44 protein-coding genes (1 of these 44 running past the window's edge) are annotated in these 57,671 nt (G+C 64.5%); 24 read left to right on the forward strand and 20 right to left on the reverse strand.

Annotation, left to right across the window (positions count from 1 at the left end):
* Positions 1 to 169: 169 nt before the first annotated feature.
* Positions 170 to 679, forward strand: coding sequence for a hypothetical protein (locus ACESNG_RS23730; RefSeq protein ID WP_373071190.1), 510 nt, complete (start codon positions 170 to 172; stop codon positions 677 to 679).
* 155 nt (positions 680 to 834) lie between these two features.
* Positions 835 to 1,203 carry a hypothetical protein gene (locus ACESNG_RS23735; protein ID WP_373062449.1) on the forward strand — a complete coding sequence of 123 codons (369 nt, stop codon included), beginning with the start codon at positions 835 to 837 and terminating at the stop codon, positions 1,201 to 1,203.
* 101 nt (positions 1,204 to 1,304) lie between these two features.
* Here the strand turns inward: ACESNG_RS23735 and ACESNG_RS23740 are convergent, their stop codons facing one another.
* Genes ACESNG_RS23740 through ACESNG_RS23750 form a run of 3 tightly spaced genes read right to left on the reverse strand, consistent with a single transcriptional unit; the run spans position 1,305 to position 1,923 of the window.
* A complete protein-coding gene (locus tag ACESNG_RS23740; RefSeq protein ID WP_373071192.1) occupies positions 1,305 to 1,565 on the reverse strand; it encodes a BrnA antitoxin family protein in 261 nt (86 codons plus the stop codon).
* 43 nt (positions 1,566 to 1,608) lie between these two features.
* Positions 1,609 to 1,782: a hypothetical protein gene (locus ACESNG_RS23745; RefSeq protein ID WP_373061980.1), complete on the reverse strand. Its 174-nt coding sequence runs from the start codon at positions 1,780 to 1,782 to the stop codon at positions 1,609 to 1,611.
* Between the two features lie 15 nt (positions 1,783 to 1,797).
* A complete protein-coding gene (locus ACESNG_RS23750; RefSeq protein ID WP_373061982.1) occupies positions 1,798 to 1,923 on the reverse strand; it encodes a hypothetical protein in 126 nt (41 codons plus the stop codon).
* 597 nt (positions 1,924 to 2,520) lie between these two features.
* Here ACESNG_RS23750 and ACESNG_RS23755 point away from each other — a divergent pair.
* The 3 genes from ACESNG_RS23755 (at position 2,521) to ACESNG_RS23765 (ending at position 5,826) form a co-directional block, all read left to right on the forward strand.
* Complete coding sequence (locus ACESNG_RS23755; protein WP_373061983.1) at positions 2,521 to 3,201, forward strand: energy transducer TonB; 681 nt, start codon at positions 2,521 to 2,523, stop codon at positions 3,199 to 3,201.
* Between the two features lie 131 nt (positions 3,202 to 3,332).
* Complete coding sequence (locus tag ACESNG_RS23760) at positions 3,333 to 5,156, forward strand: amidase (RefSeq protein ID WP_373061985.1); 1,824 nt, start codon at positions 3,333 to 3,335, stop codon at positions 5,154 to 5,156.
* Positions 5,157 to 5,163: 7 nt separating this feature from the next.
* Complete coding sequence (locus ACESNG_RS23765) at positions 5,164 to 5,826, forward strand: DUF1707 domain-containing protein (RefSeq protein ID WP_373061987.1); 663 nt, start codon at positions 5,164 to 5,166, stop codon at positions 5,824 to 5,826.
* Between the two features lie 5 nt (positions 5,827 to 5,831).
* Here ACESNG_RS23765 and ACESNG_RS23770 read toward each other — a convergent pair whose 3' ends face one another.
* Positions 5,832 to 9,128 carry a VPS10 domain-containing protein gene (locus ACESNG_RS23770; RefSeq protein ID WP_373071194.1) on the reverse strand — a complete coding sequence of 1,099 codons (3,297 nt, stop codon included), beginning with the start codon at positions 9,126 to 9,128 and terminating at the stop codon, positions 5,832 to 5,834.
* Between the two features lie 79 nt (positions 9,129 to 9,207).
* Here ACESNG_RS23770 and ACESNG_RS23775 point away from each other — a divergent pair, with 79 nt between their 5' ends.
* The gene (locus tag ACESNG_RS23775; RefSeq protein ID WP_373071196.1) at positions 9,208 to 11,514 is read left to right on the forward strand and encodes a prolyl oligopeptidase family serine peptidase; all 2,307 of its coding nucleotides are present in this window, start codon (positions 9,208 to 9,210) and stop codon (positions 11,512 to 11,514) included.
* A 161-nt stretch (positions 11,515 to 11,675) separates the two neighbouring features.
* Here the strand turns inward: ACESNG_RS23775 and ACESNG_RS23780 are convergent, their stop codons facing one another.
* Positions 11,676 to 12,521: a hypothetical protein gene (locus tag ACESNG_RS23780; protein ID WP_373061993.1), complete on the reverse strand. Its 846-nt coding sequence runs from the start codon at positions 12,519 to 12,521 to the stop codon at positions 11,676 to 11,678.
* A complete protein-coding gene (locus tag ACESNG_RS23785) occupies positions 12,518 to 12,736 on the reverse strand; it encodes a hypothetical protein (protein WP_373061995.1) in 219 nt (72 codons plus the stop codon). Before ACESNG_RS23785 ends, ACESNG_RS23780 begins: the two co-directional genes overlap by 4 nt.
* Before the next feature lie 527 nt (positions 12,737 to 13,263).
* On the opposite strand from ACESNG_RS23785, the gene ACESNG_RS23790 reads away from it, so the two are divergent.
* From ACESNG_RS23790 to ACESNG_RS23820, 7 genes are all read left to right on the forward strand, one after another.
* Positions 13,264 to 14,205: a hypothetical protein gene (locus ACESNG_RS23790; protein WP_373061997.1), complete on the forward strand. Its 942-nt coding sequence runs from the start codon at positions 13,264 to 13,266 to the stop codon at positions 14,203 to 14,205.
* Between the two features lie 825 nt (positions 14,206 to 15,030).
* Entirely contained in the window at positions 15,031 to 15,948 is a 918-nt protein-coding gene (locus ACESNG_RS23795; protein ID WP_373071228.1) for a RimK family alpha-L-glutamate ligase, read from the forward strand.
* Positions 15,949 to 16,024: 76 nt separating this feature from the next.
* Positions 16,025 to 17,377: a hypothetical protein gene (locus ACESNG_RS23800; RefSeq protein WP_373062003.1), complete on the forward strand. Its 1,353-nt coding sequence runs from the start codon at positions 16,025 to 16,027 to the stop codon at positions 17,375 to 17,377.
* Complete coding sequence (locus tag ACESNG_RS23805; protein ID WP_373071198.1) at positions 17,377 to 18,174, forward strand: gamma-glutamyl-gamma-aminobutyrate hydrolase family protein; 798 nt, start codon at positions 17,377 to 17,379, stop codon at positions 18,172 to 18,174. The genes ACESNG_RS23800 and ACESNG_RS23805 overlap by 1 nt, the downstream gene beginning before the upstream one ends.
* Positions 18,175 to 19,395 carry a carboxylate-amine ligase gene (locus tag ACESNG_RS23810; protein WP_373062007.1) on the forward strand — a complete coding sequence of 407 codons (1,221 nt, stop codon included), beginning with the start codon at positions 18,175 to 18,177 and terminating at the stop codon, positions 19,393 to 19,395.
* 141 nt (positions 19,396 to 19,536) lie between these two features.
* A complete protein-coding gene (locus ACESNG_RS23815) occupies positions 19,537 to 20,604 on the forward strand; it encodes an HmuY family protein (RefSeq protein ID WP_373071200.1) in 1,068 nt (355 codons plus the stop codon).
* Between the two features lie 35 nt (positions 20,605 to 20,639).
* Positions 20,640 to 22,790 carry a TonB-dependent receptor domain-containing protein gene (locus ACESNG_RS23820; RefSeq protein WP_373071202.1) on the forward strand — a complete coding sequence of 717 codons (2,151 nt, stop codon included), beginning with the start codon at positions 20,640 to 20,642 and terminating at the stop codon, positions 22,788 to 22,790.
* Positions 22,791 to 22,823: 33 nt separating this feature from the next.
* Here ACESNG_RS23820 and ACESNG_RS23825 read toward each other — a convergent pair whose 3' ends face one another.
* The 3 genes from ACESNG_RS23825 to glgP are packed head-to-tail and all read right to left on the reverse strand — an operon-like array spanning position 22,824 to position 28,349.
* Positions 22,824 to 24,650, reverse strand: a complete 1,827-nt coding sequence (locus ACESNG_RS23825) for a DUF3536 domain-containing protein (RefSeq protein ID WP_373071204.1) — start codon at positions 24,648 to 24,650, stop codon at positions 22,824 to 22,826.
* Positions 24,650 to 26,149 carry a glycogen synthase gene (locus ACESNG_RS23830; RefSeq protein WP_373071206.1) on the reverse strand — a complete coding sequence of 500 codons (1,500 nt, stop codon included), beginning with the start codon at positions 26,147 to 26,149 and terminating at the stop codon, positions 24,650 to 24,652. The genes ACESNG_RS23825 and ACESNG_RS23830 overlap by 1 nt, the downstream gene beginning before the upstream one ends.
* Before the next feature lie 25 nt (positions 26,150 to 26,174).
* Entirely contained in the window at positions 26,175 to 28,349 is a 2,175-nt protein-coding gene (glgP, locus tag ACESNG_RS23835; RefSeq protein ID WP_373062017.1) for an alpha-glucan family phosphorylase, read from the reverse strand.
* A 185-nt stretch (positions 28,350 to 28,534) separates the two neighbouring features.
* Here glgP and thrA point away from each other — a divergent pair, with 185 nt between their 5' ends.
* The 3 genes from thrA to ACESNG_RS23850 are packed head-to-tail and all read left to right on the forward strand — an operon-like array spanning position 28,535 to position 33,200.
* Positions 28,535 to 31,069, forward strand: a complete 2,535-nt coding sequence (gene thrA, locus ACESNG_RS23840) for a bifunctional aspartate kinase/homoserine dehydrogenase I (RefSeq protein WP_373071208.1) — start codon at positions 28,535 to 28,537, stop codon at positions 31,067 to 31,069.
* Positions 31,066 to 32,448 (forward strand): threonine synthase, encoded by a 1,383-nt coding sequence (thrC, locus tag ACESNG_RS23845; RefSeq protein WP_373071210.1) that lies wholly within the window; start codon positions 31,066 to 31,068, stop codon positions 32,446 to 32,448. The genes thrA and thrC overlap by 4 nt, the downstream gene beginning before the upstream one ends.
* On the forward strand, positions 32,445 to 33,200 hold the full coding sequence (locus ACESNG_RS23850; RefSeq protein ID WP_373062023.1) for an SDR family NAD(P)-dependent oxidoreductase: 756 nt from the start codon (positions 32,445 to 32,447) through the stop codon (positions 33,198 to 33,200). Before thrC ends, ACESNG_RS23850 begins: the two co-directional genes overlap by 4 nt.
* A 16-nt stretch (positions 33,201 to 33,216) precedes the next feature.
* On the opposite strand, the gene ACESNG_RS23855 is transcribed toward ACESNG_RS23850, so the two are convergent.
* Both ACESNG_RS23855 and ACESNG_RS23860 read right to left on the reverse strand, forming a co-directional pair.
* Positions 33,217 to 34,152: a phenylalanine 4-monooxygenase gene (locus tag ACESNG_RS23855; protein WP_373062025.1), complete on the reverse strand. Its 936-nt coding sequence runs from the start codon at positions 34,150 to 34,152 to the stop codon at positions 33,217 to 33,219.
* 82 nt (positions 34,153 to 34,234) lie between these two features.
* Complete coding sequence (locus ACESNG_RS23860; RefSeq protein ID WP_373062027.1) at positions 34,235 to 34,705, reverse strand: Lrp/AsnC family transcriptional regulator; 471 nt, start codon at positions 34,703 to 34,705, stop codon at positions 34,235 to 34,237.
* A gap of 95 nt (positions 34,706 to 34,800) precedes the next feature.
* Here ACESNG_RS23860 and ACESNG_RS23865 point away from each other — a divergent pair, with 95 nt between their 5' ends.
* The 3 genes from ACESNG_RS23865 (at position 34,801) to ACESNG_RS23875 (ending at position 37,506) form a co-directional block, all read left to right on the forward strand.
* The gene (locus ACESNG_RS23865) at positions 34,801 to 35,994 is read left to right on the forward strand and encodes a PLP-dependent aspartate aminotransferase family protein (protein WP_373062029.1); all 1,194 of its coding nucleotides are present in this window, start codon (positions 34,801 to 34,803) and stop codon (positions 35,992 to 35,994) included.
* A 527-nt stretch (positions 35,995 to 36,521) separates the two neighbouring features.
* Positions 36,522 to 36,746, forward strand: a complete 225-nt coding sequence (locus ACESNG_RS23870) for a hypothetical protein (RefSeq protein ID WP_373071212.1) — start codon at positions 36,522 to 36,524, stop codon at positions 36,744 to 36,746.
* A 1-nt stretch (position 36,747) separates the two neighbouring features.
* Complete coding sequence (locus ACESNG_RS23875) at positions 36,748 to 37,506, forward strand: HDOD domain-containing protein (RefSeq protein WP_373071214.1); 759 nt, start codon at positions 36,748 to 36,750, stop codon at positions 37,504 to 37,506.
* 49 nt (positions 37,507 to 37,555) lie between these two features.
* On the opposite strand, the gene ACESNG_RS23880 is transcribed toward ACESNG_RS23875, so the two are convergent.
* Genes ACESNG_RS23880 through ACESNG_RS23900 form a run of 5 tightly spaced genes read right to left on the reverse strand, consistent with a single transcriptional unit; the run spans position 37,556 to position 42,722 of the window.
* Positions 37,556 to 38,125 (reverse strand): molybdenum cofactor guanylyltransferase, encoded by a 570-nt coding sequence (locus tag ACESNG_RS23880; RefSeq protein WP_373062031.1) that lies wholly within the window; start codon positions 38,123 to 38,125, stop codon positions 37,556 to 37,558.
* Positions 38,118 to 40,442, reverse strand: coding sequence for an FdhF/YdeP family oxidoreductase (locus ACESNG_RS23885; RefSeq protein WP_373071216.1), 2,325 nt, complete (start codon positions 40,440 to 40,442; stop codon positions 38,118 to 38,120). Before ACESNG_RS23885 ends, ACESNG_RS23880 begins: the two co-directional genes overlap by 8 nt.
* The gene (gene fdhD, locus ACESNG_RS23890; protein ID WP_373062035.1) at positions 40,439 to 41,266 is read right to left on the reverse strand and encodes a formate dehydrogenase accessory sulfurtransferase FdhD; all 828 of its coding nucleotides are present in this window, start codon (positions 41,264 to 41,266) and stop codon (positions 40,439 to 40,441) included. Before fdhD ends, ACESNG_RS23885 begins: the two co-directional genes overlap by 4 nt.
* A 10-nt stretch (positions 41,267 to 41,276) precedes the next feature.
* On the reverse strand, positions 41,277 to 42,020 hold the full coding sequence (locus ACESNG_RS23895) for a DUF1080 domain-containing protein (protein ID WP_373062037.1): 744 nt from the start codon (positions 42,018 to 42,020) through the stop codon (positions 41,277 to 41,279).
* 27 nt (positions 42,021 to 42,047) lie between these two features.
* Positions 42,048 to 42,722 carry a hypothetical protein gene (locus tag ACESNG_RS23900; protein ID WP_373062038.1) on the reverse strand — a complete coding sequence of 225 codons (675 nt, stop codon included), beginning with the start codon at positions 42,720 to 42,722 and terminating at the stop codon, positions 42,048 to 42,050.
* Positions 42,723 to 43,022: 300 nt separating this feature from the next.
* Here ACESNG_RS23900 and ACESNG_RS23905 point away from each other — a divergent pair, with 300 nt between their 5' ends.
* From ACESNG_RS23905 to ACESNG_RS23915, 3 genes are all read left to right on the forward strand, one after another.
* Positions 43,023 to 44,300, forward strand: a complete 1,278-nt coding sequence (locus ACESNG_RS23905; protein WP_373071218.1) for a DUF4403 family protein — start codon at positions 43,023 to 43,025, stop codon at positions 44,298 to 44,300.
* Between the two features lie 65 nt (positions 44,301 to 44,365).
* Positions 44,366 to 45,271, forward strand: a complete 906-nt coding sequence (locus ACESNG_RS23910) for a M20/M25/M40 family metallo-hydrolase (protein ID WP_373071220.1) — start codon at positions 44,366 to 44,368, stop codon at positions 45,269 to 45,271.
* Between the two features lie 463 nt (positions 45,272 to 45,734).
* Positions 45,735 to 47,909, forward strand: coding sequence for a prolyl oligopeptidase family serine peptidase (locus tag ACESNG_RS23915; RefSeq protein WP_373071222.1), 2,175 nt, complete (start codon positions 45,735 to 45,737; stop codon positions 47,907 to 47,909).
* Between the two features lie 190 nt (positions 47,910 to 48,099).
* Here ACESNG_RS23915 and ACESNG_RS23920 read toward each other — a convergent pair whose 3' ends face one another.
* The 4 genes from ACESNG_RS23920 to ACESNG_RS23935 form a co-directional block, all read right to left on the reverse strand.
* Entirely contained in the window at positions 48,100 to 49,506 is a 1,407-nt protein-coding gene (locus ACESNG_RS23920; protein ID WP_373071224.1) for a YecA family protein, read from the reverse strand.
* Between the two features lie 710 nt (positions 49,507 to 50,216).
* Positions 50,217 to 50,867: a hypothetical protein gene (locus ACESNG_RS23925; protein ID WP_373062047.1), complete on the reverse strand. Its 651-nt coding sequence runs from the start codon at positions 50,865 to 50,867 to the stop codon at positions 50,217 to 50,219.
* Between the two features lie 158 nt (positions 50,868 to 51,025).
* Positions 51,026 to 54,430, reverse strand: a complete 3,405-nt coding sequence (locus ACESNG_RS23930; protein WP_373062049.1) for a penicillin acylase family protein — start codon at positions 54,428 to 54,430, stop codon at positions 51,026 to 51,028.
* A complete protein-coding gene (locus tag ACESNG_RS23935; protein ID WP_373062051.1) occupies positions 54,427 to 54,933 on the reverse strand; it encodes a hotdog fold domain-containing protein in 507 nt (168 codons plus the stop codon). Before ACESNG_RS23935 ends, ACESNG_RS23930 begins: the two co-directional genes overlap by 4 nt.
* A gap of 113 nt (positions 54,934 to 55,046) precedes the next feature.
* On the opposite strand from ACESNG_RS23935, the gene ACESNG_RS23940 reads away from it, so the two are divergent.
* On the forward strand, positions 55,047 to 56,510 hold the full coding sequence (locus ACESNG_RS23940; RefSeq protein ID WP_373071226.1) for an SDR family oxidoreductase: 1,464 nt from the start codon (positions 55,047 to 55,049) through the stop codon (positions 56,508 to 56,510).
* A protein-coding gene (locus tag ACESNG_RS23945) for a glycosyltransferase family 2 protein (RefSeq protein WP_373062055.1) crosses the window boundary here: on the forward strand, positions 56,507 to 57,671 show its 5' portion. It continues 56 nt past the right edge of the window; 1,165 of the gene's 1,221 nt are visible here — the first part of the coding sequence; it begins with the start codon at positions 56,507 to 56,509; its stop codon lies beyond the right edge, outside the window. The genes ACESNG_RS23940 and ACESNG_RS23945 overlap by 4 nt, the downstream gene beginning before the upstream one ends.

Raw genomic sequence — 57,671 nt, forward strand, 5'->3', positions numbered from 1 at the left:
CGAATCACCGTTTGAACTCATTCAACGCGAAAATATCGAGCATTTCGCTCGCAGATCAGCGTTTTTCATCACCCTGCTAGGTGTCCGCTACCACTGCTTTTTCCAAGCGATGACGATTGGGAAAGGGGCTCCCGATTCTGGGACCAAACGGATTACGCGTCGCTGACGCATGGTTACGATTCAAGCCTACGCGAACGATTGGCGCTCGTGCACAACTTCTTTCTTGGGTAAATCGATTATTCGGTTCAAAAGTCGTGCCGTCGGCTGCATTCTCGCGATAGGTGCATTGGCGCTGTCTGCCTGTGAACCGACGCGCGTCTTGGAAAACGAATCGGGAGCAGTTGCTCCGGTCGTGCAGTCTGTCAGACTCGCCAGCGGCACGCTCGAATTCACCGCTAACGAGTTTGTGATGCAGGGCAGCGGCAAGGCGAAAAAGATCACGCCGTCGCTGCGGAAGATGCTTGCAGACGTTGCGGCGAGCTCTGCTTTCGTCGACAACCTCGAAGAGCGTGTCAAGGCTTCTCCTACGGGGAAACTGCGCGGTCAGCGCCCCAGTGGTCTGATTCATGCAGCGGGCCAACGCGAATCAGCTCTGGGCTTGTATCGGGGACGCGATGCCGGTTCCGTCGGTCCGATGGCGCCGTCCGCAGCGGCGATGTACGCTCGCACTGATCTTTAAATTGCGATCTATGAGCACACGAATCTGTATTACGCCGCTCAGGACAGTTTCTACGAAGAGCTCGCGAACATTACAATCGACGCGATCGTCGATTGGGACATTCCAGGCAGGTCGGCCGTAAGCAACTTGGGTTCGGCGGCGTACGACGTTTGGATGTGGCATTCTTCACTTACGATTCTCGCGACCGTTTACGGCGCGAACGACTGCTGGTAACCATGCTCAGACTGCTGTGCTTCTCAATCGCGCTCGTGCAGACGCCGGTTCGTCCGGTTGCCGATACGCTAGTTACGAAGAATGGCATTGTGTACATCCTCACTGCGGATACGCTGTACATGTCTCGGCCGACTTCGGCGGGCCACCGCGCTGGTAAGGCTCGGTTTCTGCTGCAGAAGGATGTAGTTATCCGCCTTGAGCCGTTGCCACTCGATACTGTGCCGTCAGTGCTGGCAAACCAGCTGAGATTTGCTGCGAAGGCTCTGATCGACGGTCGGGCCTTTCGCAGGCGTAAATCGGGGAATGGTTGATTGAGTGACTCCTAACGCGCTGCGTTCTGCAGCAGCGGCTTTCATGAAATTGCGGCCGCAGGCCACATTCCACCATCGCCGCTGTCTGCAGCATCGCGACGTTAGACTGCGCGCTGCGATCTCGCGGGGCGACCCGTCGGCGCCACCTGTTCCACATAGCTGCGGAGCACGGCATTGATGCGGGACTGGTAGCGGGGGCCGCTGGCGCGAAAGAACGCGATGACATCCTGATCGAGCCGAATGGAGATCGCCTCCTTGGCGACTGGCGTGACCACGCGGGCGCCGTGCCAGAAGTCCTCCGGAATGTCGCGTAATTCCGAGGGAGCGGTGCGGGCGATCTCCGCCTCGGTCGTACGACGCAATCGCGCGAGATCGACACGCCCTTCGGTCGGGGACGCGCCGCGCTTATGCCCGGTCGTCGTCCGGGGCACTGACTTCGAGGCTTTCGGCATAGCGGCGACGGTCCTTGCGGTTGCTGAGACGAGCACTGATCACCCGGCGTAGGACGGCACCAGTCGGCGCAAAGCGGTCCGTGAACACCACCGTGAGCGGGATCTCGCCCGCGCGGCCGAGCGCCACGATCCGCCGTTCGCCCTAGTCGTAGCGCCCATCGTCGAACTCGACATACGGCGCCGCAAAGACCAAGGTCGCGAACGGGAAGTCGAACCCGCGCTTCTCCAGATTCTGGTCGCTTTTGGCGTGATCCGAGTCGAAGATCACCCATGAAAAATACAGACGTATATACGCGTGCGGAAGAGTGTCGTTCCGGCACTGGTGGCGAGCGCCGCGCGTTTGGACCTGGTGAAGCCCCACGATCGCACGGTGCGCAAGGCTGGTTCTAGCGGTCTTACGCCTGTTAGATCGCCGACCTATCGCCGGAGAACCAACCTATTCACAGCGCTCCCGCCAACTGCCTTCTCGGTCTGCCACTCCGCAAGTCGTTCGAAAGGCGCAATACTCACGCTTCGTCTCAGCCGCCGCCACATGCTGCGGTGTCAACTCGAACGATCTAACGCGCAGCGCCGAGGTGCCGCCGCGACGCATAACGACGCGGCTAAACTCGGCCCGCCCCGTAGGTCTGGTGCGCACGAGCTGCTTCGCGGACGCTTTGCAGGGCAGGGCAGGGTAGGGCGCGGAGCTGCCTAAGGCTCGCGATGACCGCAGCACGCGCTCCCCATCGCCGGGCTCGTTCCCGCATAGTCCTGTCACCCGTCCCAGCCTGCCGTCGCTCCCCCCTTGCCAACCCGCGCCACCCCCCGCATTGATCAAGCAGGTCCCGATCTTCCTTCCGTCGTCTCGCGCCCTCAGGGTAGCGACATGCCAAAAGCCAAGGTTCGTCTCACGCTGATCGAGTCCACTCGTCGGCCCTCGCTACATGCGGTGGGCGCCGAGCTGTTCGGCATCGGCACGTACGCCGCAATTGTCGCCGTGTCTATCATCGGCGCCCGTGTGTTGAATCGCATCGCCCCCACGCCGTTGGTCGACACGGCGGTCAGTTTTCTCGCACCGCTGCGCCGATCGGCGCCGCCTCCGGTGCAAGAGTCGATTCAGTTCATCGGGCTCGGTGGTGTGAACGCTCCGTCGATCCCGGTGATCGAAACGTCGGAGTACGGCCGAACGCCGGTGCCGCGCGGCAACCTCGGTGAGGTGGGCGGTGAGGTGCTCGATCTGCCCGAGGCGTCGAGTGATTCGGAGAAGGCGTACAGTGAAATCGAGGTCGACTCCACGGTCACGCTCGACCCCTCGGCCGAAGGACCGCAGTATCCGCTGGCGCTGCTCAAGGCGGGCATTCAGGGTGTGGTCTACGCGCGCTTCGTCGTCGACACAATTGGCCATGTGGACACCGCGTCGATGTTCGTCCTCGATAAGCCGCATCCGGAGTTCGTAGCGGCCGTGCGCACGGCGCTCGTGAGGATGACCTATCGACCGGCTATCCTTCACGGGCGCGCGGTGTCGCAGCTGGTGGAACAGCCGTTCGTGTTCCGTATTCAGCACTGACAGGGAACGCGCAGGGCGATGCGTGGCTTCGGGTGAGCTCAACGAAGCTCGCCCCCGTGCGTACCGGGTGAGATATTCGGGATGAGCTGTGTTGGTCCCGTTCCGTTGTCTCTCTCTGTTGGAGCCCCTGCGTGAATACCCCTCTGGATTTTCTGGAACAGGCCGAGGCCGAACTGGCGGCCGTTGACCACGATGCATCGGCTACCGGTGTTGACCGTCGTCAGTTCATGTTCTACTCGCTGGTCGCGGCGGCGGCGAGCACGTTCGGTGCGCAGGCGGCGGGTGCACAGGGAGCCGTGGCGCGAGCCGGCGGAGCAGGTGGCCAGCCGAGTGGCGCCGCGCAGCCGCCGCCGGTGCCCGCCGTGCCACTTGGCAACGGCGAAGCGCCCGCGCTGCAGTTCATGCCATATCCGGGAGGCACGGGCGCGCTGATGGAAAAGGTGTTGCGCGAGAAGGGCGCGGCCGCCTTTGCACGCACGCCGCACGCCGTCGAAAAGTGGAGTGGTGTCGTGCCGACCAATCCCGACGATCTCGCGTTCTTGCCGGCGCATCGTATCTCGGCGCTGATCAAGGCGCGCAAGATCACGTCGCGGCAGATCACCGATATTTATCTCGCGCGTATCGAGCAGCTCAACCCGACACTCAACTTCGTGGTCACGCTGCTGGCCTCACAGGCGCGCGCGGAAGCCGACGCGGCCGACGCGGAGATTGCGGCGGGGAAGTATCGCGGACCCCTGCATGGTGTGCCGTACGGCATCAAAGATCTGTTTGCTGTGAAGGGCGTGCCCAGCACGTGGGGTTCGGCCGACTTCAAAGATCAGATTCCCGACTACGATGCCGAGGTCGTGGTGCGCTTGCGAGACGCGGGCGCGGTGTTGCTGGCGAAGCTGGCCACGGGGTTGTTCGCGCAGAACGATTGGTGGTATGGCGGACGGACGAACAATCCGTGGAACACGAACATCGGATCGAGTGGCAGCTCCACGGGGCCGGGATCGGCTACCGCTGCCGGCTGCGTGGCGTTCTCGATCGGCACGGAAACGCAGGGCTCGATCGTATCGCCGGCCATTCGCAATGGTATCAGTGCACTGCGTCCCACGTTCGGTCGCGTGAGCCGCCACGGCGGTATGGTGTTGTCGTGGTCGATGGATCGCGTGGGACCGATGTGTCGCACCGCAGAAGATTGCGCCCTGGTGTTCAGCGTGCTGCATGGCGTGGACGAGAAGGATGCCAGCACGGTGACCATGCCGTTCCAGTTCGACCGCAAGCTCGAGCTGGCGTCACTGCGCATTGGTGTCGACGCGGCCGCACCGAAGGAGCTCGTCGACACGTTGCGCGAGCTCGGCATGAATCCGAAAACCATCGGCGCACGACCCACGGTGGCGGGCATGCAGGGCGGTGGACTGAACGTGGAGTCGGCGGCGGCGTTCGACTTCTACGTACAACGCAAAGCCAAGGAGATCGGCCTCGACCTCACGAAGCTCTTCGACGCGCCGCGCACCGGCAACGCGCCGTTCGGTAACAACGTGGCGGCGTTGCCGAAGGGTGTGGAACCGGGCGCCACCAACCCGATGGCTGCGGCCGACTGGAATCCGCGCATGTTGAGCGGCCGCGCCGCGCGTGGCTTCGAGGTCGTGCAGAATCAGCGGCGTCGTATGTTACTGGTGGCGAAGTGGGGCGAGTTCATGAAGGATCTCGACCTGTTCATCGCCGGCCCCAATGCCGATGTGGGACCTAATGCACAGACCGGACACCCGTGCGCTGTGTTGCCGTACAAGTTCGATGTGCCGCAGTTCGGTGGCGGCGGTGCGAACGCGGCAGCGCCCGCTCCGGTGTACCGGGCGCAGCCGATTTGTGGTGTGATCACGGGCAACCTGTACCACGACGATCTGATTCTGTCGGTCGCCCATCAGTTCCAGAAGGCGACGGATATTCACACCAAACGTCCCGCACTGTGATGATGCTATGACCGGACATCCGTACGCACCCGTTGCACTGTCCGATGTGCAGCGGGACTATGTCGTGCAGGTGCTGTCGGGCGCGTTCGCGACCGACCGCCTGTCGACGGAGCAGCTCGACGAGCGACTGACGTTGGTGTATCGCGCGCGGTCGCTTGGCGAGCTGGAAGTACTTCTGGCAGATCCAGCCGAACCGAATCGCTCGTTGGCCGACGCGGCGTCGGTCAATCGCGTGGCCGCCGAGCCCGTGGTGCCAGCGCGGGGCGCGGCGTTAGCGCTCATGGGAGGCTTCGACCGCAGTGGCAGCTGGATCGTTCCACGGCATTTGCGCGTGGTCGCCGTTATGGGCGGTGGTCAGCTCGACTTGCGCGAGGCGAAGCTCGGAGCCGGGGTCACGGAAATCGAGATCTTCACGTTCTGGGGTGGTGTCGAGATCTTCGTGCCGACCGGTGTGCGCGTCGAGGTGACGGGCATGGCCGTCATGGGCGGCTTCTCCGTGCGCGGCGCCGAAGCCACCGAAGATCCCAACGCGCCGGTGCTGCGCATCAGCGGGCTCGCGATCATGGCCGGCGTCGACGTGAAACACAAAGGCCGCGACAAGCACAGCGAGAAGCGATACCTCCAGGCGCTCGAGCGGGCGCAGAAACTGCGGCTCCGCTCGGGCGGCTGAAGCGATCATCCAATCGGTTTCTTAGGAGCCACGAACACGTTGGGAACTCCCAGTCGCGTGAGCAGCGCGTTGAACTGCTGCAGGTCATTCTCTTCCAGCTTCTGCAGGGTGTTCAGCTGTACGTTCAGCTTCGTGGAGAGATCGGTGAGAATTTCGCCGTGCTGGCGGGTGGGCGGATTGGTGCCTTCGTTCACCTGACTGTTCAGCGTCACGAACATCTGGTACAACTTGATCGGATAGTTGAGCGTGGCCTGATCGGCCTTGGTGTACACCTCGTACACTTCGGCACGTACCTCTTCCAGCTTCTTGCGCAGCGCGGTGGCCATCGTCTTCACCGAGTCGGCATACGCCTGCGAACTGGACTGACGCGAACGCTGATCGAGCTGCTGCTGCAGGTCCTGCATACGCGCGACCGCTTCGGTAATGCTGGTGATGCGCGCACCCACCGCCGTGGCCGCGTCGAACTGCGCTGTGTATTCGGCCGCCGCGAGTTGCACACGCGGATCGGCGCGCACGGTGAAGCCACGGGACAGGGTATCCTTGCCTACGATCAGTCGCACCGTATAGTCACCCGGCACCGTCATCGGGCCTTCGTACGAGCCGTCATCGTTGATCGAGCCCGGGATGCGCTTCGGGCCCGTGTACATGAGATTCCATACGAAGCGGTTCGCGCCGGCGCGCGCGTGTACCACGGAGTCGGCTGGTGCGTACGCGAGCTGCATCACGTTCTGCAATGCACGCGCGGCGTTCGCGGCCGAATCGGCCTGCACGTTGCCGGTGCTGTCCTTCTTGCCCGGGGCATCGCTGGCGAAGGTGCGGATTACGGCGCCGTTCGACTCGAGAAATTGCACGGTGATCGGTGACGCTGGCTTGGTCTCGAGCCAGTAGTCCACCGTGAGGCCGAACGACGGATTGGCGCCGGCGCCGGCGCCACGTCCGCCACCGCTTGCCCAGCGGATCGCCGGAGCCGGCGTGAACAGATGCGTGGCCTTCGTGGTGATCGAGTCGCCCAGTGCGCGCAGGGGAGAAATGTCATCGATCGACCAGAAGGCGCGACCGTGCGTGGCGACAATGAGATCGTTGTCATGCACACGCACGTCGCGAATACTCACGCGCGGCAGATTGAGCTGCAGCGGCTCCCAGTTCACGCCGTCGTTGAACGACGTGTAGATACCGGTTTCTGTGCCGGCGAAGAGCAGCCCTTTACGCTTCACGTCGCTGCGGATGGCACGCGTATACGCACCCACGGGAATGCCGGCGTCGATCCGCGCCCACGTCGCGCCGTAGTCGGTGGTCTTGAAGAGGTACGGCGTGAAGTCGTCCTGCTGATAGCGGTTGGCTGCGAGATATGCGGTACCGGCATCGAACGGCGAGGCCTCGATGATGGATACGCGCGTGAACTTTCCGAAGGCCTTGGGCGACACGTTCTTCCAGGTCGTACCATTGTCGGTGGAGATGTGCACAAGGCCGTCGTCGCTGCCGGTCCAGAGCACGCCGGCCTTCACCGGCGATTCCGCAAGAGCGAAGATCGTGGCATACCACTCGGTACCGGTCATGTCACCACTCACCGGACCTCCGCTGCGTCCCATGGTATTGGTGTCGGCGAGCGTGAGGTCACCGGAGATCTTGTCCCACGACGCCCCCTGATTCTTCGAGCGCCATACGTACTGTGACGCGGTGTAGAGCGTGGTCGGATCGTGCGGGGAGAAATGGATCGGGAAGGTCCATTGGAATCGCTGCGGCACATCTTTCACGGCGATGCCATCGTAGTTGCCAAGCCACACCGACACGTCGCGACGGGTATTGGTCTTCTTGTCGTGGCGCGTAAGCTGGCCCATGTAGCAGCCGCCGAACGTGACGTCGGTATTCTTCGGATCGATCGCGATGTATGCATTCTCGCAACCGGCCACGGGGAACCAGTCACGCTCACCGATGAATCCGTTGTCGGAGCGGCTGGCGATCGACACCGTACTGTTGTCCTGCTGCGCCCCATAAATGCGATACGGCTGCTGATTGTCGGTGGTCACATGATAGAACTGCGACGTGGGCTGATTGCCCTGTGTGCTCCACGTGCGGCCGCCGTCCAACGAGATCGTGGCGCCGCCATCGTTGCCGTTGATGAGACGATTCGGATCCTTCGGATCGACCCACATGATGTGTGTGTCGCCATGCGGCACGCGGATCGGCGTGAACGTGCGTCCGCCGTCGATGGAGCGATGTACCGTGAGATTCATGACATACACGGTGTTTTCGTTCACCGGATCAGCCGTGACGCTCATGTAGTAGAATGGCCGCACCACGAATTTCTGATCGCCGCTGGTGCGCGACCAGGTGGCGCCGGCGTCGTCGGAGCGAAACACACCGCCCAGTGAGTCCTGCGCTTCGACGTTGGCGTACACGCGCTGCGAATTCGCGGGAGAGACGGCCACACCGATCTTTCCGATCAACCCCTTCGGCATACCCGGATTGAAGGTGAGTTCGGTCCACGTGTCACCGCCGTCGGTGCTCTTCCAGAGGCCGCTGCGACCGGCGCCGGCGTCCATGCCCCACGGCGAGCGCTGGAACTTCCACATGGAGGCATACACGATGCGCGGGTTGTTCACGTCGATCGACAGATCGGCGGCGCCGGTGCTGTCGTTCAGGAACAGCACTTTCTTCCACGTGGCGCCACCGTCGGTGGTGCGGAACACCCCGCGATCCGGCGACGGGCCGAACGCGTGACCGAGCGACGTCACGAACGCGACATCGGGATTGGTGGGGTGGACACGCAGCGACGTGATCTGCTGGGCATTGGCGAGACCGCGCGACGTCCAGGTCTGCCCACCGTCGGTGGAGCGATACACGCCCGTTCCGTAGGTGAGGTCTTCACGCGGCTTGCCTTCGCCGGTGCCGACCCAGATCACGTTGGCGTCGCTCGGGGCCACGGTGATCGCCCCCACCGACGAGATGTCGGATTTGCCATCGGTAATGTTGTCCCACGACTGGCCGGCGTTGGTCGTTTTCCAGACACCGCCGTTGGCGGCGCCGAAATAGAAGACCAGTGGCTTGGTGGGATCGGCCGTCACGGCCGTCGCGCGGCCGCCGCGCGAAGGGCCCACGTTACGCCAGCGCAGCGACTTGAAGGCGCGATTCGTTTTCGACCCGTCGCTGAACAGGGTGGGGTCGTAAGCGGGGCGCTGCGCGAGAGCGCTTTGCCCGACAGCGCGCTGCGCCGAAGCGCTTGGTGCGGCGGCCGGCATCGCGTTGAGCAGCAGGAGTGCAGCGGTGGTACCGCTGCGACGTATTAGGGATGATGAACTCATCCGAGGACGTTGCTAGTCTGCGGCCCCGGGTGCAAGATCCGCCGACTCCCGGTGTTTCCCTTCCGTTCCGAGGCTGCCCATGCGTCCCGTGCCCTACCGATCGCTCGTCCCCTCTGCCGCGCGGCTGGCGGCAGGCGGCATCCTGCTGGTTTTGTCTGCCTCCCCGCTTTGGGCACAGGCGAAACGGCCGATGGCCTGGGTGGACGCGCAGCGCCTTCGCTCAGTGGCCGGTTCGGCCATCTCGCCCGATGGCAACCAGATGCTGTACGCGCTCACGACGCCCGACTGGAAAGAGGCGACGACCCAGAGCGACATCTACCTGGTGCGCACCGACCGCGGTCTCGAAAGCACCCGGCAGCTCACCTTCACCAAGGACAAGAACGAATCCTCGCCGCGCTGGGCGCCCGCCGGCGGCTGGTTCGTGTTCTCGTCGAACCGCGAAGGCGCGGCGGGCGAAGCAAAGCAACAGCTCTTCCTCATGCGCGCCGATGGTGGCGAAGCGCGTCGCATCACGAATGCGAAGGAAGGCGTGAGCACCTTCGCCTTCAGCAAGGACGGTCAGTGGCTGGTGTATCGAAGCGGCAAGGCCAGCGAGGAGCAGCTCCATGCCCTCGCCATGGCATCGCTCGACCGCGGAACGTCGCTCGATTCACTCACGGCCACGCAGCTCACGAAACACCCCACCGGTGTGGGCAGCTGGGAGCTGGCTCCCGATTCCCGTCGCCTGTATTTCATCACGGCCGACACCGTCGACGCCGACGAGAAGGCGCGGGTGGAGAAGAAGTTCACAGTGGCGGTCCGCAACGCGGCGACGTCGGTCAACTCGCTCTGGATGGTCGACCTCGCGTCGGCATCGCGCGCGACCACGCGCGTTACGCGCGACACGTCGCTGGCCGTCACCGCCTTCGTGATCGCGCCCAATAGCAAGTGGGTAGGCTTCACCGCCGTGCCCAACGACCGTTACAAGCGCAATATCACCGAGCAGGGGATCTACGCCGATCAGTTCCTCCTCGATACGCGCGATGGCAGCATCGAGCGCCTCACGAAGAACGAAGAGTCGTCGGAGTCGGGCCTGTCCTTCTCACCCGACTCGCGCACGATCGCGTTCTCGGCGTCCAACGACATGACGGCGTACAACATGAAGAACCGTCGCGTGTACGTGCGCGCGACCGACGCCAAGGGCGCGGCCCTCCGGAAGATCGGTGATCTCGACGGCGACGTGAGTGCCGACTGGTGGTCGGCCGACGGCCGGACGATCTATTTCAACGAGGGCTTCAAGGCCACGCAGCAGCTGTTCGCGCTCGACGTGGCGTCGGGCACGGTGAAAGCGGTCACCGACGTGAAGGGCGTGATCTCGGTGACGCAGGATGAGGCCACCAAGCGGCTGATGGTGTCGTATCAGGATCCGACCACGCCGCCGACCATGTTCACGGTCGCGTCGCTGTCGGCGTTGGCGTCACGCAGCTCGTGGACGCAGCTCACCGATCCTAACCCCTGGGTGCGCGACCAGCTCGCGCTCGGCGAGGAGACCGAAGTCACTTGGACGTCCAAGGACGGCAAGAAGGTGGGAGGCGTGCTGCTCAAGCCGGTCGGCTACCAGCCCGGCAAGAAGTATCCGCTCATCGTCGCCATTCACGGCGGCCCGGCGGCGGCCGATCAGCTGTCGTTCAACGGCGGCTACGGTGCGCAGGTGTATGCGGGGCAGGGCTGGGCGGTGCTGATGCCCAACTACCGCGGCTCCACGAACTACGGCGAGGCGCACAAGAACGGCATCGTCGGCAACTACTTCGAGCCGGGCTACAACGACATCATGACCGGCGTCGATGCCCTCATCGCGCAGGGCCTCGTGGACGAGACCAAAATGGGTGTGCTGGGCTGGAGCGCCGGTGGCCACTGGAGCAACTGGATCCTGACGCATACCGATCGTTTCAAGGGCATCTCGAGCGGCGCCGGCACGTCGAACTGGATCTCGATGTACGCGCAGAGCGACGTGCAGCGGAACCGTCAGTACTACCTCGGCAACAAGTTGCCCTATGACGACTTCGACGCATACTGGAAGCAGTCGCCGATCAAGTACATCCGCAACGCCAAGACTCCCACCATGATTCACGTGGTAGAGGGCGATCCGCGCGTGCCGAGCCCGCAGAGCGTGGAGCTGCACATGGGCCTCAAGCGCGTGGGCGTGCCGACGGAGCTGTTCATGTACCCCGGCGCCTCACATGGCATTCCCGATGCGCGCAACCGGCTCGTGAAGAGCACGGCCGAGATGGCGTGGATGAACTACTGGGTCCTCGGCAACGGCAAGAAGTTCTCGTGGCGTGAAGTGCTGGAAACGCTCGAGGATCCGAAGGCCGAGAAGAAAGTCGAGGTGAAGGGGATCAACTGATCGGCGGCGACACATCGGCCGCAGAACAGATGACACAGAGAGAAAGAGAGAAAGAGAGAAAGAGAAAGAGAAAAGGAGAAAAGGAGAAAAGGAGAAAGTCCTTCACTCTTTTTTCTTTTTCTCTTTCTCTCTGTGCGATCTGTTCCTACGATGCCAGCCGACTACGGGCACCCCTTGGCCACGATTGGAACAGGACACGCACTGCCATCGGCGGCGCACAACGCGGCTCGCATTACCAGTCGATCGGCGAAGCGGGTGATCGGGAAGCCGTCGTCGGGGAGCACGTCGAGCGTGGGCCAGGCTTTCACGAGGCTGCCCATGATGCGGGCGTGCTCCCGCGGCGAGTGAATCGACGGACTTTTGGCGGTCCGTCGCAGCTGCGCGAGGTCGAACATCAGCCAGGCGTTTTCGTCGGTGATCTCGCCGACGGCATGTTTGCTTCGATCCTTCACGTCGCCTTCATGCAGGCGGACCGCGATGGCGAGGGCAGAGGTCAGCGTAGCCAGCGTGGCAGCTTCTTGGCCGCCGGCCAGTTCCACACTGGCCATACCTTGCAGGAACGTGACACTCTCTCGGGTGATGCTGCTGCCGACCGCCGGGACGTCTCTGTAGGCCTTCACCAACACGCTGCGGGCCTCCGCGACCGCCTTCCGGGACGCCAGCAGACGCACCAGGGCGTCGGCGCTGGACCGATCGCCCGGAGGTGCGTCGCTGACGGCCTCGCGGAGAATCCGGGTGGCGCTGTCGGCGCAGCCGCGCAGCATCCAGAGATTGGCGCGGCCGCGCCTGGTGGCTTGCTCGGTGGCGAGGTCCCCGGAGGAACGTGCGGAGGAGCTCGCTTGCTCGAGCGAGCGAAGAGCGGAATCGACTTTTCCGTGCAGGGCGAGGGCGCGACCGGCGCGAAAGAGCACAACGGCTCCTCCAGACTGCGCTTGGAGGTCGTGCGTGTTGGCGACCGTGACCAATACCGCCGCGGCGACGAGCGCGCGCAGCGGGAACGTCGTCACCCGATCACCAGCCCCGGCAGGGGCGAGGGAGCCAAAAGCGCGTCTTGAGCGGCCATGAGGACGGAGGCGGGAAGTGGTGAACTGCCGGCCCGCTTGGCGGCTTCGACGACCATCGAAAGCGCGCGGGCCTGCGCCGCATAAGCCGCAAGAAGGGCACCACCGGCCCCCGGGATGGCCACGATGTCGTGCGCGAGGTCATCGAGATGACGAACCAAGGCGCCACCGTGGGCGGGGGTCGAGCTCAGCGGTACTTGCCGATCCTGGCTCGATTCCTGGTGACACGAGCTACCCCAGAACCCCGGAAAAGCTGACGCTGAGAGCGCTTCTTGCACGCGCCCGTTGCTCGACGCCAGAGCGGCCAAACGGCGCCGCGCCACCTGCGATGACTCAAAACCCACGTAAAATCTCCGGAAAGTGCCTTCTGTCAGTAGTTTGCGCGGGTTTCACCCGAGTTTGCTCTTGACAGAGACAGAGCTGTTACATAAATGCGACAGTGATGACGATGCGGTGCAGGCGGGGTCAACCGCATGCTATGGCGTTGCTTACTGCAGATGCTTCGTGGTTCGGCCTTATCCCGATGCCGAACAGGCGCCTAAAGCGTCGTCGGCGCGGAGCACAACGGTCTTGATCGGTGACCCGGTCGTCGCCGACGGGTGCTTCGATCAGATGTCTGAGGCCTGTTCCAACACCACGTCGGGTGTCGGACAGGGTACGGTTCGAGCTCTCCCCTGCAGGAGGATGGATGCACGTCCTCACCCCGGTAGCTGAACGAGACGTTACGGCGAGGGATCTGGCGGAGCTCGCCAGAATCACCCTCGACGATCACTGGGCCGTCGCCGCGATTCCGAGCGAGCGGCGTGCGCTGCTGCTGGAGCGGGCTGACGCGGCCGCCCTGCGCCCGGGTGATGGACTGGGCGAACCGATTGCCGACGGACTCGCGCTTCTCGGCACGGCGTACGAGCTGGCGGCCCTCAGCCAGCTGGACGCGGCGCTGCAGCCGGCCCCTGGTGCCGGTCGCGATCTCGCCCAAGCCGTGTTGGCCCTTGGCGCGGCTCGGGCCTTCCGCTGCTCCGCGGCGCTCCGGCCGCCCACCGACGATGGCGAATCGGCGGTCAAGTGGGCGCTCAAGATTGGCGCCCTGGCTCTCGTGTCGCGACAGACCGAGGCGTATATGCGCTGGTGGGAGGTCCGCAATCACGTCACCGAGACCGTGCACCAGGCGGCGCTCCGCCTCGAACACGAGCCATGGGAGGCATACGCCCGCGGCACGCTCTGGATCGCCTGGTTGGGTCTGATGGGTGCCCCCGTGGCCGCGCACGCCGATCACGCCGCCGAGGAGTTGCCAAGGCTGTCCGCCACGCGGAGTCGCCTGGCGGCCTTCCGTGAGCGTCGGGCCGATCATGAAGTACCGGGCGAAGGCCCGCTCCTCAACACGGCGGCGCTGCGCGCCCGTATGACGGAGTTCGCGATCCGTCATCTCGCCGACGCGACCGAGCTCCTCACCGTGGCCGTGCTGCGGCGCACTCTGCCCGATGTCTCGGGCGAGTTCAAGCTGCACCTGAGCGCGGCGCGCTCCGCCATGGCTGGCGATCATGGACAGGACGTATTGCTGGCGTGGCTTCAAGCTGCCGGCGCTACGCTGGCAGGCGGCGTGACCGCCCAGCTAGAACTCCCAGGATTCTAGTCCGTCCGCCCTTCGCTGCGCCCTCGGAGGCGCTTTTGGAGGCGCGCCACACGCGATACACACGACGTCCGCTGCTGCCCACTGGGAAGGCGATCCGCCCCGCCCCAAGTGGGAGGATGTCGGACATCATGGCCCCAATGGCGAGACGCGTCGCCTCGTCCGACGCTGGCTCGGCAACTTCCGTCTCGATGCGGTACCAGGTGGTACCGGCAGCGCTCTCGACGCAGACCAGGTACTGGTCGTCGCTGCTCCAAAACGCGGTGATCCGGTCACTTTCCATCCCATTGTGGATAGGCAGGGATGTGACGGGAGCCGGATAGATGGTGCCGAGTGGGGCGCTGCAGGAGACAACGTGCATGAGCGTTTTCCAAGAAAGGCAGAAACGTGAGCACCGCATTTTGGACATGCGTCGGATCAGCGGTGAGCGGTGATGTTATGACGATCCGCGTGCCCGCGCAATACGACTGGAAGTTGCTAAGTTGTTGATCTAGTTGTGGATACACGTTGAAAGGTGTGTGGATAACCCGGTAAGTCCTCATTGGACCGAAAGATCGCCCCGCCGATCTTGTGGAAAAGTAGTCCTGTGATCCCATGCCGCTTTGCGGCTGCATGAGGGTGTTTATCCACACATCGCCTTGTCACAAAGCTGCTTTTTTGTTGTTTGCTAACACATATGCTTGGTTGGTTTTCGTGCTCAATCGGCGAGCCCGGCCGTGCAGAGTACGAAACACACGGGGCCATGGCGTATCCGCTCGCGTTGGCGCATTCTCCCGTGATTACGCGCACCGTGATCACGCGCACCTTATCAGGAGTACAGACGTGTCGATGGAACCACGGATCGGATTGCTGGTCGGTCGGGAATGGTCGTTTCCTCCCGCCTTTCTCGACGCAGTGGCGCGCCGGCAGTCCGGTGTCAGTGCGGACTACATCAAGCTCGATGCGACCCGGATGGGGCAGGACGTCCCGTATACGCTGATCATCGACCGTATCTCGCATGAGGTCGGGTTTTACCGCACCTTCCTCAAGCACGCGACCCGCATGGGGACGACGGTCGTCAACAACCCGTTCATGTGGTCGGCCGACGACAAGTTCTACGACGCCACCGTGGCCATCCAGAACGGCGTTGTGCACCCGAAAACGATGGTCCTGGCAAATCGGGACTACATCCCCGGCATCTCCCACACCGAGTCGTTGCGCAATCTGGCCCATCCCCTCGACTGGAAGGGGGTTGCCGAGTACATCGGGTTTCCGTGTGTGCTCAAGGACGCGCACGGTGGCGGCTGGCGCGATGTGTATATCTGCGAGTCCATGGAGGAGCTGATCCACCACTACAACAACAGTGGATTGCTCACGATGGTGGTGCAGGAGTTCATCAAATGGGACGCCTACGTGCGCTGCATGGCACTGGGCCGCGAGGAAGTCCTGCCGATGCCCTACGACCCCGGCGAACGCCGCTATATCCCCGACCCGGGCTATCTGGGTAAGGAGCTCGAGGCGCGCTGCATCAAGGACTCGCTCACGCTCTGCAACGCACTCGGCTACGACATGAACACGGTCGAGTTTGCCGTGAAGGATGGAATTCCATACGCCATCGACTTCATGAACCCGGCTCCGGACATGGATATCCATTCGCTCACGCCGACCTACTTCGAGTGGGTGGTGGAGCATATGGCGGACTTGGCGATCAAGCTGGCGACGGAGCCAAGGGTGAGGCCGACGGGTGTCGCGATTGGAGAGAAGTAGGGGGTAGGGAGTCGGGAGTAGGGAGAGGGGTGTACACGCGGGCTCCGTCTTTAGTCACAAATTTTACTCATGCTTTATGTCCACATCGGCGATTGCGCGGTACCACGACGTGTTGCAGGAACCCGGTATCGCGCAGGCGAGCGCGGAGGTGCTGGACCGGCAGCTGCGGCACGACGGGCTCTTCTTTGGGGAGCGCCCGCTGTGTAGCGTGTTGCGTCCGCGGTTCCTTAGTGTCGGGCAGTACAAGCAGCTCGCCCGCGCCTGCGCCTTGGTGGGCTCCGCCCTCGAAAAGGTCCGCGTGGCCGCGATGGCGAACTCGGCCTTACGCGCACAGTTCGGCCTGACGGCGTGGGAAGAGCAGTTGATCCACGCCGACCCGGGCTTCGGTGTCGCCAGTCCGACCTCCCGTCTCGATGCATTCTTTGCGGAAGGGGAGGGCGGGCTCAAGTTCACCGAGTACAACGCGGAGACTCCGGCGGGTGCGGCCTACAATGACGCCTTGTCGCGTGCTTTCCTGGCGTTGCCGGTCATGCACGAGTTCAGCCGTACGCATATCGCGGTGCCGCTGCCGGCCGCGCCGTCGGTCGTGCACTCGCTGCTCAACGCCTTTTACCGTTGGCGCGGCGTGCGCGAGGCGCCCACGATCGTCATTCTCGATTGGAAGGAAGTGCCCACGCGCAGCGAGTTCGTGCTCTTCGCGCGCGAGTTCAAGGCCATGGGGATCGACGCGTTCATCGGCGATCCGCGCGATGCCGAGTACACGAACGGCAGGCTGACGATCGGCGGAAAGCACGTCACGCTGATTTACAAGCGCGTCCTGATCGACGAGCTGGTTACCCGGGAAGGGCTCAATTCACCGGTGATTCAAGCTGTACGAGAGGGTGCGGTGTGCATGGTGAACCCGTTCCGCTGTAAGGTTTTACATAAGAAGGCCTCACTTGCCGTGTTAAGTGACGAACGGCAGGCGGTGCTGCTGACCAGCGACGAACGGGCGGCCGTCGCGGCGCATATTCCGTGGACACGTGTGGTGGAGGCGCGACACACGCAGTATGGCGCCAGTCAGGTCGATCTCCTCGAATTCACCGCCGCCAACCGCTCCACACTCGTGCTCAAGCCGAACGACGAGTACGGCGGTAAAGGGATTGTGCTGGGGTGGACGGTGAACGATGCCGAGTGGGAAGTGGCCATTCGGACAGCCCTTGCCGAGCCGTATATCGTGCAGGAGCGGGTGGAGGTACCCAGCGAATTGTGGCCGGATTGGACCGACGGCTCGCTCCATCTTGGCGACCGTATGCTCGACACTGCTCCTTTTCTGGCTGACGGCGTTACAATGTCCGGTTGTCTCACCCGCATTGCGACCGATCCTCTGCTCAATGTCACCGCCGGCGGTGGCTCGAACGTTCCTACTTTTCTCGTCGAACAACGCTGATGTCGTCATTCAAGCGCCCGGTTATCGGGCTCACCACGCAAACGCTGCACTCGATCGATGGCATCCCACCGGGGCTGCCCTCGTCGTGGGTGATGAATCAGCGCTACTTCTTGGCCGCCACTCTGGTCGGTGCCGTGCCCTGGATGATCCCGCTGCTCGACGACGATCTGCTCACCGTGCGCGAGATCTATGAACGACTCGACGGCCTGCTGATTCCCGGCGGCGTCGATATCAGTCCCGCCGAATACGGCGAATCGATCCGCAAGGAATGCGGCAATCTCGACCCGGCGCGTGACCGCGTGGAGCTGCAGCTGGTCCGCTGGGCGATCGAAGACGGCAAGCCGGTGCTCGGCCTGTGCCGTGGCCTGCAGGTCATCAACGTGGCGTCGGGCGGTACACTCTGGCAGGACCTCGCATCACAAAATCCTGCTTTCCACAAGCATGACTTTTTTCCGACCGCCGGCTTCGAACGGGATCACCTCGCGCACGAGGTCGTCGTCGTCGCGGACACAAAGTTGTCACGCTTGCTTGAATCCACACGGTCGCCGGTGAACAGCATGCATCATCAGGGGATCAAGCAGCTGGGGCAGAACCTGATGGTGTCGGCCACCGCCGACGATGGTTTGATCGAGGCCATCGAAGGCGACAACGAGGCGTTCCTGGTCGGGGTGCAATGGCATCCGGAAGTTCTCGAGATGGCGGATCCGCATTCCCGACATCTGTTCGGCGGCTTCATACTGGCCGCTATGGATTGGTCCACCGCGAACAGTACGTCCCGTGTGGGCGTGGGGGGTTGAATGCGAGCACCGAGCCTGACCGTCGGAATCGAGGAAGAGTATCAGATCATCGACCCTGTCACGCGTGACCTCACGCCGGGGTTCGATGCGCTGGTGTCGAGTAATGACGCGCAGCTGGCAGACGTCAAAGCGGAACTCCACCAGTGTCAGGTGGAGATCGGCACAAAGGTGTGTTCCTCGATCGCGGAACTGCGCTCGGAGCTGGTGAACCTGCGTCGACTGGTGATCAACGCGGCCGGCCAGCATGGTCTGACCATCGCCTCGGCCGGCACGCACCCCTTCTCCAACTGGATGAACCAGGAGATGACGCCCAAGGAGCGATACCTCGGCGTGAAGGCGGAGCTGCAGGACTTGGCGCACCGCCTGCTCATCTTCGGAACGCATGTGCATGTGGGCATTGAAGATCCGGAATTCCGCATCGACTGCCTCAATGCCGCGCGTTATATCCTGCCTCACATTTTGTGCTTGTCCACATCGTCGCCCTTCTGGTTTGGGCGCAACACGGGTCTGCATTCCTACCGCAGCATCGTGTTCAAGAATTTCCCGCGTACCGGTGTCCCGCGCATCCTGAATGGATGGGGGGACTACGCCGATCTCGTGGACACGCTCGTAAAGACCCGCAGTATCCCCGACGGATCGAAGATCTGGTGGGATGTGCGTCCGCACCACATCTACCCGACGCTCGAGTTCCGCGCCTGCGATGTGAACACGAAGGTGGACGAGGCCGTGTGTATCGCCGCCATCCTGCAGGCCGTCGTGGCCAAGATGTGGAAGCTGCGTCGCGACAACATGACGTTCCGCGTGTATGCCCAGGATCTCATCGAAGAAAACAAGTGGCGTGCGGTACGCTGGGGTCTCGGCGGCAAGCTGATCGACTTCGGCAAGAAAGAAGAGCTGCCGGCGCCGGTGCTCATTCGCGAGCTGGTGGAGTGGTTCCTCGACGACGTGCTCGACGAGCTCGGCACCCGGAAGGAAGTCGAGTACGCGTTCCGCATCCTCGACGAAGGGTCGAGTGCGCAGCGGCAGCTGGCGACGTACGCCAAAACGGGTGATCTCCGCGCCGTGGTCGATCAGCTCATCCGCGAGACCGCCGAAGGGGTGTGCGAGCCGTTCCTCGGTCCGCCGCTCGACTCGGCGCACTCGCGTGAAGCCGCGGTGCCCGGGTCGATGCTTACCCCGACCGCGCCGCTGTCCGCCGTGCGCGGGCAGTCGGTCCCATAGCAGAGGGATTCCCCTACGCTCGCCTTGATAGAAATACGAATGCAGCGGTGAAGTGCAGGTGGGTACTCTCCACGTTCGCGCACGGGCGAGCGGTATCCGCCGGTGCTGCCTACTCCATAAAATCTCTGCTGCGCTCACTATATGAAGTCGATCATGATGCGGTCGCTGTTGTCCGTCGCTTCCCTCGCCGTGCTTGGCGCCTGCGAAGGCGAGTCGGCTGCCACGGGTCCCGGTACCGGCACGCCGGAGCCGGCCATCAACCAAGTGGTCTCGTTCGGCCCGCTCAATGCGAGCAGCACGGACACGCTCGTGTACTTCAGCTTTGCGTCGGGGGCGCTGGTGCCGCGCACTGGCGATTGGGATCTGGCCTTCCGCCGCTTCGAAGTGCGCCTGAACTCGCCGGCCGTTGGTGGCGCCACCAGCAAGAACGTTCTCGGCTTCGCGGTCGACAACAACAAGACGGCCAGCGACGCGCAGGTGCTGGCGTTTACGCCGGCCGCCACGCTCGCCGCTTTCGACGCCGTTCGGGCGGCGCAGATTCCCGTCGACGATCAGTTCCAGACCGATCGGCTGACCGAGAACAAGCAGGGCTATCTGAACCTGAGCGGTATTCCCACGGCCAACCCGGCAAACTATTGGAAGCTCCGTCTGTCGAACGGGAGCTTCGCCGTGTTCCGCGCCACGCGCATCAAGTTTACGCCCATGTTTGCCGTCGACACGCTGTATCTCGAGTCGCGCTTGCAGACCGGCAGCACGCTCGGCGCGGTGCGGACGCTGGCAATCGCTCCGGCAAATGGCGTGCGTCAAATCAGCCTCGCCACGAACGCGGTCGTGACCGGCGCTGGCTGCAACTGGGACTTCGAGTTCAGTCCGGCGGCGGATCAGCTGTCGCTCGTGCCAAACGTGGCATGTAATGCGGGCACGTATCCGGGCCCCGCGTCACCGGCATTCGCCAACGCCACGATCGCCAGCGACGCGCCACAGTTCGCGACGTTCCTGTCCACGCTGGTGGGTGTGATCCCGAACTCGGTGCTCGACAAGAGCGCGCCGTTCCGCTACAACCTGCAGGGCAATGAACGACTGCATGCCGCGTTCAATACGTACCTCGTGAGGTCCGGAACGCGCGTGTACAAGCTTCAGATCACCGATTACTACAGCAACACCGGTGTGGCGGGCTTCCCGACGATTCGATACGCGCGTATTCGATGACGGAAGGCTGGCGCTCTACGATGTCTGGTCGATCGATGCCCCTGTTGTTCGCGCTGATGCTGGCCGTCGTGTCTGGCGGACCGGCTCGCGCGCAGACCGCGATCGCCGTGCAGGGCACCGTGTCGGGTACCGTCATCGGCAAGGCGGATGGCGCGCCGGTGTTGTCGGCCGAGGTGCGCGTGTTGCGTACGGGTATCCGTGTTCGCACGGATGAACGCGGCGGCTTTCGCATAGCCGCCGTTGTGGGCGATTCGATGGTGGTGCGTGCGTTGGGCTTCGCCGCGTTGCGCACCGTGGTGGCCGGCACCACGCCCGTCGTGCGACTGGTGGCGCTCGCCACCGTGCTGCCGGTGTTCACCACCACCATGGGGCAGCGCGTGATCCGCGCCAGCGAATCACCACGCAGTGTCACGGTGATCGGCCGAGAGGAAATCGACGCCGTCGCGGCGGTATCGGCGAATCAGCTGCTGCGTCAGCTGCCGGGATTGCAGGAGCTTCCCGCGCCTCCATCGAAAACGTCCATCTCCATTCGCGGCTTCGACGACTCGCGCGTGCTGGTGCTGGTGGATGGTGAACCGGTGGCGGGCGCCCTCATCCAAAGCCGGGATATCGGACGTCTGAGCACGATCGCCACCGAGCGCATCGAGGTCACGAAGGGGCCGGCGAGCGTGGAGTTCGGCAGCGATGCGTTGGGTGGCGTGATCAACATCGTGCAAGCGGCACCCACCGAGCTGCTCACGATCGATGCGCTCGCCCGTGAAGGCGGACTCGGACGTCAGGAGTCGTCACTTGGCGTGAGTCAGACGGTGGGAAAGCTTGGCTACCGGGTGAATGGCGGATGGCGTCAGTCCGACCGCGTGACCGGATACAACGCGATCGGGTCGACGTTCAATCGCATCTATGATGTGCGCTCCGACTTTCGGTATGCGCTGACCGACAAATGGGCGCTGCGACTCGACATGCAGGGCTCGCAGGAGCGTCAGCGTTTTCCGGTGGATGCCGCGTTCAACGGCTTCATCGACAATCGGGGCGGGCAGGGGTTTGCCGAAGTGCGCGGTCCGCTGCTGGGTGGCAACATCCGCGCGCGCGCCTTCGAGCAGCGCTTCGTGTATCAGTACCGGCAATCGCGTGGACTGCTGCCCATCAAAGGCTCGGCCGATTCACTTGAACAGCGTGAGCGTCAAGGACGCTACCTGTTGTCGTACACGCGCGTGGTCGGCGCGCACGCGATCGACGTGGGCGCGCAGCGCTCGAATCGCTCGCTGGTGGCGCCCAGGAAAGTGACCGGCGACAGCGCCGACGAGCAGGTCACCGAAGTGTTTGCTCGTGATTCGTGGACACTCGGCAACGTACTGATGACGGCCGGGGCGCGACACACCAGTAGCACGCTCTGGGGCAGCAGCACCAATCCGTCGTTCGGCTTGGCTTGGCAGACATCGTCGCGCGTACGACTGCGCAGCAACGTGGCACGTGGATTCCGCGCGCCGGGCTTCAAGGAAATTCGGTACACGTTCACGAATCCGGCCGGTGGATACACGCTCGCGGGAAACCCCGATCTGCTTCCGGAGTCGTCGTGGAGCACCAGCGTGGGTGGCACGTGGGCGCCGCGTACGTCGCTCTCGTTCGACGTGGAGGGCTACCGCAACGATGTGTCCGGCCTCGTGGACTGGCGCTACGAGGGCGACAACGCCGCGGGATTTCAGGCGTACCGTTACGTGAACGTGTCGCGCGCCCGCACGCAGGGCGTGGAAGCCAATGCGCGCGTGAACGCCGGTGGCACCGAGGTCACGGTGGGATACGACTTCCTCCGTGCCCGCGATCTCAACTCGGGACTCCCTCTCAGTCGGCGTGCGTCGCACACAGCGCGACTTCGCGTGGCGCGCGAGTGGGCGGTTCGCGAGGGATTCTCGACCGACGCCTCGGTGCGCTATACCGGCAACGCGCCGCTGGTCGGTATTCCGAGTGGTGCACCGATCACGGGGCCGTTCTCCACCGAGAGCGGTGTAATCGGACGCCAGGGCGCGCTGCTGTCGGTGGATGCGCAACTTCGGCTGGCGGTCACACGCGAACTCGAAGTGTCGGGGGGAGTGAATAATCTGCTCGATCAGCAGCCGAACCTGTGGACGCCTGCGTTTGCGCGGCAGTTCTACGCAGGTCTACGGTGGCGTTGGAGCGTGGCGCCGTAAACGACCGCGCCAAGATCAAGATCGAGATCTCGATCAGGCAGAACGCGTCGGGGTGGCCTCGTCGCACAGCGCTTCGTCGGAGAGCGCCATCGGGCGAAGCAGCAGCCGCGCGACCGATTCCGGAAACTCGTGCACGTGCACGTCGTGTGTGCCCCCGATTTCGGCCTCGGCTGCGGAGAGGGTGACCGTGAGGCCGGGGCCGGTGCCGTGCACATGCCCCACAAACGAGCGCGCGGCGCCCGTGCGTCGATGCGCGAGGGTGACGTTCCACGGAGCACCCGGTGCCTCGGCAAGCGGCCTCACGGTGACATCAAACGTGGCGACGCGCGGCGTGGCGATACCGTGAGCGGCACAGGCGATGACGCCTGCCGCCGCGCAGATGGTCGCATCGCGGTGCGGCATGGCTTCGCGCACGAACAGCTCGCTGGCGCTGCCGGCATTCGGCGCGCCGCTGGTGGCGGGTGCCAACCACTGCACGAACTCCGGCATCAGCCGTGACGCGTGACCGGACAGTTCGATCGACCGCGCCGCATAGCGCAAGACTTGCCGCACTTCGATGCGATCGACTTCGTCGAAGAACCACGCGCATGAGGTGAACGTCCGCATCGCAGCCCGCGCGAGCTCGAGCAATTCGCGCGCCCGTTGCACGTGGTGCGCAGACGCATCGGCACGCAGTTCGCGCTTCACAAACTGCTCGAGCACGTCCCCGTCCTGAGCCACGACATCGCCGTAGCGATCGCGCACCTCCCACGGATCGTCCCGGAAAAGCGTAAGCCCTTCGCGCTCGAACACCTCGTGCGAGTGGTTCGAGAGCCGCTCGATCGCGGTGCGCAACGGTCCGCGCCATTGCTGCGCCGGCGGCTTGCTGTCATCGAGACGGCAACCGCAGTTGCTGCGCCACCGCTCCACGCCGTGCGCGCAACTCCACGCGCTCGGCGACACCAGTTGCACGTCGGTGGTGGGCGGATTCATCGCGACCAACGACGCGCTGTTCGTCACGCGGGAGCTCGTCTGCTGCACCACCATCGACAACGCTTCGGTGAGCGTCGAGTCGCCGCTCTTGTGGTGATGTCCGAACGTCTCGCCATCGGTGGCCAGTGTGGTGCACCGATCGGTGTGCTGGTCGCTCGCGTGGCGATAGGGCGTGAGCCGCTGCGCCAGCGCCGGGGCGTCTCGCAACAATCCGCCAAAGGCCACGTCACCGGCGAGCGAGCCGTCGTAGGGCACGATGGTGAGCGTGCGACCCGACGCGCCGCGCCAACGCACCGGCATGCCGCTGCCATCGTGCCCGCGCACTTGATACGGCGCCAGAATTGTATAGGCGATTCCTTCCTTGGCGACGGCATCGAGCGTGTCTTCATCGGCGGCGCATTCCGGCAACCAGATCCCTTCCGGCTCCCGATGGAACCGACGGCGGAAATCGCGAATGCCCCAGCGGATCTCCGTCGTGCGCTCGCGCGGTGACGCCAACGGGAGGATCACGTGATGATACGGGGCGGCAATGGCGTTGCCGTGTCCCCACCGACGCACGCTGGCCGCGTCGCCTTCCTGCATCGCCCGCATCGTGTCGGGCGCCTCGGCGTCGAGCCACTCGCAGAGCGTTGCGCCGACATCGAATGAACACCACGCGTAGAGATTCACCACGCGCGCAATACCGGCGCGCGCATCGGGATCACGAGCAGCGGCGCGCCGGTCGCACAAATGTGCTTCGGCCATCGCGAGTCGCGCGTAGCACTCGCGATTGATGCGCGCGTTCCAATCGTGGTCGGGTGCCGCCGACGGTTCGGTCGGTACCACTTCGAGCCAAGGATCTTCGCGCGGCGGCTGGTACAGATGATGGTGAATGATGACCGAGTGCATCAGCGTCGACTGTCGGCGATCTCGATCGCCCGCTGATACACTTGCGCGTAGCGCTCGGCCGAGCGCTCCCATCCGAAATCCTGTTTCATCGCGGCGCTCATGCGGGGCGCCCATGCGCTCCGGTCGGCGAAGCGGGCCAGCGCACGCGAAATCGCCCGATCGAGCGCTGCCGGCTGAAATTCGTCGAAGAGGAAGCCGGTGATATCGTCCTGCACCGTGTCGGCGATGCCACCCACGCGACGCCCGATCGGCAGCGAGCCGTAGCGCTGCGCGCGCATCTGTGTGAGTCCGCACGGTTCGTACTGCGACGGCATGAGGAACATGTCGGCACCCGCCATCAGGCGGTGCTCCAGACGGTCCGTGAAGTCGAGCTGCACGCCCACGTGCTCCGGACGCGCCCGCGCGAGCGCCAGGAGGGCGCGCTCATACTTTGCTTCGCCGGCGCCCAGAAAGACGAATTGCGCGTCGAGATTCCAGATCAGCTGGGAATTCAGAATGAGGTCGAGCCCTTTTTGTATCACCATGCGACCGGTGAGCCCGAACAGCGGTGTGCGCTTGCGTTGCGGCAGGCCGAACGAACGCTGTAGCGCCGATTTACACTTGATCTTGTTCGACGTATCGGCACGCGTGTAGTTCGACGTGATCTGAGCGTCGGTAGCCGGATTCCACAACACTTGATCGATGCCGTTCGTGACGCCGGTGAAGCGGCTGCCAAGCCACTGAAATACTTCCTGCAGTCCGAAGCCACCGCCGGGCGTACGCAGCTCCTGCGCGTGTGTGGGGCTCACGGTGACGACCATGTCGGCGAAGGTGAGTCCGCCCTTCAGGAAGTTGATGCGGTCGTACCACTCGAGATGCCGGAAGTTGTACACCTCGGGCGGGATACCGCAGTCGTTCAGCATCGACGCCGGGAAGTGCCCTTGATAGCCGGCATTGTGCACCGACAGCACGGTTGGCGTGGTGGCGTAGCGCTCCCTGAGCCCGCCGTACGTGCGCATGTACATCAGCGCCAGCGACGTGTGCCAATCGTGTCCATGTACGAGCACGGGACCGGCAATCAGACGCGGAATGCCATCGAGCACGGCACGCGAGAACATCGCGAAGCGCCGCGCATTGTCGGCATAGTCGCGGCCGCCCTCGCCATACAACCCGGCGCGGCTAAACGCCGACGGGATGTCCACGAACACTACCTTCGGGCCAGTTGGCGGCTGCACTTCACGAAAGAAGCGGACTTCCTCACTGCGGAACCCCAGTTCGACCTGGATGGGACGGCCGAGCGGCGCGAGATCCGGGGCGTGGTCGCGCACCGAGCGATAGAGTGGCACGAACACGACCACGTTCGCACCACCCTTCACCTGATAGTTGGCCAACCCCATCACGGCCTCGGCCAGCCCACCCGTGCGAGCGAACGGACTGTACTCCGACGTGAGATGCACAATTGTCGGCGCCCCGCCCTCGGGTGCCCGGATCAGGGGCGACCCGAAGCTGGGTGTGGGCATGGCGGCGGCGGTCATTGTCCAGGCGTCACGCGATTGGTGGATCGTCGGGCAGTGCGTCGCCCAGGATTGCCGGTGCATAATAGGCACGTGCGTATTGCTCTACCATGCGACGCGCCGTGAACTGCTGGCCCGCGACACGAATGGAGTGCTTCATCGTGGCCAGCCACCGACGTGGCAAGTCGTTCTGGTCCACGTCGTAGTAGCGCGGCACGACTTCCTGTTCGAGCAGCTCGTACAGTCGGTTCGACGTGCTCACGCCCGCCTCGTCGTCTTCTTCCGGCGTGATCGCCCAGCCGTTGTTGCCTTCGTAGCCCTCTTCCCACCAGCCATCGATCGTGGAGATCTGCGGCACGCCGTTGAGCGCCGCCTTCATGCCACTGGTGCCCGACGCTTCCAGCGGCACGCGCGGAAGATTCATCCACAGGTCGACGCCTTGTACGAGCAGGTGCGCGAGGTGCATACCGTAGTCTTCCACGAACGCCACGCGCCCTTCGAACCGCGGATCGCGTGTGAAGTGATACACGTTCTGGAGAATCTGCTTGCCCGGATTGTCGGCCGGGTGCGCCTTGCCGGCGAACACGATCTGCACCGGACGTTGCACATTGGTGACGAGCTTCCGCAGGCGTTCGACATCGCGGAAGATGAGGTCGGCGCGCTTGTAGGTGGCGAAGCGACGCGCGAAGCCGATGGTGAGCGTCTTCGGGTCGAGCAGCGTGCCGGCGCCGACGAGCTGCGTGGCCTCGAGCTGCCGCCGCGCAAACGCGTTGCGCGCGTCCTCGCGCACGAGGCGCATGAGCGTGTGCTTGAGGCGCATATGCGTGAACCACAGCGCTTCGTCATCGAGCGTGAGCACCTGTTCCCAGAGCGCCGGGTCACCGCTGTGCCCCCACGCCGGTCCGAAGTGGTCATCCAGCAGCTTCATGACGGGATTGGCCATCCACGTCGCGAGATGCACGCCGTTGGTGACGTGACCGACAGGGATGTTCTCGGCCTCGCGCCCGTTCCAAAGCGAGCGGCTCATATTGCGCGTCACGATGCCATGGCGTCGCGACACGGCATTCACGCGCCGCGAGAGACGCACCGAGGCGGCCGTCATGTGATAGACGTCGCCACCCGATTCCGGCATGTACCCGATGCGCAGGAAAGTCTCGGCGTCGATGCCCATATCGTTCCAGTATCCATTGGCACACTGACGCACTTCGTTCACGCCGAAGTGATCGTGACCCGCCGGCACCGGCGTATGCGTGGTGAATACGCTCCGGTCGCGCACCTGTTTCACCGCTTCCGCATACGTCACGCCCTGCTGGCACAGCTCGCGTACGCGCTCCACCATCATGAACGCGGCATGCCCTTCATTGGCATGCCAGGCGGCCGGCGCGATGCCGAGCGCCCGCAGCGCCCGGACACCGCCAACGCCCAGCAACCATTCCTGACGGAGGCGCATGGCCGGGCCACCCGAGTACAGCTTCGAGAGCAACGGCCGGTCGTCGGGATGGTTTTCGGGGAGATCGGAATCGAGCAGATACACGGGCACGCGACCTACCTGCATCTTCCACACGCGGATGTTGATGTCGCGACCGAACGTGTTCACGGTGACGAGATGCCGCTCGCCATCCTTGCCCGGCAGCGGCACGATCGGTACCACATTGAAGTCGATGGCATCGTTCGAGTCTTCCTGCCAGCCGTCCACGCGGATGTGCTGATCGAAGTACCCCTGCCGATACAGGATGCCGACCGCTACGAGCGGGATACCGAGATCGGACGCCGTCTTCAGATGGTCTCCGGCCAGCACGCCGAGGCCGCCGGAATAGATCGGCACCGAATTGTGCACACCGAACTCGGCGCAGAAGTACGCGACCGGCTGGCCGCGAAGCTCGGGGAAGGCGCGGGCGTACCACGTGTGCTCATCCGACCGCTCGGAGGCCAGCCACTGCATCGCGCGGTCGTAACGCGTGCAGAAGACTGCGTCTTCGGAGAGCTGCACGAGACGCGCCGGTTCGACGAGCTGGAGCAGCCGGATCGGATTGTGGCGCAGCCGATGCCAGAGGCTCTCGTCGATCTCCTTGAAGATCATCCGCGCGTCGCGATTCCAGCTCCACGCCAGATTGTTCGCGAGCTGAGCGAGACCGGCGAGCCGTTGCGGCAGTGGGGCAGGCTCGGGGGCAAGCGGGGCGGGTAGCGCTTCGACAGGTGCGGTCATATCCACGGGAACACGGGACGTAAGCGCGACCCGGAATGGTCGCGCAGGACGAGCCTGGGAAAGGTATGCAAGCGCGCGCCGGTGTGGACAGGTGAACCGGCCCGGAGTAGTGTGCGGATGTGCCCCGAATGGCCGTGAAAACGTAGGACCGGGGCGTCCGATCGGTCTCATTTTCCAGCTGCGACATGCCGCCACTGCGTCCCCGCTCTGCCTCGCGATCTCCTGCGATTGATGTCTTCAAGTTCGGCGGGGCCTCGCTGGCCGATGCAGCGGCGGTTCGCCACGCCATCGAGCTGATCCTCGAACCGCGCCCTGGCCGCGTGGTTACCGTGGTCTCGGCGCTGGCCGGCGTGACCGACGCGCTGTTGGCTGTCGCCGAGGCGGCCCGCACGGGTGATGTCGCCGCGGTCGACGAACAGGTCACGAAGCTGCACAAGCGACACGCGGCGGTGGCCGCTGGCATCGTCGGCAACGCCCGGGTGCGGGCGCGCCTGCTCCGCGAACTGGAAAAGGCGTTCGGGGAGCTGCGCACGCTCGGCCACGGCGTGGCCAGCCTGCGCGAACTTACGCCGCGCACGAAAGATTTCCTGTTGGTGCGTGGCGAGCAGCTCTCGGCGCGTCTGGTCGTGGCCGGCCTCCTCGCGCGCGGCGCGAAGGCCGAGTACGTCGAAGCCGCGACGCTCATTCGAACCGACGGTGTGTTCGGCGGGGCCTTCCCGGACCTCGTGGCCACCGATCGTGAAGTGCGCGCGCAGTTGCGCCCGCTGTTGAAGAAGCGTGTACTGCCCGTGGTTCCCGGTTTTGTCGGAGGTACGGCAAGCGGCGCCTTGGTTACGCTGGGGCGCGGCGGGAGCGATCTCACCGCCACGGTGTTGGGCCGTTCGCTGCGCGCCCAGCGCATTACGCTCTGGAAAGACGTGCCGGGGCTGATGACGACGGATCCGCGTCTGGTGCCCACCGCGCGCATCGTACCGCAGCTGAACGTGCGCGAAGCGGCGGAGCTCGCGTATTACGGCGCGAAGGTGCTGCATCCGCGTGCGCTCATTCCGCTGGCGCGGGTGCGCGTACCGGTGTTCGTGCGACCGTTCGCCGATCCCACCGCCGCGGGCACCGAGATCTCGGTGCGCCACACGCTCACGCGATATCCCGTCAAGGCCCTCTCCGTCGTGCGCAGTCAGGCACTGGTCACGGTCACGGGCAACGGCATGCTTGGCGTGCCCGGCATCGCTGCCCGCACGTTCGCCGCGCTGCAGCAGGCCGGCATTTCGGTCACGCTGATCTCGCAGGCCTCGTCGGAACACTCCATCTGTCTGTGCGTGCCGGCGGAACGTGGCGCCGACGCACGGGCGGCGCTGGAGAAGGCCTTCGCACTCGAACTCTCGCGTCGCGAATTGGAAGGGATGGATGTGCAGCGCGGCATGGCCACGCTGGCCGTGGTCGGACTCGGCATGGCTGGTTCGCCCGGGATTGCGTCACGGATGTTCACGTCGCTGTCGAAGGCGGGCGTGAACATCGTGGCGATCGCGCAAGGCTCGAGTGAGCTGAATATCTCCGTGGTGATTGCCGAGCCCGATGCAGAAGTGGCGGCGCAAGCCGTTCATGACGAATTCCAGCTCGACAAGATCGGCGGCGGTGGATTGCGCGAGGAAGATCGGCTCGACGTGGTGCTGTTGGGCGTGGGTCTGATCGGTCGCGAATTGCTGCGCATGCTGCCGCGCGTGCGGCGTCGCGTAAAGCCTACGATCGTGGGGCTGGTGGATCGCAGCGGATTCGTGTTCGAACCTGAAGGATTCACGGCGCGTCAGCTGGCCACGTATGCGAAGGCCAAGGAGTCGGGCAGCGCGTTGGCCGCGATGAGCGGCGGGCACAAGGGGACGGCGGCCGAAGCGGTGGCGTACATCGGTTCGCACGCGTTGGCGCGTCCGGTGCTGGTGGACGTCACGGCACACGAAACGCTACCGGCCATCCGTGCCGCGATCGTGGCCAACATGGACATCGTGATGGCCAACAAACGACCGTTGTCGGCACCGCGCGCCGAGGTGGCGTCGTTGCGCGCACTCGCGGCTAGGCATGGATCGCGGCTGCTGCACGAGACCACCGTGGGCGCGGGACTCCCGGTGATGGACAGCTACGCGAAGCTCGTGGAAACCGGTGACAAGGTGCTCCGCATCGAGGGATGCACGTCGGGCACGCTGGGCTTTTTGCTGACCGAGATCGGGAAGGGACGGCCGTTCAGCAACGCGTTGCGTGACGCGATGTCGCGAGGCTTTACCGAGCCCGATCCGCGCGATGACTTGTCGGGTATGGACGTGGCGCGTAAAGCGCTGATCCTGGCGCGCATGATGGGCTTTGTCGGTGATCTGAAAGACGTGACCGTGGAGTCGCTGGTGCCGACGGCCTATCGCGGCATGCCACTGCCGAAATTCCTGGCGTCGTTGTCACAGCAAGACGTGGTATGGGCAGCGCGTTTCGCCGCGGCCACGAAGCAAGGGCGCGTGCTGCGCTACGTGCTGAACGCATCGCCCAAAAAAGTGGAAGTGAGGCTGCGCGCCGTGCCGCTCACGCATCCGCTGGCGGGACTGCGCGGGACGGACAATCAGATCGTGTTCACCACCATGCGCTATCGTGAGCATCCGCTGGTGATCACCGGCCCCGGCGCTGGTCCGGCCGTCACGGCTGCCGGTGTGCTCAACGACATCCTTCAGCTCACGCCGTCATGACCACGCCGATGTCTCACCCGTTGCCTGCCAATGCGGTGTTTCTGCCTGCGGGTGTAACAGGACTGCCGGATGGCGCCGTGCAGAGTGTGCAGCGATGCGCCGCCTGCGGCCAGTTGCTATCGCCGCTGGATGCGGCGCCCGATTGTCCGACGTGCGGTGGACTGCTCGAGATCATTCACCGGGCGCCGGTCGATGAGTTCGATGCGCCTCTCTCCGCCAACGCCATCAAGCACCGCTTTTCGCAGCATTGCTGCGCGCTGCCGATGGGGCACGCCTCGGGCGTCTGGCGCTTCGAGTCGATCGTGATGCCCGGTGCCGGTGATGCCATCGTGAGTCACCCCGAGGGGAACACGCCGCTGTTGTCGCGCCCGGCGATCTCGCGGTACACCGGCTGCGACGGCTTGCTGATCAAGCATGAGGGGCACAATCCTACCGGTTCGTTCAAAGATCGCGGCATGACCGTAGGGACCACGCAAGCCGTACGTATCGGGGCCAGTGCGGTGGCGTGTGCGAGTACAGGCAACACGTCGGCGGCGTTGGCGTCGTATGCGGCACAGGCGGGCATTCCCGGACTCGTGTTCGTGCCGGCGGGAAAAATCGCGCTTGGCAAGCTGGCGCAGACGTTGTCGTACGGCGCGCGTACGCTGTTGGTAAAGGGTGACTTCGACGAGTGCCTGCGACTGGTGCAGCAGGCCGCGCGTGAGTTGGGGATTTATCTGCTCAACTCGATCAACCCGTGGCGTGTCGAAGGGCAGAAGACGATCGTGTTCGAGCTACTGCAGCAGCTGGGATGGAACGCGCCCGACTTCATCGTGCTGCCTGCCGGCAATTTGGGGAACACGGCAGCCTTCGGGAAGGCGCTGCGTGAAGCGAAGGAGCTGGGGCTGATCACGAAGGTGCCTCGCCTCGTGAGCGTGCAGGCGGCCGGAGCGGCGCCGTTCGCGCGCGCGTTCCGCGAGGATTTCGCGACGCGCTACACGGTGCAAGCGGAAACGATTGCGACGGCCATTCGTATCGGCGATCCGGCCTCCTGGGATCGCGCCGTGCGGGCGATTCGTGAAACGGATGGCGTGGTGATATCGGCCACCGACGACGAGATCATCGACGCCAAGGTGACGATCGATGGGGCCGGTGTCGGCTGCGAGCCGGCCAGCGCGGCCAGTGTTGCCGGCGTTCGACAGCTTGTGCGTGAGGGTATTATCAGAGCGAGCGACACCGTCGTTGCCGTGCTCACCGGACATGTACTCAAGGATCCTGGAATGCTTGTAGAATTACATCAGCGTGCAGACTACGCGCGCGCCAATCGACCCATCGAGATCGAAGCGACCGTGAGCGCGGTGGAAGGCGTGCTGCGTGCGACGCGCGGGAGCGCGTCGTGACCGGTGCCGGGATGCACGCGATGGCGTCGCCGCGTCGCACGCTGATCACCAGCGCGGCGCGTCCACTCGGTGTGGAGCTGGTGCGGCAGTGTCTCATTCGCGGCGACAAAGTGTACGCTGCGGCGCGAAATCCGGCGCGGGTACCGGTGTTGGCGGATTTGCGCGCCGAATACGGGGGATTGGAGCTGATCGCACTCGATCCCGCCGATCCGTCGTTGGTGGCCGATGCGGTTCCGGTGCTGGAGCGTCTCACCGACACGCTCGATCAATTGATCATCGCGCCGGCCGAGCCGGGGCAGCATGAGAAGCTGGTGGACAGCGAACGCGATCAACTACTGTCGACGCTGTCGGGTACGGGGCTCACCGAGCATTACCGGCGACATGCCGTGGCGCCGCTGTTGCTGGTGCGCACGCTGCTGCCATTCCTGGCCAATCGCGATGGCGCGCGGGTGTTGGTGGTGAGCAGCTGGCTTGGCTCACTCTCCGGCAAGTCACAGGGCGGCGACTACGCCACGTGCGCCAGCGGTGCGGCGTTGCACATGCACATGCGCGCGCTGGCACATGATCTGAGTGCCGAGCGCATTGTGCTGATGCTGGGCAATCCCGGGCACTTCGCCACCACACCGGACGGTCCGGCGTTCCGGGTGCCGATCGATGAAGCGGCGCTCGGATTGCTGAGTCAGATGGAGCGGTTACCGCGCGAGAAGACGGGGAGCTTTCTGGATTGGACGGGGGCAGAGCGGGCGTGGTGAGCGAGTGCGACGCTGGCTACCGCGCCAAGCTCGCTTCGAGAAAGCTCTGCGCGTCGGCCTCGCTCATCTGACGATACCCCGGCGTCACGTTGTCTAGTTTGCCGGCCCTCATCCACGCTTCGAGCTGTCCGACCAATTCATACAGATGGTCGAAGTCGTTCACGATGAACAACAACGGCTGATAGTGATCGATTTCGAAGTGCTGGTTGATCACCCATTCCAATTGGAGCGGGTGCCGTTGCGTCGTCGCGCTGTCCACGCAATGCACAATCTCGCCGTATGACGACAACAATCCTGAGCCGTACACCTTGAGTTCCTCGGCGCGTTGTCCGCGCATCAGGCCAAACTCCACAGTGAACCAGAAGAAGCGCTGTAGCGCATTCTGAATACTGGTGAGCCGGCGCAGCTTCTCCGAACGGTCGGGCACGGTGCTCACCAACTCGGCGGCGAGGTGTGCGCAGGCCCCGAATCGTACGAGCGTTTCGGCGAATGCCGGGTCGGTGTGCATCGGCACGTGCCCGGCAATGTCGTGAAAGATGTCGGGCTCAGGCAGGTAGTCGAGCGATGCCCCGTCACGGATGGTGATGGTGGTCGGAAATTCGCGCCGACTCAGGCAGTCGAAAAAATTGAAGGCCGGCACGAACCCGCTCACCGCTTTGGCGCGGAACCCGGTGCGCGGCGCCATGAACTTGTTCACGTCTTCCAGTCGCGGCACCTGCGTGGCATCGAAGCAGAGGGTGTCCAAGCCGTCGAGGAAGCGCACATTGGCGTAGCGCGCCCATCGTTCCTGCATGCGCGCATACAGTCGCCGCCACGCGTCATGGTTGTCCGCCGAGTACAGCTCGTATGGTTGCGTGATATACATCTCGCCATTGGCGACGGCGTTTTCAATGTACGGCGCTTTGGTCGTCGTGAGCCCCTGTCCTGCCACCAACACGTACGGCGAAACCATGCGCTATGCCTCGAGAGATATTCAGCGTCCGGGAACCGCTGGTCGCGGCCACAGGGTGCAAGCTAACGTGGCAGGCGACCAACTATGCGCGCGTGCCCTGCGTCCCGAACCCGGGATTGCTTCGATGCGAGAAGATCAGCGATGTCTCCAGATGGCCCACCTCGGCGCGCGCGGCGAACGCACCGAGCACGAACTCGCGCAGATGTTCAGCGTCACGCACCGCCACGTGCACGAGATAGTCGTTCGCGCCCGTGAGATGAAACACGCCGCGCACTTCGGGTAGCGTGACGACATGCTGCTCGAAGCGACCGATTGCGGTGCGCGTATGCTGGGCGAGTCGCACCGCCACCAGGGCTTCCAACGTCACCCCATGCACGCGCGGGTCGACATCGGCATGATAGCCGAGAATTGCGCCTGTCTCCTCCAAGCGTCGCACCCGAGCGAGGCAACTCGACGGCGCAAGCCCGACGCGCGCCGCGAGGACCTTATTCGAGATCCGTGCATCGTGCTGGAGATGCGCCAGAATCTCGCGGTCGATTCGGTCAGCGGACATGACTGGTGAAGATTTCCGAATAGAATTCGGTATAGGTGTCTCCTGAACGTGGAAATGGATAATTTACAGGATCCCTCCCGCACCTGGAGTATCCGATGGAACATCCGATGGAGCCGCACTTCGCCACCCGCGCTGTCCATGTCGGCCGCGAAGACTTCGCGTCGTTGGGCGTGCACGCCCCGCCGATCGATTTGAGTTCCACGTATCCCACGCCGGACCTTGATGCCGCAGCGCGCTCCTTCGACTCCTTGGTGGTAGGTGACCAGCCGCAGGGGAGTTTCGTGTACCAGCGGCTGTTCAATCCCACGACGGATCGCTTCGAGCGCGGACTGGCGGCCTTGGAAGGCGCGGAGGACGCCGCTGCCTTCGGCTCCGGGATGGCGGCGCTCACCGCCACGCTGCTCGCCGCCAAGTCGCGCGGCGCGCACGTCGTGGCGGTGCGCCCGATGTACGGGACGGCCGATCACCTGCTCACGTCGGGGCTGCTCGGTATGACGGTCACCTGGACCACGCAGGATGCGGTGGGCACGGCGATACAGGCCGATACCGGACTGGTGATCATCGAGACGCCCGCCAACCCCACGATTGCCTTGGTCGACATCGCCCACGTGGTGCGTCAGGCCGGCGCCGTGCCTGTGCTTGTGGACTCCACCTTCGCCACGCCGGTGCTTCAGCGACCGATGGAGCAGGGGGCCGCGCTCGTCATCCACAGTGCCACCAAGTTTCTCGGGGGGCACGGCGATGTGCTGGCCGGAGTGGTGGCCGGCGCTCATGCGCTGGTGCGAGATATCAAGCACGTACGCGCTGCCACTGGTGGCCTGCTGCATCCCATGGGCAGCTACCTGCTGCATCGTGGCTTGCCCACGCTGTCCGTACGTATCGAACGGGCCCAGGCCACGGCGGGCGTGCTGGCGCAGCAGCTTGTCGGTGACGATCGCATTGCGGAGGTGCGCTATCCCTCGTTGCCCGGACAGGACCCGCGTGGACTGTTGGGTACGCAGATGCACGGAGCCGGCAGCGTGTTGAGCTTCCAACTCGCCGATCGTGACCCGGCCAAGCTGCGCGCGTTCGTGGCGGCGCTGCGGCTCATCACGCCGGCGGTCAGCCTCGGCTCCACCGATACGCTCATTCAACCACCGGCACTCCTGACGCACCGGGTGGTGAACGAAGACGCGCGTCGTGCTGCCGGCATCGCCAGCGGGTTGCTGCGGCTCAGCGTAGGCCTGGAAGATTCGCGCGACTTGTGGCGCGACCTCGAGCAGGCGCTCGAGGTTGTCGGCGCTCACTGATTGCGTAAATCTGCTGGCGCTTTCCTGTGCGATACCACCTGATTATTCGCTCGCGGTCGGTGCTGCGCTCCCATGACGTTCTTCCGTCACACCAGAGCCGAGTGTGCGTTCAGCACAGAGGCGAGGGGCTCAGTTCGCACCACGCAGGTTGCTTCGAAGCTACCGGAAAACCGCGCTGTGAAGGTGTAGTCGCGAGGTGGCGACTCGGCGGCCCACGTGGCTGTGGCCACGCACTACGCCGCGGTCACCGTGGTTGGGGCGGACAGCGTGCCGAGCCCCAAGGCGCCGTCTGTGAATCAACGCCTGCTGCCACGGTCAACGAGGGCACCAGCGGCTCCTCCTCAGTGGACGATTCGCCGCCGACGCAAGCGGGAACGACAACAGCATCGACTGCGGCAATCGCGAGGGTGAGGCGTTGCGTATGGTGCACTGAAGGGCTTAGCATGGGCTGACGATACTTGGAAAGCAGCGGGAAACAGCCTGCGTCCTGCTTCACCTTGTCTCCTCGCAAGTCATCGTTCCTTTTCATGCTTTTCAGGGGTACGGCCGCCAAGCCGAGCCCCACCATATCCGCCCGCGCGCCGCGCCGCCCGGACGAGATTCTCCAGGCGCACGAATCTGCCATCGAGGAAACGAAGGGCCGTGGTCTGGTGTGGCTTGCCAGGGACTCGAACTTCTGGGTAGAGCGAACGGAACAGGTGTTGGCGCGTCTCGAAGACGAGTGGGCTCGAAATCCTGAGGCGGCACAGTGAGATGATTCGCCAGCGACCGGCGGCAGCTCGCGATGCGATGGCGTTGTGCGAGCAGGAGCACTTTCCGCGGGCACGGCTGGTGGATCGTCTCAGCAACGATCCGTCGTTGGTGCAGGGACTGCTGCGTCAGGCCAACAGCGCGTCGAATGGCGCCGGCCTCGCGCCCATCCTGCGCGTCGACGCGGCCATCGACCGCATCGGCCTTGCCGGAACGCGCGCCGTCGTCGTCGCGGCGTCGGTTGACGGGCTTCTCAGCAAGCCGGGCGGAACGTACGAAGCGTTGCTCGGCACGGCCTGGCAGCGTATGGTGACCACCGGTCCCTTGGCACGGGCGCTCGCACCGGCATTCAACGCCGACGGTGAAGAAGCATTCGCGATTGCGCTCCTGCACGATGTCGGTCTCTTGATCATTTTCGACATGCTCTCGACGCTGCGCACCGTCAATCGTCGCGCCGTTGCTCTGCCGGATGTGTGGTTCGAGTTGCTTGTTCGCGAACTGCACGAGCCGCTGGGGGCCGTCGCCGCGCACCGATGGGGACTTGGCATCGATGCGGCCGACGCGATCGGCACGCGCCATCGTCGCGATCGCCCTTCCGAGCGGCATCCGCTGGCCGAGACGTTGTTTGTGGCCGAACAGCTGGCCGGTGCCGTGAGCCGTGGTGAACCGCTCGATCTCTTTGGCCTCTGGGATCTGGGCGAGTTGACCGGCGATCCGGCACACGCGCGCGGCATCATCGACCGGCAACTCGTGCGGGTCTGACGCGGGCGCGCCCCGTGTGCCCCGACGCGTACGTCGCCGCACGGAGGCGTCAGTCGGAAGCCGCCGTGTTGCGGTTGTCCAGCACGTGCGGTGCGCGAGGTTCGATCACGCGTAGGGCGCATGATCTCAGCACGCGCCGTGCGCTGTATTCGCCGTCGGTGAACGACCGCAGGAACTGCCGTTGCGCTGCCGGCTCCCACAGTGCGATCATCGGGTCGATTTCGTTCGTCTCGTGGTTGAGATACGCCACCGCGTCGATGCCCGCCGAGCGTGCGTTGACGAGCTGCCGTAGGTCCTCCGCTTCTAGCCTCGGATAGTCGCAGCCGATCACGAGCCACGCCGCCGCATGACCGCGTGAAAAGGCGGCGTGCAATCCGCTGGCGGGACCATGTCCCGGTACCAGGTCGAGAACCGCGCGATCGCCCAGCTTCCACTCGTCCGCCTGCACTGCGCTGCACGACCAGAACGGTTCGGCGCCGCACGCGCGCAGCAGCGCTGCGGCAGCCTGCCATTGCGGCGCACCATGATACACGATGCTGGCCTTGTCACGGCCCATCCGCGAACTCGCCCCGCCGGTAAGCACCAGCCCGTGCAGCGAAACGGGCTGGTGCTCAGGCATGTCCGAGCGCCGGCTCGAGGGCACGTTCCAGCGAAATGATCACCGACTTCGACGTGGGTGTCCGACTGCCGGCTGCCACGCTGTCGATCGGCACAAGCACATTCGTTTCGGGGAAGTACGTGGCCGCACATCCACGTGGGATCGCGTAGGTGACGATGCGGAAATTCTGCGCACGACGTTGCACGCCGCGAAAGTGACTCACGATGTCGACCGCTTCGCCTTCCGAGAATCCCTGCGCCGCGATGTCGTCAGCATTGAGCAACACCACACGACGACCGTTGCTGATACCGCGATACCGGTCGTCGAGGCCATAGATCGTGGTGTTGAACTGATCGTGGGACCGGATCGTCATCATCATCAATTGACCCGACTCCAGCGCCCACTGGGGAATGGGATGCACGGTGAGCTGCGCCCGGCCGTTCGTGGTGGCAAACTCGCGGCGATCGCGCACGCCGTGCGGCAGCGCGAACCCTCCCGGTTCGCGCACGCGTGCATTCATGTTGTCGAAGCCCGGAATCACGCGCGCAATCCGGTCACGAATGGTATCGTAGTCGGCAATAAAACCGCTCCAGTCAACGCCAAGGGTGGCGCGCGCCATGCCGGCTACGATGGCCGGTTCACTGCGCAGCTGTTCCGATGCCGGTGCGAGATGTCCATGCGATCCGTGCACGATTCCCATGGAGTTTTCCACCGTGACTACTTGCGCGCCTCCGGCCTGTAGGTCGCGTTCGGTGCGGCCGAGGCAGGGAAGGATCAACGCGCGCTCCCCGGTGAGCAGATGCGATCGATTCAGCTTGGTAGACACCTGCACGGTGAGTCGGCATTGGCGCAGCGCCTGCGCCGTGTAGGCGGTGTCGGGTGCGGCCGACAGGAAGTTGCCGCCGAGTGCGATGAACACGTGTGCACGCCGCTGGTGCATGGCTTCAATGGCGTGGACCACGTCGAATCCGTGCGCGGACGGCGGCGTGAAGTCGAACTCGGCGCCAAGCTGGTCCAGAAAAGTCTGCGTGGGACGTTCCCAGATCCCCATGGTACGGTCGCCCTGCACATTGCTGTGCCCCCGCACAGGGCAGGCACCAGCTCCCGGTTTGCCCACGTGACCGCCCAGCAAAAGCAGATTCACGATCTCCTTGACGTTCGCCACTGCATTCTCGTGCTGGGTGACGCCCATCGCCCAGCAACAGATCATCGTCTTCGACGATGCGATCACTGCCGCGATCTCGCGAATGCGTGACTCGGCAATGCCAGAGCTGGCGGCGATCGCACCCCACGACTCGGCGGCCAGGTCATCGCAGTAGCGCACGAAGCCATCGGTGTACTCGCCGATGAACGCATGATCGATGCACTCCGCGTGTGACTCGATCATCGCCTTCTGGATTCCCTTCAGCAGCGCCACATCGCCGTTGATGCGCACCGGTAGATAGTCCGTGGCGAGCGCCGTACCGGAACCCAGTACACCGGTTACTTCCTGCGGATGCTTGAAGCGTTTGAGTCCGGATTCCTCGAGCGGATTGATGCTCACGATGCGGCAACCGCGTCGCGCGGCCCGCTGCAGCGTGGAAAGCATCCGCGGATGATTCGTGCCGGGATTCTGGCCGATCACGAGGATGCAGTCGGCAAGCTCGAAATCGGCGAGTGAGACGGAGCCTTTGCCGGTACCGAGTGTTTCGAGCATGCCGACGCCGCTCGATTCGTGACACATGTTCGAGCAGTCGGGGAGGTTGTTGGTGCCGAACTGCCGCACGAACAGCTGATAGAGAAACGCGGCTTCGTTGCTGGTGCGTCCCGACGTGTAGAACACGGCCTCATGCGGCGACGCGAGCGCGTTGAGTTCGCGGCCGATGAGGTCGAACGCGGCGTCCCACGTGATGGGCTGGTAGTGCGTGCCGCCCTTCGGCAGATACATCGGCTCGGTAAGGCGACCGCGTTTGCCAAGCCAGTAGTCACTCCGTTCGGCCAAGGCCGCTACCGAGTGTTCAGCGAAGAACGCCGCCGTGACACGTTCGCGCGTGGCTTCCTCGGCCACGGCCTTGGCGCCGTTCTCACAGAACTCGAAACGGGACCGTTCGCCGTCTGGATCGGGCCACGCGCAACCGGGGCAGTCGAACCCCGCTTCCTGATTGAGGTCGAGCAGCGACGACATCGTGCGTGACACACCCATCTGTTTGATGGCCATGGTGAGCGCCACCGTCACGGCAGGCAGACCGCCAGAGGACGCCGAGGGAGTGCCTACGCGAATCGCCGCGTCGAGAACTTCGGGGCTCAGGAACGACGGGTTACCGTGATTGCCCCCGTAGTCACTTTTATGGTCGCTCATGTCGTGCCTCCATGCAGGCGCCAGGCGCCACTGTAGGCGTTGAATCGTTCATCGCGTACGAATCCGAGCAGTGTGAGGTCGAATCGTTGCGCGAGCTCTACGGCCAGACTCGAAGGCGCACCTACAGCGGCGATCATGGGGATGCCTGCGGCAAGTGCCTTCTGCACGAGTTCGAAGCTGGCGCGTCCGCTGAGAAACAGCAGACGAGTCGCGAGTGGCGTTTGGCCAAGCAGAAACTGCGCGCCGAGCAGCTTGTCGACGGCGTTGTGGCGCCCCACGTCTTCGCGAATGTCGACCAGCGCTCCATTGTCGTCGAACAGCGCGGCAGCGTGCAGGCCGCCGGTCTGATCGAATACCGCCTGTTGGGCGCGCAGCCGATCGGACAGCTGCGGGAGAATCTGCACGTTGAATGAGAATCCATCGCGCGCGATGCGCTGCAGGCCGGGCACTTCGAGCGCGTCGAGCGAGGACTTGCCGCACACGCCGCAGCTGGACGTGGCGTAGAAGTGTCGCTCCATCGTGGGCCACGCCACGCGCGTGTGATCGGCGAGGTGCACGGTGACGACGTTCTCGCTATCCTGCGTGATCGACGCGATCTCGTGCGCGTGATGGAGCAGACCTTCGGTCAGCAGGAAGCCGGCAGCGAGTTCGTGGTCATGCCCCGGCGTGCGCATGGTGATCGATAGACTGCGGATGCCGCGCACCGTACCGTCGGTTGCGTCGAGCCGGATTTCGAGCGGTTCCTCGAGAGCCACGCAATCGCGTGTCTCGCTCGACGTTGGCCCGTCGAACCGGGTGATCGCGATCTCGCGGCTCTGCGGCACTGGCTTCCTCCTACTTCAGCTCGCGGATCTTGATGTTCCGCATGGACAGTTCGCCGTTGTGATCACCCTGAACGGCGATGAACCCCGTCTTCGCCATGCCGAAATCCGCGTACGGCGCGAACTTGAGCGGCTTCCTGGCAGGGTCGTTCGGATCGCCACGCAGCTTGAGCAGCCACTCCGGCGACCATAGTTCGTACTGTGCAACGAGCTCGCCGTTGAGCCAGTGCTCCACGTGCGGGCCCTTGGCCACCAGGCGGGTGGTGTTCCACTCACCAGCGCGATGCACTACGCCGCGTTTCGACGGATAGAACCCGTACACGGCGGCTACCGACGTCATCAGGTTGCGGCTGTCCGGCGTGAGCGAATCCTCCGCGAGTTGATACTCCGGCGCGCTCCAGTACACTTTCGTTTCCTTCTCGGTGGCACGATAGAAGATGCCCGAATTGCCACGCATCGGCAGCTTCCAGTCGAGTACGAGTTCGAAGTCGCCGTACTGCTCGCGCGTCACGATGTCGTTGGTGGTCTTCACCTTGGTCATCGTTCCATCAATGGCCATCCACTCCGGCGGCAGGTCTGCCTGCTGATAACCGCGCCACGCCGCCAACGACGTCCCATCGAACAACAGCTTCCATCCGGCCTTCTTCTCGGCGGGGGAGAGCGTGTTCGCCGGTGCGGTAGCCCGCGTGGACTGCGCGAGGGCGACGGAGCTCGAGAACATCACGAGGGCGGCAAATGGCAGCAGGCGACGGGTCATGGCTGGTGGGCGGTGCGATGGAGGGAACTACCGGACTCCGAAAGATGGCTCCGACGCGGGCGCTTCCACCAGCAGCGGGCGGTTGGCCCGCCCTCGTTGCTCCCGCCGCTTCTCCCGCTCCTTTTCGAACTTCGCGCGCTCTTCCTCCAGGATCACCTGCTGCAGCGAATCGGCGCGCGTTTGTTGCACCGGATTGAGCTGCTCGCGTGCGCGGTCGCGGAAGCTGTCCTGCATGTCGGAGATCTTGGCGATCAACACGCGCACCGCGTCGGGCGCGCCGCCACTTGGTTCGCCACCATCCGGAGGCCCGCCGCCGCCACGACCGCCGCGCTGCGGCATGTCGCCGAACAGTTTGTCGAGATCCTTGAACAGCGGCTCCTGCGCGCGCTGCATCTCTTTCCGCAGCGACTTGAACGTGTCCTGCTGCTCCCTGGACAGCTCCAGCGGCTTCTTGCGATCGAGCAGGAACTCGATGGGGTCGGCCTTCTCCAGTCGTTCCCGCGCCATCGCGGCCGGCGACTTCATGCTGCCGCTGCCCATGCCGCCACCGCGTCCGCCCATGCCGTCGCCACGTGCACCGATGCCGCCACCCATACCGCCCGTCTGAGCGGACAGCGGCGTGGGCGTGAGCGCGGCCAGCGAGACGGCGACGGCCGCGGCGACTGCGAGGTGAAGTCCGAAGCGGAAGCGAAGAACGGTCATGGTCGTGTCTCGTGTTGGGGTCTTCACGGGTAACACCAAGTTAGCTGCACACCCCACGCCCCGTTTGGTGTGTTCGAGGTAGGTACCGCTAACCTTCAAGGGCGTCTGACCCACGCCACTTTCGGTGTGGGCGGACCGTTCTGAACGAGAGGGCGTCGGATGGCAGGGTTGTGGCGAGTGATGGTCTTGTGTGCGGTGCCGGCCGGCTGCGCCGTGCGACCTTCCAAAGTTCCGAGCGGGCCGACGCCGAGTGAGCCGACGTCGGTCTTACCCACTCCGGCTTCGTCGATAGTATCGACCGTGCCGGTGGGCGCGGCCGAGATGGCGGTGGTGCCGGTGCGCGTGACGTATGTGTTGAGCGCACTCACGCCCTCGCTCGACTCGCTGTTTCCGGTGAGCGACTCGCTCAGTGCCGCCCGCTGCGCCGCGATCGGCCTGGTGTGCCACCAGTATGTGTATCGTCGTGAGCCGTTGCGCGTGCGCGCGGAGGGGCCGCAGCTCTCTATCGAGACCAAGCTCGCGTATCGTGCGCGACTGGGCACGGTCGGCGGCAGTGCCCGCGTGGCCAGCTGCGGCTACGCGCCTGAAGCCATGCGACGTGCCACGACATCCATGCAGACGTCGCTGTACTGGCGGCGTGACTGGAAGATCGGGGTGCGCGACACCAAGCTTGCCGCCGCCCTCGTGGACCCGTGCACGGTCACGGCGCTCGGCTTGGACGCCACCAAGACGCTGCAAGGAGTGATCGACACGCAGTTGGCGCTCTTCGCCGCTGAAGCGGATACCACCATCCCCACCGCCGGCGATTTTAAACCGCTTGCCGACTCGCTGTGGAGGAGTTTTCTGGAGCCTACACCGCTCGACTCCACGAACTCGCTCTGGCTTGTGCTCGACCCGCAAGCCGTGCGCGTTACGCCATTCGCCGGCAACGGACCGAGCCTCATCACCACCATGGTGCTGTACGCGCGACCGCGCGTGATCGCCGGGGCGAAACCAGTGGTGCGCATGAAGCCGCTGCCCGTGCTGTCGCTGGGTACTGCGCCTGCGGAGTACACGGTGCCCGTGAGTGTGGAACTGCCCTTCGCCGAACTCGAACGTCGTGCCGCGCTGCTGCTGGCGCAGGAGACGGCCACCGGCAGTGTGCGCGTGGACAGCGTACACGTGCGAGGCATGCGCGACAGCGTGCGTATCGACCTCACGGTGTCGGGGTCACTTCGCGGACGCCTGTCGTTGACGTCACGGTTGCGATGGGATGCCGAGACGCGTGAGATCCGCCTCGACGATCTCGATTGGTCGCTGGAGAGCCGTGGGAGGCTCTCGCGGGTAAAAGCCACGTTGGGCGCGCCGCTGGTCGGGCGCGCGGTCCGACGCGCCACGAACGGTGGACGGGTTGCCCTCGGCGCGCAGCTCGACTCGGTGCGCGCGGAAATGATGCGCAAGCTGAACGGCTCGATGGCGCCCGGTGTGGTGATGGGCAGCAGCGTGCGCGACGTGCAGATTATCGACGTGATCGCAACGGCATCCGCCTTTGTGGTCAGAGCGCGACTTACCGGACAGTCAGGGGTGTGGTTTCAATGATCGGGTTCTCCAACAGGTGGGTACGACGCGGCGTTGCTGCCGCCGCCGTGGCGGTCGCGTCCGCGATGAGCGTGACAACGTCGATGCATGCGCAGAGCGTGGCAGCCTCCGATGCCACCACAGCGCGCATCATGCAGCGACTCGGTGCGTTGGCCGCCGACAGCATGGAAGGGCGTCGTGCGGGCACCGCCGGATCCGTGCGCGCGCGGGCGTGGATCGTGGCCGAGCTCACGGCCATGGGCGCGAAGTCGATCGGTTCGAGCTACGCCATGCCGATCACACTTCGCGCGCGGGCCGGCAGCGATACGTCGGGGGCGAACATCGTGGCGCGTATTCCCGGCAAGAATTCCAGCGGTCCGGTGCTGGTGCTCAGTGCGCATTACGATCACCTCGGCGTACGAAATGGCGAGATATTCAATGGCGCCGACGACGACGCCAGTGGCTGCGTAGCACTGCTCACCATTGCCGAACGATTGTTGCGCGAGCCGCCAGAGCACGACGTGATACTCGCGTTCTTCGACGCCGAGGAATCGGGCATGGTGGGATCGAAGGCCTTCGTGAACGCGCCGCCGGTGCCGATTGAGCGTATCGCTTTGAACATCAACCTCGACATGGTGGCGCGTCAGGACGGCAAGGCGCTCTGGGTGTCGGGCACGTCGCACACGCCGTCACTGAAGCCCATCGCGGAGGTCGCGGCGAAAACGTCGGCCGTGACCATTCGCTTCGGGCACGACACGAAGGACCTCAAGCCGGGAGACGACTGGACCGGGTCGTCGGACCATGCGGCGTTCCACAGCAAGGGCATCCCCTTCCTGTATCTCGGCGTCGAAGATCATGCGGACTACCACAAGTCGGGAGACGATGCCGACAAGGTGGACCCTGCGTTCTATCGGGGCACCGTGGAGTTTGCCTACGCGCTGGTGCGCGCGGCGGACGCCAAGCTGAGCACCGTCATGCGACAGGCGAAGTAACGGAAGAAGGGCCGCTTCGGAGTGATCCGTTGCGGCCCTTCTGACTCCTTGCCGATTCGAAACGATCCCGAACCGGTAAAACCCGTTACCGGGCGTCGATCAGGAGATCGGTTGCCCAGGACGAACCGGCAAAGGAAACTTGACTAGACAAATGATCACCTCCTCGAAATAGGGTGGGACTTCGGGCGTACGAATACCGAGATCCTACGGATGCTTTCCTGGCCGCTTGGAGACCCGGAAAGCGCGGCTGTTTTGCGCGGTCGCTCCTCCGCACAGCCACCATGCTAGGGCACTCGTGGCCGGTGTGCAAGCGAGAAATGCAGGCTCTATCACATTTCGGTACTTTTCAGGGTCGGAGTTCCGCTCTGGATTCCCCAGGTTTCCCACCTCGAGTACTGCTATGGTCAGACTGACCTTTTCCTGCCACCTGTCCCGCCCGTCGGCGACATTGGCGGCTCTTCTCGTGGGCGCGCCATCTGCGATGGTGGCGCAACAAGCGCCCGCCGCTCAGGCGCCCGCCGCTCAGGCCGCGACCAAGCTGCCGAAGGGCCCGCGCGCGATGATGCTGGCCGACTGGTATCGCGTCGTGAACGTGAGCAGTCCGGCCGTCTCGCCCGACGGAAAGCGCGTGGCGATGACCGTCACCAAGGCCGTCGAGGCTGAGAACAAACGGCACAGCGAGATCTGGGTCGTGAACACTGCGGGCGGCGAAGCGCAACGGTGGACGTCGCCGAGTACCGAAAGCAGCAATCCGCGCTGGTCACCCGACGGCAAGTATCTCTTCTTCACCTCGCCTCGCGCGGGCGGGCATGGCAGCACGTGGGCCATTCGCCTCGACCAGCCCAGCGGTGAAGCGACTCAGGTTAGTACGTATCCGAACGGTTCCATGCCACAGAGCGGGGCGTTTGCGGTGTTCACCGAGCCGGCCCGTCGCGATACGATGGCGCGGACGGGCGCTAATCCGTTCGCGCGCATGCAGCCGATGGCCAAGCCGACGTTCGACGCCATCACGCGTCCGGTCGAGCCGACGCGCTTCGATGGCCGTCATGTGACCGATATGTCGTACAAGGTGAATGGCGTCGGCTTCGTCCCCGGCCGCGCCGACGCACGCAGCTGGCGTCCCGCGCAGCTGTGGCGGCAGACGGTGGGTGACACCGCGAAGCAGCAGCTCACGACCACGCTCTACTCGCACCGCTCGCCCGAAGTCTCGCCCGATGGCAAGTGGATCGCGTTCGTCGCCGACGCGCGACTGCGCTCCGATTCCGCGATCGATCTCGAGCGCGACTCGCTGGCCAGGTTGCCCTACAACAGGGCTCGCGACGAAGTCGATCGCAACGACAACGATCTCTACGTCATGGCCAGCACTGGGGGCACGCCGCGCAAGGTGCGCGAGTGGATGGGCACCGAGTCCGACATCACGTGGTCGCCGGACAGCAAGCAGTTGGCGTTCGTGGGGCGTCCGTCGCGCACGAAGTCGGCGCGCATCTACGTGGTAAACGCCACCGGCGGTGCGCCGCGCAACCTGCTAGGCGATTGGCAGTTCGAGCCGGGCTCGCTCTCCTGGTTGACGACGGGCAACCTGCAGTTCGCTGCCGATATCGGTGGACGATCGGCGATCCTGCGCGCGGACATGTCGGGCAAGTCGGCGCCGCAGGAGTTGGTGGGCGGCCGCCGTCAGTTGCGCGGGGCGAGCTACGACGCGGCTGGCAAGCTGTTGGCGTATACGGCGACGTCGATGACGAAGCCGAGTGAGTTGTTCGTCGCCACGGCCGATGGCCTCGGCGAGCGTCAGCTCACGCACTTCAACGACGAGGTGAACCAGGACGTCGTGTGGAGCGACGCCGAGCGCTTCACGTACAAGAGCGTGGGCAACATGGAGATCGAAGGCTGGCTGATGAAGCCGTACGGCTACAGCCAAGGCAAGAAGTATCCGATGGTGATCTACATCCACGGTGGCCCGCACTCAGCGTACGGTGAAGGCTGGTTCGACGAGTTCCAGAATCTCGCGGCGCAGGGCATGTTCGTGCTCTTCACCAACCCGCGCGGCTCGAGCGGCTACGGTGCCGACTTCACGTACAGCACGCGCGGGCGTTGGGGCATGGAAGACTACGAAGATCTCATGAAGTCGGTGGACATCGTGGCCGCGCGCCCTGATGTGGACAGCACGAAAATGGGCGCGACCGGCGGCTCCTACGGCGGCTTCATGACCACGTGGATGGCCACCAAGACCGATCGGTTCAAAGCGATCCAGACCGACCGCACGATCACCGATTGGACCTACTGGTACGGCAGCAGCGACGCGCAGGGGCTCACGGAGTTTGAGTTCTACGGCAAGCCATGGGACAATCAGGCCTTGTACGACACGCTGTCGCCGATCCGCTACGTGCAGAAGGTGAAGACGCCGATGCTGCTGGTACAGAGCGAAGAGGATCACCGCACGCCGATGGGCAGTGCGGAGATCTGGTACATGTCGCTCAAGAAGCAGGGAGTGCCGGTGGAAATGGTGCGCTACCCGCGTTCGAATCACGACTTGTCGCGGACCGGTGAGCCGTGGTTGCTGGTGGACCGGCTGGGGCGGATTCGGCAGTGGTTCGCGTTCTGGTTGCAGGGCGTCAAGGCGGGGGCGGCGGCGAACTGATTGGCTGGCTGTGGGCTGGGGGCTGTGAGCTTGGAGTTTTGAGTTCAATTCTCGAGTGGTGAGTGGCGCTGGCGAAGTGACACTCACCACTCGCGGCGGGGGACCAAAAGTATACTGGACCGACCCCGATTGGATTTCCTATCGCGATTGCGCGTATTGGACGACACATGGACTCGCGCCGAACCACGCCCTAGCCGAATCCCAGTCGGCGGCGAAGACCCTGGAAATCAAATCGTTCCGCTTCCGGCAGCCGAGCTTCGCTGTGCTGAAGATCGGAGAGGAGCAGCTCGAGCTGCGCACGTGCCTTTCGTGATTTGCTCGCTTCCAGTGGCGACAGCCCGCCCAGAGCCGGAAGCGCGTGATTCACCCAGTCGCGGTAATGATCTTCCTTGAATTGTCGCAGCAGAGCCACCAATTCCGGTGGCTGAACTTCATCAACCCCGAACGGGCGTGACTTACCGGACTTGGCTGATGCATTTCGCGCCGCGCCCATGGCGGCTGGCATCGACGTCTGATCCCGCAACCGATGGACCACCCGCGTGCCCAATCCCTTTTGCACCACAGCGCGCAGCGAGTCGGCTCGACGCACCGAGTTCGTTTCGATCGTGAGCTCGAGTCCTGTGATTGCTACAGAACCAACGATGGTGTTGACCCATGTGGGATGCATGGGATTCCCTGGCCGGGTCACCACGAACGTGATATCGTCGGGTTCCACATCTTCATCGAAACCTGGTAACTCACCCAGCAAAGAGACCACGTCTTCGACGTGCGTGGCAGAAATCGCGAAGTGATCGGTCGTCATCTTGAACGGATCGCCATCGGTATTCTGCATGATTGGCATCGGCTTTGGCCGATCATGCCATTCCACCTCGCGGGCCCACAGGCCGATCATTGTGGTCGACAAGTCTGCATCCCGCAGTTTGTCTTTTGCGACAGGTCGGGTGCGCACCCGAAGCAGTTTGCGCATGGCGGCGACGACCGGTGCTGCTGCCATGGGTGGAAGCACCCGCGGGTACAGGCCGCCGAGGAAGGAAATATCGTTGCAGGTGACTACGCGTCCCAGCAACACGTCTCGCTCTACGATCGTTCGCGTCGCCAACTGCTCGTGCACGAAGCACTCGTGTCCGGTAAGCAGGTCTTTCAGTTCCATCCCCTCGCCGGGCCTTACCCGCTGCACGTCCCAAAGCGATACCCAGGCATCGAGTTGCGCATCGAGCAGGTCGCGCAGATCAGCCGAGAGCTTGCTGCCCTGTGCGTCGCGCAGGGAACGCGCGACGCTGCTATGGCCTGGCCCGCTCGCGAAGTGGTGGAGCGACCACGGGACTGCCAGCTGCAGTTCCCCTTCTCCGAGTTTTTCGTCGGGACCACCCAGATAGGCGGCGGCGGCTTGCGCCATCCATTGTGAGCCGAACCGCTTGTTGGCAAATCGCAACAACCGCTCATCCAGTTCGCGATCCAGCGTCTTCACGGCCGCCGCTTGCGCCTGTATCGGGTCCAGCGGCTGAAGTGACAAAGCAAATGCGCCGCAACATTTTTTGAATTTTTTGCCACTACCGCACGGGCAGGGGTCGTTTCGGCCAGGTAACATGGGCGGCATTTCCCGATTTCGGTCTTCGACCGGTTAGAAAGTGGGTTTACATCGCTGCTCGTTCAGCGGGCGTCGTGGCGGGTGAAGGACGAGCCGATCGTGGTCTACCGGCGATTCGCCCGGGTTGTCCACGCGCGAGTGTGCCGCTGGGGCGCCGCGAGGGCGTCTATCCGCCGGGTCCCGCGACACGGCCGCGACACCAGAGTCCATGCGATCCCCGCCTGATTCAGCATGCTTGCGTGAAGCGGCGTGTGGTGCACCGAGAGGCGTCGCCGCAGGCGATGGTCCTCGTGCTCCCTAAAGTAATCAGTCAGCGCCTTCTCTCGGTGCGTGTCGAGATGGTCGTCCCAGGTTACGCTCGACCACGCCGAAGATGTTCGCCGTTCCACCGCGTCGAGGTCAGCGATGTACCATACTGTGTTCCCGTCACGGCTTGATTCTCGGTGATGAACCGCACCGTACAGCGCGTGGTCGAGACCGGCCGCTCGATACCGCTGGGCGCTGTCGCGCACGGCGTGGGGAGGTCGTGGCCTCCATGCCCTGTGTTCGCGCGTCTGTGCCGGCGGCGAACGGATGGGTCTCCTGCTGGCTGTGGGCTGTGAGTTTCGAGTATTGGGTAAAGGTTTCGAGAGGCGGGTGACACTCGCGAGGTGCCACGCACCACTCGAAACTTCAACTCACAACTCCAGGCTCACCAGCACCGTCATCCCGCGATGACGTCAGACCGCAAAACAGTAGAACAGCCCCGCGCCGCCCGACGCCTTCAGGTTGTCCTGACTGCAGCCGCGCGACGGATGCGCGAAGTTCCACGACGTCGGATTGACACCGCCGCCTTGACGATCGTGATGACCCGCGAGCGCGGCGCCATCGCCACTGCTCGTCCAGTTTTTGCACGTGCTGTCGCCGGTATCGGTCGACACGCGGCCGTCGAGCCTGGAGCCGGTCAGAATGTCGTGCGTATTCGGTGTGTCGCCGCGACCGTTCACCGGCATGCCCTTCTCGGTGAGACTGTTCTCTTTCGACAACTTGTTGTTGTCGCTATGGAGATCATCGACGCTCGCGGCCACGACAACGCCCTTGGCGTTCTTCCACGGGCCCTTGCCGATGCGGTCGCGCGCATTCACCGCCGACTTGCCGTCGAGCGCCTGCTGGCTCAAGTAGGCATGCCACGTTTTGCCGCGTACGCCGGCAGCTTCGGCGAGCGTGGTGCAGTGCTTGTCGGCGCCCTCGAGGCCACCCAGTGCGGCACCGTTGCCGGGGCCCGCACTGGTGAGGAAGAACGACAGGTCCTGCTGCGGCGAGGATGCCGTGGGCGCGGTGGTGGTGAGAAAGGCCGTGGCGAGCGTGAGGGGCAGTCGGAAGGCGAGCATGGAGAGACTCCGGTTGGGGGAGGAGGGACATGCGTGAACTTGAAGATCGTTGGTGAGCTTGGCGTCTTGAGTTCAAGTCTCGAGTCGTGAGTCGAACCACTCACGACTCCGAACTTCAACTCACAACTGCAAGCTCACCCGTAGCGCTGTTACCGCAATCACGGTCGCAACACCACAATCTCCGCCGTTCGCGCTCTTACGGCGCCCGGCGAGTACGGCAGTGGTGCATACTCTCCGCGCACCCAGGGGGCGAAGAGATTGTTGTAGTACGGACTCCGCGGGTCGCCGCTCTGCCCGGGTGTGTTCGTCACCATGGCGCCGTCCCAGTTCGCGAGGTCCATCACCACGCGAAAGCTGGCGCCGGCGGTCTGGTTGTCGCTGTTCCCGGTGGCGTTGAGCGTGTTGCCATAGCCACCGCGGGCGAGTGGTCCGGGTGACAGGCGCGCGCGAATCGAGTCGGCGAGCACCACATCGAGTGGATGCGCGATGCGTACGTGGTGCATCTTCGCATCGCCGTAGCGCCAGTCGGCCACGTCCTTGCCGAAGCGCCGCGACAGATCCGAGACCGCTTCGTTGAACGACCGGAACAGAATGAAATCGCGGGCGACCGTCGGGTTCTCGCCCAGGAGCGAGTCGGGATTCGTGAGCCACTGGATAGTTTGAGACAACGACACGGTGCGCAGCAGTGGCCGCGCCTCCAGCGGCAACACCATGTCGGCCGTATGGGTGAGCAACTTGCGTTCCCATGCCGCGTAAATCGCCGCGCCACGGGAATTGGCTGATAGTACGCCGTTCCAGCGCAACAGCGTGTCACGCGCAGCTACCGACGCGGCACTCGTCAGCGCGACTTGCTTGATGAGCGGAACCAGCGCCCGCGCCGCCAGCGCTGTTTCGTCGTGCTGCAGCGCCATCATCTGTACCAGCGTCGCCTTTCGTGTGGTGTCGAGCACTTCCATGAGGCGATCGCGACGGAACGGCTCCGCCCACGTCCGCGCCAGCGCATTGGCGTTGGCGTACGACACTTCCACGTTGAGCGCGTTGGCCGTACCCACGTATCCGCGTGACGGCGACGTCTCATGCGGCAATGCCGGAATCGGCAGAAATCCGCTCCATTCGAAACGCCCGTCACCTGGTACCGGCACAAGGCCGTCCCAGTTCTTGCGGATCGGCGCGATCCCGGCGCTCTGCCAGCCGATCGCGCCGCTGGTGTCGGCCCAGATCCAATTCAGCGCCGGCATGCGCGCAAACGACAGCGCGGTGCGCGCTTCGCTCCAGGTGCGTGCCTGGTCGAGGCGCAAACTGGCGAGGTACGGCGCGCCACCGGGCTCGAGCCACGCCGCACGCAGCGCCACGGCGATGCGCTTCGCACTGTCCATCGAGAGTACGGGGCCATGTCGCGTGTACTGCAGTGTGACCACCACCGGTGCCGCGCCCTTCACGCGAATCGTGTCACGCACTTCGCGCATGCGCTCACTCGCGCCGCGATAGCGATACGCGCGCGCGTTTTTCGCGTCGAGCTCGTACGTGTACAAATCTTCGGCGTCGATCCCGAAAATCGTGAGTCCCCATGCTCCATGTTGATTGTGTCCGATGGCCACTCCCGGAATTGCCGGCTCGCCGCCACCGATCACATCCCACCCCGGTGCCTTCAGATGCACCATGTAGCGCAGCGACGGGGCCGCAATCGTGCGGTGCGGATCGTTCGCCACGATCGGCTTGCCGCTCGCGGTACGTGATCCGGCAATCACCCAGTTGTTGCTCTCCCAACGATCGAAACCCGGCGTTGTGGTATCGGCCGGCGGCGCCACACGACGCAGCGCCTCAGGGAGCTCGGACGTACGAAAGGTCGGGGCATTCTTGAAGTCGTTGTACGCGGCAAGCATGCTGGTACCGGGCGCAGCGTCGAGGGCGCGTGCCACGAGCGAATCGAGCCCGAGCCGTACGGGCGACAGTTCGTAACGCTTCCGGCGGGCCACGGCCGCTTCGCCGATCTCGCGCACCGCGCGCGCAGTAGTCGGCTCGTCGGCGGCATTCGATGCCAACGCGTTGTGCCGTGAAATCACCACCGCCGGCGTCCAGTGCTGCGGCGTGATGCCCAGCCAGGTGAGCTCCGGCGGCATGAGCGCCGGGTTCGCGCGCACCTGATCCACATAGGCGTTCACGCCGTCCACGAATGCGCCGATGATCGTGGCACCACGCGGATGATAGTGCGCCAACTCGGTCGTCATCGAGCCCCGGTATCGCAGCAATCGCGACGCGCGATCGCGCGCGACCCAACGCGGCCCAAGCACTTCGGCCATCGTCCCGGTGGCCTGGCGTCGCCACAGCTCGAGCTGAAAGAGCCGGTCGCGCGCCGCGCTGTATCCCTGCGCGAAGAACAGGTCATGCTCGTTGGCGGCTTCGATGTGTACGATGCCGGCGCTGTCGCGGGCGAGCGTGACGGGCGCGCGCAATCCTTTGGTGGTGATCTGCTGCATTGTCGTCTGCGCTTGCGCCTGCGTCTCGCGCGGGACGGCAAACAGCAGTGCCAGCAGCAACACCGCGTTCACGGCGGCACCGGTCAATGCACTCGCGAACTCACGCACGATATCTCCGGCTGGTTTGATCTCATGAATGGCATCCACACTGCGTCCGGCCTGCCAGTAGTCCTGCGTGGCACCGTCCACACTCGAGCGCTTGAGCTGACGGAGCGAACGCAGTGCATAGAAGGTGCGGATCCAGTGTTTGGTTTTTCGTCCTTTGAACATCCAGCGGGAAATCGGTCCGACTTTCGTGCCGAGCTTCTCCACGTAGGGTGTGCGGATCACCGACACCGGCACACCGGTCAGACGTTCGGTGAGCACGATATCGCGCGAAGTCGATTCCACGATGGCGTACTTGTACGCGTTGTCGGAGTTGCACTCGGGTGTCGCGATGAACCGCGTGCCCAGCTGCACGCCGGCGTAGCCCATGTCCAGCAGCGCCTTGAACTGCGCGGGCGCACCCACACCGCCCGCTGCGACCACCGGGAGTCCGAGCGAGCTGACTTCGTCGAGCAAGGCGCGTGGGTCACGCGAGCCGGTGTGGCCGCCCGCTTCACGGTTCACGGCCACGAGTCCGTCCACCCCACCGTCACGGCCTTTCTCGGCCCACTTCAACTCGGTGATGTCGTGGTACACCACGCCGCCCATGGCATGGACACGATCGCACACCCACTTGGGATTGCCCAGTGACGTGAGAAAGAATCGCACGCCTTCTTCGAGCGCGATCTCGACCCACTTCATCATGCGGTTGTGATATATCTTCGACGACGCTTCGATCAGCGCATTGAAGCCGATCGGGGCGCCGCCACTGAGCCGGTTGATAGTGCGTAGTCCGTCCCGGAAGTCGTAGCCGTGCACGTAGGTGAGCGCGATCGGCTGGACGATGCCGAGCGCACCGGCGGCACTCACGGCGGCCACCAACTCTGGATTGCTGCACGGATACATGGGCCCGCAGATCAGCGGCACGCGGATGTGAGCGTCGCGCGTGAGCGGCGTGTCGAACGCGGGCGCATTGACCAGCGGTGGTGCCACGTCGGTCATCGAGCGGTCTCTCGTGTGGGATCGGGAGGCGACAAGCGCCAATGCACGATGCAGCGCGCCACCACCTCGCCGGCGGTGTTGGCGATGTCCGCTTGCACATCATGCGTGATCGGTTCGAGCACGACGCTGGGCGGTTGCGCGGTCGTGGTACAGACCAGGGTGCCACGTGCCTTCTTGAGGTACTCGATAGAGAGGCCGGTCACGATACCGCGCACGCCGGTGGGCAAAGCCGTCATCAGCGCCACGCCACTCGTCATCTCGGCCAGATTCACCAAGGCCACCGCGTGTACCGAGGCGAGGTGATTCCGCACGGCTTTCCGATCGCGCAACTCGACGCGGGCGAAGCCGGGGCGAACTTCGGTATAGATGCCCCCTACGGAGCCGGTATACGGCGCAGTGCGCCCTACGGCCCAACTGAACAGGCGATTGCCGAAGGGAAGACCCGAGAGTCGCTCCCAGTTGCGCAGGAGGAGGTGTCCCGGGGATGGATTGGCGCGAGGCATGCGGATGGGAACGGCGAAGAGGGAAGTGACGTAACGTTAGGTAGCGTACGCGCCGATCACCGAACCCGCCACCGTGGCGGGGCGGCTGGTTGGCCGGCTTCCGTCCCCTCCGCATGACCGTGCTCGTTACCGGCGCCACAGGCTACATCGGCGGCCGCCTCACCTCGCGATTGGTGGAGCGGGGCGTTGCGGTGCGGCTGTTGGTTCGTGACCCGCGCCGTATCCACGGACGGTGGTGGGAGCGCGACGTCGAGGTCATGACGGGCGATCTGTTCAACGTGGCGTCGCTGGAGCGGGCGCTCGATGGGGTCGAGCAGGCGTATTACCTCGTGCACAGCATGACGGACGCCGTCAACTTCGCCGAGCGCGATCGGGTCGCCGCTCACAACTTTGTGCAGGCGGGGCGATCCCTGAAGCACTGCATTTACCTCGGGGGACTCGTCCCCGATGTGCACAATGCCAGTGAGCATCTCCAGAGTCGTGGGGAAACAGGGGCGATCCTGCGGGGCGGTTTGCCCGCCACTGAATTCCGCGCCGGGCCTATTGTGGGCTCGGGGTCGGCCTCGTTCGAGATGGTGCGCTACCTGGCCGAGCGGCTACCCTTCATGATCGCGCCCAAGTGGATCGCCAATCCGGTGCAGCCGATCGCCGTGCGCGACGTGCTCACCTACCTGGTCCGAGCGCGCGAGCACGGGCCGGCCGGTATCGTGGAGATCGGTGGTGCCGACGTGCTCTCGTTTCGCGATATGCTGCACGGGTACGCCGCAGTGCGCGGCCTTCGGCGCACCATTGTCGCCGTGCCCGTCATGACGCCGTGGCTGGCATCACGCTGGATCGACAAGATCACGCCGATCCCTGCGAGTCTGGCCACGCCGCTGATTGAAGGCATTGCCCATCCGGTGCTGGCCGACACGACCAAGGCGCGCGAGCTCTTTCCCGACGTGCGCCCGATGGCCTATCGCACCGCGGTCCAGCGCGCCTTGGCACGGCTGTCCGAGCACGCCGTCGAGTCGCGCTGGAGCGACGCATTGGGCGGTGGCGCGTCGTACGAGCTGCGGGACCGCGAGGGCGTGCTCGAGGAAACGCGCACGATTTATGTGGGCGCCAGCCCCGATCAGGTGTTCCGTGCGTTTTGCCGGCTGGGGGGAGACCAGGGGTGGCTCGCCTGGAACTGGCTGTGGAAGGTCCGGGGATTTCTCGATCGTTTGGTGGGGGGACCCGGACTCCGGCGGGGGCGACGCGACCCCTCGTGGTTGTATCTTGGAGAGGCGGTCGACTTCTGGCGGGTCGAGATGGTCGAGCGCCCGCGTTTGTTGCGGTTACGTGCGGAAATGCGGGTTCCCGGTCAGGCCTGGCTGCAATTCTCGGCCGTCCCGGAGGGTGAGGGCACGCGGCTCATTCAGACGGCGCTCTTCGCGCCGCGCGGTCTTTTCGGACTCCTTTACTGGTATGCGATGTATCCGGCACACCTCTTTATTTTTGGTGATATGGCAAAGGCAGTCGCGCAGCTCGCGCTCACGGAGCCGGTGGTGGCGCCGGCCTTCCGGGCGCGTGTGTCGAAGGAGCCGTTGCTATGAACAGCACAGGCTTGGTGGTTGACGTGGCGCATGGGGTCGGCCTCATGCTGCTCGTGGTGCAGGTGCCGATGCTGCTGTTGCTGCTCGCGCGCCTCATGCCGGGACGGACACGGCGTCCGCCGATCGCGCCCCGTCTCGCGCCGCGCACCGATACCACGGTGACCGTGATCGTGGCGACGTTGAATGAAGCGAAGCGGATCGGCCCTTGTCTCGAGGGACTCATGGCGCAAATGGCGCCGATGCTGGAAGTGCTCATCGTGGACAGCCGCTCCACCGACGGCACGCGTGAGCTGGTCGAGAAGGCCGCTGCCCGTGATCCGCGCATTCGGCTCGTCACCGACGAAGCCCTCCCCGCCGGCTGGGTGGGCAAGGTGTGGGCCCTGGAAACGGGTCTTCGACAAGCGAAGGGCGAGTGGGTGCTCGGCATCGACGCCGACACCGTGCCGGCGCGGGGACTGGTCGGTGCGGTGGTCGATGCGGTCGAGCAGGACGGCTACGACGTGGCGTCATTCTCGCCGCAGTTCCGCGATCAGACATCGGCCGAACGCTTCGTGCAGCCGGCGATGCTGGTCACACTGGTGTACCGGTGCGGCGCGGCCGGTGCCACCCAGCCGCCGCCCGATCGCGTGCTCGCCAACGGGCAATGCTTCGTGGCCCGTCGCGCACTGCTCGAACAGCACGGTGGTTACGCGCCGGCCCGCGCATCGTTTTGCGATGACGTCACGTTGGCGCGCCATCTCGCCTCGCAAGGCGCGCGCGTCGGCTTCCTCGATGGCTCACATATCATTCAAGTCAGCGCCTACGTGTCGCTGGCCGAAATGTGGCGCGAGTGGGGACGCAGCTTCGACCTGAAAGACGCGACCCCCACGTGGCGTCGCTGGGTCGACGTGGCTTTGGTCTGGAGCGCGCAAGCGTTGCCGCTGCCCGTGCTGCTCGTGCTCGCGGCGATCATCGGGTCGATGGGCACGCTTGCCCCCGAGAATCCGCAGACCATGCTGCTGCAGGCCTTGCTGCTCGTGAATGCCTCCGCCCTGTTGGTCCGGCTGATGATGCTGGTCGCATTGCGGAACAGCTACGCCGAGCGGGGCTGGCCATTCTGGCTGTCGTGGCTCTCCGACATCGCCGCCGCCTGGCGCCTCACGCTGAGCACCGCGCGCACCC

The organism is Gemmatimonas sp. (assembly GCF_041689975.1).
In the GTDB taxonomy this organism is placed as follows: domain Bacteria; phylum Gemmatimonadota; class Gemmatimonadetes; order Gemmatimonadales; family Gemmatimonadaceae; genus Gemmatimonas.

Bases quoted from the DNA above. Each gene is read 5' to 3' on its own strand.
- ACESNG_RS23730 (WP_373071190.1), top strand. From the start codon at position 170: ATGGTTACGATTCAAGCCTACGCGAACGATTGGCGCTCGTGCACAACT.
- ACESNG_RS23755 (WP_373061983.1), top strand. From the start codon at position 2,521: ATGCCAAAAGCCAAGGTTCGTCTCACGCTGATCGAGTCCACTCGTCGG.
- ACESNG_RS23765 (WP_373061987.1), top strand. From the start codon at position 5,164: ATGACCGGACATCCGTACGCACCCGTTGCACTGTCCGATGTGCAGCGG.
- ACESNG_RS23770 (WP_373071194.1), bottom strand. From the start codon at position 9,128: ATGAGTTCATCATCCCTAATACGTCGCAGCGGTACCACCGCTGCACTC.
- ACESNG_RS23775 (WP_373071196.1), top strand. From the start codon at position 9,208: ATGCGTCCCGTGCCCTACCGATCGCTCGTCCCCTCTGCCGCGCGGCTG.
- ACESNG_RS23790 (WP_373061997.1), top strand. From the start codon at position 13,264: ATGCACGTCCTCACCCCGGTAGCTGAACGAGACGTTACGGCGAGGGAT.
- ACESNG_RS23795 (WP_373071228.1), top strand. From the start codon at position 15,031: ATGGAACCACGGATCGGATTGCTGGTCGGTCGGGAATGGTCGTTTCCT.
- ACESNG_RS23800 (WP_373062003.1), top strand. From the start codon at position 16,025: ATGTCCACATCGGCGATTGCGCGGTACCACGACGTGTTGCAGGAACCC.
- ACESNG_RS23805 (WP_373071198.1), top strand. From the start codon at position 17,377: ATGTCGTCATTCAAGCGCCCGGTTATCGGGCTCACCACGCAAACGCTG.
- ACESNG_RS23810 (WP_373062007.1), top strand. From the start codon at position 18,175: ATGCGAGCACCGAGCCTGACCGTCGGAATCGAGGAAGAGTATCAGATC.
- ACESNG_RS23815 (WP_373071200.1), top strand. From the start codon at position 19,537: ATGAAGTCGATCATGATGCGGTCGCTGTTGTCCGTCGCTTCCCTCGCC.
- ACESNG_RS23820 (WP_373071202.1), top strand. From the start codon at position 20,640: ATGCCCCTGTTGTTCGCGCTGATGCTGGCCGTCGTGTCTGGCGGACCG.
- ACESNG_RS23825 (WP_373071204.1), bottom strand. From the start codon at position 24,650: ATGCACTCGGTCATCATTCACCATCATCTGTACCAGCCGCCGCGCGAA.
- ACESNG_RS23830 (WP_373071206.1), bottom strand. From the start codon at position 26,149: ATGCCCACACCCAGCTTCGGGTCGCCCCTGATCCGGGCACCCGAGGGC.
- glgP (WP_373062017.1), bottom strand. From the start codon at position 28,349: ATGACCGCACCTGTCGAAGCGCTACCCGCCCCGCTTGCCCCCGAGCCT.
- thrA (WP_373071208.1), top strand. From the start codon at position 28,535: ATGCCGCCACTGCGTCCCCGCTCTGCCTCGCGATCTCCTGCGATTGAT.
- thrC (WP_373071210.1), top strand. From the start codon at position 31,066: ATGACCACGCCGATGTCTCACCCGTTGCCTGCCAATGCGGTGTTTCTG.
- ACESNG_RS23855 (WP_373062025.1), bottom strand. From the start codon at position 34,152: ATGGTTTCGCCGTACGTGTTGGTGGCAGGACAGGGGCTCACGACGACC.
- ACESNG_RS23860 (WP_373062027.1), bottom strand. From the start codon at position 34,705: ATGTCCGCTGACCGAATCGACCGCGAGATTCTGGCGCATCTCCAGCAC.
- ACESNG_RS23865 (WP_373062029.1), top strand. From the start codon at position 34,801: ATGGAACATCCGATGGAGCCGCACTTCGCCACCCGCGCTGTCCATGTC.
- ACESNG_RS23870 (WP_373071212.1), top strand. From the start codon at position 36,522: ATGCTTTTCAGGGGTACGGCCGCCAAGCCGAGCCCCACCATATCCGCC.
- ACESNG_RS23875 (WP_373071214.1), top strand. From the start codon at position 36,748: ATGATTCGCCAGCGACCGGCGGCAGCTCGCGATGCGATGGCGTTGTGC.
- ACESNG_RS23880 (WP_373062031.1), bottom strand. From the start codon at position 38,125: ATGCCTGAGCACCAGCCCGTTTCGCTGCACGGGCTGGTGCTTACCGGC.
- ACESNG_RS23885 (WP_373071216.1), bottom strand. From the start codon at position 40,442: ATGAGCGACCATAAAAGTGACTACGGGGGCAATCACGGTAACCCGTCG.
- ACESNG_RS23895 (WP_373062037.1), bottom strand. From the start codon at position 42,020: ATGACCCGTCGCCTGCTGCCATTTGCCGCCCTCGTGATGTTCTCGAGC.
- ACESNG_RS23900 (WP_373062038.1), bottom strand. From the start codon at position 42,722: ATGACCGTTCTTCGCTTCCGCTTCGGACTTCACCTCGCAGTCGCCGCG.
- ACESNG_RS23910 (WP_373071220.1), top strand. From the start codon at position 44,366: ATGAGCGTGACAACGTCGATGCATGCGCAGAGCGTGGCAGCCTCCGAT.
- ACESNG_RS23920 (WP_373071224.1), bottom strand. From the start codon at position 49,506: ATGCCGCCCATGTTACCTGGCCGAAACGACCCCTGCCCGTGCGGTAGT.
- ACESNG_RS23925 (WP_373062047.1), bottom strand. From the start codon at position 50,867: ATGCTCGCCTTCCGACTGCCCCTCACGCTCGCCACGGCCTTTCTCACC.
- ACESNG_RS23930 (WP_373062049.1), bottom strand. From the start codon at position 54,430: ATGACCGACGTGGCACCACCGCTGGTCAATGCGCCCGCGTTCGACACG.
- ACESNG_RS23935 (WP_373062051.1), bottom strand. From the start codon at position 54,933: ATGCCTCGCGCCAATCCATCCCCGGGACACCTCCTCCTGCGCAACTGG.
- ACESNG_RS23940 (WP_373071226.1), top strand. From the start codon at position 55,047: ATGACCGTGCTCGTTACCGGCGCCACAGGCTACATCGGCGGCCGCCTC.